This is a genomic window from Natronobeatus ordinarius (assembly GCF_024362485.1).
GTDB lineage: Archaea > Halobacteriota > Halobacteria > Halobacteriales > Natrialbaceae > Natronobeatus > Natronobeatus ordinarius.
The window spans coordinates 1,441,167-1,497,128 of sequence record NZ_CP101456.1 but is presented as its reverse complement, the minus strand read 5'-3'; the positions used below and the strand labels follow the sequence as shown (position 1 = coordinate 1,497,128).

Here is a 55,962-nt window from a genome sequence, read left to right as displayed (position 1 = left end):
GGCCGCCGATCGTCCGCAACAGCGTCGTCTTCCCACACCCCGACGGCCCGAGGACGGTGACGAACTCGTGCTCGTCGACCGCGAGGTCGATCTCCTCGATCGCGGTCACGTCGTCGAACGCCACCGTCACGTCGTCGACGTCGATCACGATCTCACCTCGAGGAGGTCGACCTGCTCGAGCGCCTCCTCCAGCCGGCTCCACGTCTCGGGGGACTGCCACCCCCAGCCGTGCTTTCGAACCGCGTCCGTCGTCCCGAACCGGTCGGCCGCCCGCTCGAAGACGCGTTCGATCCACGCCGCGGGACGGTCCGTCTGCCGGGCGACGTCACGGGCGGCCGTGCTCGGGTCCTCGGTGGCGAGCGCCCACCCCGCGACCGTCCCGGCGAGGAACGTCTCGAGGAGCCGTGGTTGTCGTCTCAGCGTCTCCGCGTGGGCGACGATCGCCGGGCCGTAGATCGGATACTGGTCCGCAACGTGGATCGAATCGACCGTCGCGCCGCCGTCCTCGAGCCGCATCGGATCGGAGAACGTCCCCGTGACGACCTCGACCGTCCCCGACTGGAGCGGCTCCGACTCTTCGCCCCGGAGATCGACGCACTCGGTCTCCTCGAGGACGCCCGCCTGTGACAGGTAGAGCCGACCGAGCAGCCCAGTTTCTGACTCGATCGGCATGCCGACGCGCCGACCGCGGAGCTGTCCGACCGTCTCGAGCGGCTCGCCGAAGGGCTCACGCGTCGTGTAGAAGACGACCATCGGTCGCTGGAACCACACCACGATCGGGACGACCGGCTCACCGTCCGCGCGCGCTCGGACGATCGACGCCGCCCCCGCGATGGCGACGTCCGCTTCCCCGTCGACGACGCTCTCGATGGCCCGCGCCGACCCCCGGTACTCCTCGAGGGTGACCGAAACACCTCGACGGTCGTACTCGCCCCCGGCGAGCGCGGCGAACAGCGGCAGCTGGAGCCCGTTCGGCCGCCAGTTGAGGCCGACGGTAACGTGAGAATCGGCGTCGGACGATACCGTCGAACGGGGTTCGGATATCGCGACCGACTCGCCACCATCAGTGTTCTCGGAATCGGCCCACCGACGACTCCGCTCCAGCAACCGCTGGGCGTGTCGATCGGACGCGTTCCGCGTCGCGGTGGCGCGAGACTCCGTCGTGTACCAGGCTCTCGGTGGCCGACCCGACGTGGTCGTTCGGACGGTCGTCTCGGTCGCCAGTTCCCGCTCGCACAGGGTGGCGAGCGCGTCTTTGACCCGACTCCGGTTCAGCTCCGTCCCGAGTTGAACGATGGGCTCCGACGCCGGCTCCTCGTCCGGGTAGTGTTCTGCACGTAACACCAGGTACGCCAGCACACGAGCCGCGTTCTCACCCAGCCCCGCCGCGAGCCGATCGACGAGCGGCTGATCGCCCGCAGAGAGAACGGGAACCTCCCTGGTGTCCATGTGAGACGTAACCAAAGGAACGACCATAAATGTACGAGTGTGATCACGGCCCACGGTCGAGGCGACGGACACCGGTGAGGCGAGCGAGGCCGTCGAAAAGCAGCGTACAAGCCGCTCGACTCCCTCTACGCTATCAATGCGTCTCCGCCAGGCCATTCCCGGCCTCGTCCTCGCGCTCGCGCTCGTCGGCCTGCTGGTCTACGGCGTCGGCTGGGAAGCGGTGCGTTCGAACCTCGAGCGAGCCGACCCGGCCGCGTTCGCCGCCGCGCTCGTCGCCGGTGGCGCGATCCTCGCCCTCCGAGGGGCGATCGTCCACCGGCTGCTCGAACCGGTCGACGGGGCTGCCCGGGGATGGTCGTTCGTCGTCGCGTTCCTCTCCGGCTACTTCGCGCGGAGTGCCCTGCCGTGGGGTCGGTCGGTTGGGACGCCGATTACCGCCTACCTGCTCGCGGCGAACTCCGACTCGGAGTTCGAGGACAACCTCGCGGTCGTCGCGACCGCCGAAGTGTTCGCCTTCCTCGCGTCGATCGTCGTCGCCCTCGTCGGGCTCTCGGTCTACGTGATGGGCGGCGACGTTCCGGGCGACCTCCTCACCAACCTGGGGCTCGTCGGCGGGGTCAGCATCCTCGTGATCGTCGCACTCGTGCTCGCCATCAGCCGGGGCTGGATCCAGCCGTTCCTGTTCGGGCTCGCCGCCAGCCTCGAGTCGCTCGCGGCCCGTCTCCCACGGCTCCCCGCGAGCGAGGGTGCACTCCAGGCTCGTCTCGAGGGATTTTTCACGACGCTCGAGCGGATCGGCGCGGCGCGCCGGACGCTGGCCGCCGCGTTCGCACTCGCGCTCGCGAGCTGGTTCGTCAACGCCCTCCCGCTGTACTTCGGGCTGCTCGCGCTCGGCGTCGACGTGCCGCTCGTTCTCGCGTTCGCGCTCGCGCCGCTGGCATCGTTCGGCGGCGTGATCCCACTTCCCGGCGGCACCGGCGGCATCGAGGCCGTCCTGACGGGGCTACTCGTCGCGACCGCGGGACTCACCGGCGATGTCGCCGCAGCCACGGCGCTGCTCTACCGGCTCTCGACGTACTGGCTCCACCTGACCGTCTGCGGGCTCGGTGCGCTCTACCTGTCGGCGACCGGTGGCCCCTCGATGGTCGAGTGAACTCAGGAGACGACGCCCGTTCGCTCGGCGACCTCTCGAGCCGCCCGTTCGTCCATCCCGTCGCCGAGGATCGTGTACCGGTCGCGAATCGCGTGACAGCTCGAGAGCGCCTCGATCACGGTGTCGTCGGCGAGGCCGAGGTCGGCCGCGGTCGTCGGGGCATCGATGTTGTCGAGGGCGTCCCGGATGTCCTGCCAGATTCCTCGGTCCCCGCCGTGGAGGTACGCGGTCATGATCGCCCCGACGCCGACCTGGTGGCCGTGTAACGCCGCGCCGGGGGCGAGCCGGTCGAGCTGGTGTGAGAAGAGGTGTTCGGCACCGCTGGCGGGTCTCGAAGAGCCCGCGATGCTCATCGCCACGCCCGAGGAGACGAGCGCCTTCGTGACGATCCAGGCGGACTCCTCGAGGCCGGGCCGGATGAGGTCGGCGTTGTCGACGAGGATCTCGGCGGTCATCTCCGCGAGGGCGGCGGCGTACTCGGAGTACTCGACGTTCTGCAGCCGGTGGGCGAGTCGCCAGTCCATCACCGCGGTGTAGTTCGAGATGATGTCCGCACAGCCCGCCGTCGTGAGCTCCCACGGGGCTTCCGCGAGGATCTCGGTGTCGGCAACCACCGCCAGCGGCGGTTCGGCCGCGACGCTGTGGCGGGTGTCACCCTCTGGAACCGAACCGCGGTTGCTGACGATGCCGTCGTGGCTCGCCGCCGTGGGCACCGAGAGAAAGCCCATTCCGAGGTGGTCGCTCGCCATCTTCGCGACGTCGATCGCCTTCCCACCGCCGATCCCAACGAGGTACGCCACCTCCTCGGCCTTGGCCGTCTCGATGACGGTCTCGACGGCCGAAAACCGCGCCTCCTCGATCGTGACGACCGCGGGGTCGACGCCCGCCGCCTGGAAGTCGGCGGCGATCGGATCGGCGGCGACCTCGCGTGGGGTAGGGCTCGTCACGAACAGCGGCCGGCCTCCGAGGTGAAGGTCGTCGACGACCTCGACGGTCCGCGACCGGACGCCGTGACCGACCACCACGTTCCGCGGGAGCCGAATCCACGTCGACTTCTCGAACATGTCTCTGAGAAGGAGTGCCGTGATATAAAGTCGTTCGCGTCGCCGGCGGCGACGGTTGCCGATTTCACGCGAGCCGTCGATCCGCGCTCGAGTGCCCTCGCCGGGATAGTGAGACACATTACTCCAGGGTGTGACCTCCCGAACGAACGTTCTCGATGAAAACCGTCGGCGTCAGATACGGGCCACACCTCGTCGCGTTCAGCATCGGCTACGTCGTCTTCTCCTACGCGTCGGTTCCGGGCGTCATCGTCGACGAGTTCGACGTCGGCTACACCGCCGTTGGACTGTTGATGAGCGCTGCGCTCGCGTCGTTCGTCGTCGTCCAGACGATCGGCGGCCGACTGGTCGACGACCGGCCGACGCTTCCGATCCTGCTCGCGATCGTCGTCATCAACGCTGCTCTCGCCGTCGTGCTCGACCTCGCTCCGTCGTTTACCTCGATCCTCGGACTCCGCGCACTCTGGGGACTCGTCGGCGGACTTGCGGTGACGGTCTGTGCGACCCAGCTTTCGCGGGTGTACGAGGGGCCGACCGCCACGTGGCACCAGGGGCTCAACGGCGCCATGTTCACGCTCGGCGGAGCGACGTCGTTCGTCCTGACTCCACCGCTCGTCGCACAGACGGGCTGGTTCGGCGTCCACGCAGTGGGCGCACTCGCGGCAGTTCCCGCGATCGTGGTGCTGTGGGGCGACCGCACTCGAGCGGATCGAACGGCACCGATCGGAACGTCGACGTCCGACGACGTCCGACAGCACGGCGAGAGCCGATCCACGGACGGCGGCCGACCGAGAGCCCGGTTTTCGACCCTTCGAAACCGCGTCGTGCTACTTGCAGCCCTCTGTAACGTCGCGACGCTCGGGGCGTACATCACGCTCGCGACGTTCGTCACGGCGTACTTCGACGACCTGGGAATCGTCGGCCCTGTCAGTGCGATCGCGCTCTTCGTGGCGGCACTCGGACGCGTCGGCGGCGGGATCGCCGTCCTCCGTCCGGACGTCGGCGATGGACGGGTGATCGCCGGGGCCGCAGGTGTCGGTGCGCTCGGATTGGTCACACTCACCGTCGTCGACGGTCCAGCACTCGTCGCGCTTCTGTTACTCGCCCTCGCGGCGGTGTCACTCCCCTTCGGTGCGATCTTCAAGACCACCGCGACGGCAACGTCACGCGACGCCACCGCGGTCGCGATCGTCGTCGCCGCCGGCAACGTCGCTGCACTCGTTCTCCCGGCGGTCACGGGCTGGCTCCGCGACGTGACCGGTGGATACGACGGCGCGTTCGTCCTGCTCGGCCTCCTCAACCTCGTGGCGGCCGCGGCAGGGCTCGCCATCGCGAGGCGTGACTGAGGTACCAACCGCGGCTGCCGTCGGTACGGCTTCGACTGCCGATCACGCGAACTCGATGAGTGGGGCAAACAGGCGGCCAGGTCGGGTCCCGGCGCGGTCGGCCGCACGCGTTCGGGCCGCAACCGGGCGATCGGTCAACGCATGGAGGTGCTGGCCGCGTCATCGGCAATAAACTCGAGGACGAGGCTGACTCGACGCTCGTCGGGCGGCCGAACTCGAAACTGTTGTGTGGATTCCAAAACGAGCGATCGGTATGACAACCGGCGGGACGTACGTCCTCGAGATCACCGTCTCCCATTCGATCACCGTCGAGGTTGGCGCGCTCGGACCCCTGACGTTCGCGGCCGACGCTTACGCCTACGTCGGCAGCGCGTTCGGGCCGGGCGGCTTCTCTCGGGTGGATCGACACCGCGAGCTGGCCCGTGGCGAGCGCGACGTCCGCCACTGGCACGTCGACTACCTGCTGGGACAGCCGGCGACGCGCCTCGAGGCGGTCGTGACCGTCCCGGGCGAGGATTGCGAGTGCGAGCTCGCGTCGACGCTCCCCGGCGAGCCGGTCGCGGGCTTCGGCGCGTCGGATTGCGACTGTGAGGCGCACTTGCTCGAGCTCGTGGACAGGGAGGCGTTCCACGAACGTTGCGATCGAGTCGGCGGTGGGCGGTCGATCGAGTTCGACCGATCCGGCTGAGATCCTCAGTACCGATCGTACCGGATCAGCTCGCGACGGATCGAATCGTACTCGCCGCGGTCGACGTGGTCGTAGACGACCGCCGAAGCGTCGAAAAAGAGCATCGACAGGAGTGATTCGAACGTCGTCCGCGTCGAATCGGAGCCATACACGTCCGCTTTGAGCTCCTCACACCGATCGACGTAGTAGTTCGGAAACGACCCCTCTTTATCGAAGACGCCGCGACAGACGAGGTGTGCCAGTTCGTCCGGCGGACTCGGCACGCGGAGTCCGTCCACGAGCCGCGACCGCTCGTAGAGCGCCTCCTCGACGCGCGGGTCGACCCGTATCTGCACACCGTTGAGCGGGGACGTGTACGCGAGGTGGTTCATCAGGTGGACCATCAGGTCGCCGTCGTACAGCTTCCGTTCGGCGTAGTGCTGGGCGACCTCCCCGTTGCCGTGGTCGACCCACCCCATCGTTCGTCTCACGTGCTCGACGAGCCGCCCCGGGTGGTTCGTCGCGAACGCGAGCGCGGCCCGTGGTTTCGACAGCCCCGTTCGGATCAGCTCCGAGAGGCCGTCCGTTGCGCTCGACTGAGCTTCGAATCCCAGGGCTTCGGCGCGCGCGATCGCCTCGGCGTAGTAGTCCGACCGGACGAGCACGTCGACGTCGCCACCGTGGACGTACTCGGGGAGCCCCCGATAATTTCGCGGAACGACGTATCCGATGTCAGCTTCCTCGAAGGCGCCGAACAACTCTTCGAGCTGTCGCTGTTCGCGTCCGGTGTACACCGTCCGTCGAACCCGATACTCGCGCCGCGGGGACGTATTGACGGCCATGACGTATCAGCCACGACATCGGTGGATCACTTGGCCTTTGTGTCGCGTCTCAGATCGGCAAAGTCAGTTCTCGAACTCGATCGGCGCCGAGCGGGAGTGGTGGGCTCCGGGTCTCCCCGAACTACGATCGATTGAGAATCGGCCATAGATTGATATGTCCGATCGTGGAACCGGTCGCGTATGAACGTCTTCGTCAGGGAACTGTCTCGAGCGTCGCTCGATTCGAGTCCCGACCGCTCGCCGACGAAGTTCGTCGTCGAGGACAACGTTGGAGAGGGGATCCACGTCCACTATCGAAACGTTCGGTTCGAGATGTCGATCGACGACTACCGAACGTTCGCGAACGAGCTCGCCGCCGCAGCGGAGGAGATCGATCGTGGGAGTCGTTGAGACGGTTCTCGCCGAGTTCGAGCTGTCCGACGGAACGAACTATCGCGTCGAGTACAACGAGGGTGGCGAAGTTCACGTCCACGTCGACTCGATGCGGGTCGACATGTCGGCCCGCGAGTTCCGGGAGTTCGCGTCGGTCGTCGAGGAGGGGGACGTGAAACTGGTGGCCGACAAGGAACTCGACTGAGATCGACGCCCCCTCGAGCCGACCGACGCGTCAGGGAGCGTCCGCGAGCGGGAGGGACGGCCCCTCGAGTACGCCGATCGACCACCGATCCTTGAAGAGCCACTTCCCCGTCGAGTCGCCGTCGACGGCCCACACCCACTCGCCGTCGACGCGCCGAGGATCGACGTGGTGCATCCGTCCGGCGTTCCAGCCGATCCATCCGTCGCCCTCGAGGATCGGCGAGCAGGGGAGTTCCCGGTCCGCATAGCTGTCGGGCGTCAGTTCGGTGAACTCGAACGCGCGGACGGCGTCGCCGTAGACGCGGTCGCAGTCCTGGAAGAAGAAGAGAACCCGGCCGTCCTCGACGAGCGGTCGGCCCGCGGGACGAGAGACCCGGTCGGGGCCGACGACGGGGTTTTCATCGTGTGCGTGCCACTCGGACGTCAGGAGGTCGTCGCTCCAGTGGACGAACAGCCCGGTGTCCTGGTGGCCGCCGACGAGCCACCACCGGTCGTCGTGCTCGAAGACGACCGTATCACCCATCCGATCGAGCTCGAGCAGCGTCCGCTCGTGCTCCCAGCCCGTCGGGAACGGCGCCGCCCGGTAGCAGTCGATCGTTCGCGGTCGCCCGGCGCGGCCGCCGGATTCGAGGAGCATCTGGTACTCGCCGTCGTGTTCGAAAACGAACGGGAACGAGAGGTGGCGATCTTCCTGCAACACGATGCCCTCGTACGTCCACGCTCGGCCGCGGCTCTCGCTCGTCGCGTGACCGATCACCGCGTCGGGCGTCCGATTCGGATTGTACACCTCGAAAAAGAGGTGCCACGTCCCGTCCTCGACGACGAGGAAGGGGTCCGCGACGAACTGACACCGACCGTAGTCGTCGACGTCGCGGGCGGTGATCGCCGGGTTTCGTCCCGCGGTTCGCCCGTGGACGACAGCGTGGAGGGACTCGAGGATGGCCTCGTCGCCGGGGACGTGACTGAACGCGCGGTGAAATCCCGCCGACAGCACCGCGGTGAGACCACGTTCGTGGTAGACGGCTCGAGCACGGGTTGTCAAACTCCGTCGATTCGTCGTCACAGTCGTCGTGAACGACATCGGTGGCGATGTATCTTGGTTCGTCTCTCACGCGCTGAATGTCGGTCAGAGCGCCGCCGCGAGCTCGTCCGGTTCGAGAAAGCCAGTGAGATACGAGAGTGCGGCCCAGGTGAGTGCACCGGCCAGGACGACGCCGGCGAGGGTGACGACGTCGACCACGTAGCTCACGAGCGAGACGATCAACAGGGTCATCAGGGCCGTGATGGCGAGGATCGTGAGCGTTTGCCGGGCCAGGTACCGGATTCGCAACGGGAACTCCGTCGAGATGACGTAGAGGTTGATGGCCGCGTAGAGGCCATAAGTGGTCACGGTCGCGACCGCCGCGCCGACGACGCCGAACTCGGGGATCAAGAGGACGTTCAGGACGACGTTCCCGACCGCCGTGACTCCTCGAGCGATCGCCCGGGTTCGAGCCCGACCGAGGAAGTCGAGGGCGCTACTGGTCACGTTCATCGCCGCCTGGAGGACGACGAAACACGCCAGGATCTGGAGGACGGGAACGGCCCCGAGGAAGCGGGGGCCGAACGTGTACTCGATCGCCGGTTCGGCGACGATGGCGATCCCCGCCGCGGCAGGCAGGTACAGCAAGAGGACGTAGACGAGCGTCGACTCGTAGACGCGGGCGGCCTCGACGAGTTCGTCGGCAGCCTTCCGGTTGCCGAACGTCGGCGAGACGGTGAATCCGAGCGCCGCCGCCGGCGCCTGGACGAAGGTGACGACCTGCTTGCTCACGACGTAGTAGCCCACCGCCGCGGGAGTGAGAAAGAAGCCGACGAGGATCGTATCGACCTGCTTGTCGAGCATGTCCGACCCGCGGGTGAAGACGATCGGCACGCTGTACCGGAGGATCCGTCCCCCGAGGCCGTCTTCGGCCCGGTCGGCCACCTCGTAGGCAGCCAGTTCCCGGTAGAGGTAGACGCCACCGAGACAGGCGGCGAGCGCCAGCGCGAGGACGTGGCCGACCAGTGCACCGAGTGCGTCAAAGCCCAGCAGGACGAGCGCGACGACGAAGCCCAGCTTCGCGACGGCGAGCGCCGCGACGACGTGTGAACAGCGGTGGATTCGCTCGAGTCCCTGCAAGAGCGTCCGGACGTAGGTGACGAACGTCGTGGCGACGACGAACGCGGCGCCGACGGCCAGCAGCGACGTGAGTCCGGGCTCGTCGAGGATCGCCGCGACGTACTCGTGAACGAGGAGCAACACGAGCGCGGTGGCGCTGCTCGAGACGAGGACGTACGCGACCGACTTGCGAACGACGTGGCGGATCTGTCCGGGGTCGGTCGCCCGATACTCGGCCACGTATCTGGCAGCCGACGTGGCGATGCCGAGGTTGCTGACGAAGACGACGACGGCGAACACCGAGAGCGCGAGGTAGAGCAACCCGTAGCCGTCGGGCTCGAGCGTCCGTGCGAGAAAGACCATGAGCACGGCTCCCGAGAGGGTCGAGACCAGCTGGCCCGAGAGCTCGGCTTTGAACCTCGACCCGATCGAGTCGAGCGCGGTCATGTGGCTGTGCGGAGACGGCGATCGATCACGTCACACACCGGGACGAGGTTGGCGATGAAGTCGGGCGGGCTCCGACAGTGGACGATCCGACGAGCGGAGATGCTCGTCGGAGTCGGCTCCGAATCGTATCGACGCTCGAGACGGTGTCCGGTCGACGACTCATACCTGGAGATGACTGTCGGCTCGTCTTTGTTATGCGACGGATAGCGACTGCCGAGTGGACGGCACGACCGGCCTGATCGGCGCTCGGGCACCCGTCCAAGCACGAATCGCTTACGGATAGGTCAGCTTTCGAGAGCGTGCGTACGCGCAGCCTACGATCGAGTAGTTCGCGGCGAACGGAGCGTGCGGTAGGAGTAGTTCGTGGTGAACGTGGCTCCGGCTACGAGGGGTGACGCTCGTCGCCCGAGTGGTCGCTCGAGTTCGCTCGACGAGCGAGCAGGTAGCCAGCGCCCCCCACGCTCGCGATCGTACCCAGAACACCCGGCCCAGGGAATTCGTCGTCAGTGGCGTCGGCTGTCTCGTTGGAATTGGCATCGCCTGTCGATTCGTCGACGCTGCCGACGTCGCCAGCGACCGCACCGATCTCCTCGTGGGCTTCCGCCCAGCCGTGGTGGTGGCCGAGCGTCCCGAGGCGCACGCGAGAGCCCCCACTCGAGCCGTCGACGCCGGCGTCGATCGCGTACAGCGACCCACCACTGGCGACGTAGACGGTCCCGTCGACGACCGTCGGCGCCGACGTCGCTCGTCCGTCCGTCTCGACCGTCCACTTGAGGTCGCCACCGGTCGTCTCGGCCGCGACGCTCGCCGTCGAGACCTGTCCGGTTACCGTTCCGATTCCCATGCACCGATCGCTCGGAGAACCGTTCGTCGCCGACTCGAGTCCATGCGCAGGCTCTGTATTCGTATCCTATATATGTTGGGTGGAACATTCGCCGGCCGAATTCCACAATCAGATGAGCCGTCGAACAGCCCGCGTCCCGGTTTGAAGTCAGTTACACCCGCGTGGTTCGGTCACGACTCACTAACCCGATAGCTCCTCGAGCGGGATCGACCGGAAAACGAAACCTCAAGCGAAACGACGAGTTAGCGTGCAGCAGCCGCGACGCGCTCTTTCTCCTCTTTCTGGCTGACTGCGTAGACGCTGACGTCGTAGTCGGCCGCGCGGACGAGCTGGTTGGCGATCGCCTCCTCGGCGGACGTCGCCGACTTGAACGAGTCGTTGTGGACGCCCTCGGCGATGAACTTAAGCGCCTGGTCGACGCGGCGCTGGGGAGCGACGTCGACGGCCTTCGGAACGGAGATACCACCGTACTTCAGGCGGACGGTCTCCTCCCGAGGGGCGGCGTTCTCGACGGCGCGGACAAGCACCTGCACGGGGTTTTCCTCGGTGCGCTCGTGAACGAGGTCGAACGCCTCGCGAACGAGGTTGAGCGTCTGCTGTTTCTTGCCCGTGTTCTCCTCGGTCTGCATCAGCCGGTTGATGAAGCGCTCGACGACCGAGATCTCGGACTTCTGGAACTGCTTGCTCGCGTGACGGCCTGCCGTGTGTGCGACCGGCGTCACGGAGAGGTAGCGTTCGGTCGAGGGGTCGCGGTACTCGATCTCGGAGACGTCCCACTTGCCAAAGAGCTTCGCAGTGAGGTCGCCGCCGCCGGCCGGTGCCTCGGGTTCGGGTTGGTCTTCGTCGGCACTCATGTTATCGCACCGGTTTCTCCGCGTTTCCGCGCACGAGTTCGAGCAGCGCAACGCCGTTGACTTTGTCGACCTTGTAGTTCACGCCGGAAAGGTCGCCCATCGCACGACCCTTCGCGCCACCGATCCCGGCGATGGTGACCTCGTCGTGCTCGTCGATGAACGAAATAGCGCCGTCACCGGGGCAGAACGCGGTGACCTGTTTGCCGTTCTTGATGAGCTGAACCCGGACGCACTTTCGGATCGCCGAGTTGGGCTGTTTTGCCTCGATACCCACCTTTTCGAGAACGATACCTCGAGCCTGTGGGGCACCCTCGAGTGGGTCGGACTTCTCGCGAAGGCCCCGGGCACGGCGCGCGTAGTCCGAGTCGGACCACCGCTGGTTCTGGCGGTCCTTCTTGAGCTTGCGCGCGGCGTATTTGCCGTTTGCCATAGTACCCGTGGCTATCCGACGAAGGCACTTAAGCACCCCGTTTCCGCCGGGGCGTTACGGCCCGAGAGCGCTCGAGGAGGGGCAACGAAGGAATCTGAGGCCGTTTCGTGTCCGGAGAAACGCTCTCGAGCGGTCGGTGATGACCCGATCAGTCGTTCGACGATCAGATCAGCTGGATGTCGTCGATCCCGAAGTGGCGTTCTGCGAGCGTACGCGCGGCCTCGATCGTTCGCCCCTCCGCCCCGATGGCGACGCCGCGGTCCTCGCTCGCAACCTCGACGTAGGCGACGGTGTCACGGTTCTCGCTGATCGTGACGTTGTACACCGCCGCGGGCGAGAGGGCGTTCGCGACGAACTCGGCGGCGATCTCGGCGTCCTCGACGAGCCGCACTGGCTGACCGATCCGCTCTTCGAACGCCTGGACGTGCCGACCTCGGGGGCCGATCGCCTGGCCCAGCCCACCTCGAGCGACGACGACGAGGAGCCGGTCGGCCTCCTGGACGCAGTCGACGCCGTTCGCACCCGTCACCTCCTCGAACAGTGTGAGGTGACGACGGGCCACGTCCGAGAGCGTGATGCCCATCCGCGATCAGTCCGAGCTGCTGGTCGTCGACCCCATCCGGAGGTCGACGTCGCCAGTGCCGAGCTTGATCGGCTTGCCGACGATGACGTTCTCGGTGACGCCGTTTAATTCGTCGACTTCGCCGTGAATCGCGGCGTTGAGCAGGTGGTTGACCGTCACCTCGAACGCCGCCCGCGCCAGGACGGAGTCCTTCGAGCCGGAGATGCCGTGGCGGCCGATAGACTCGATCTCGCCGTTGGTCGTCATCATGTCGGCGACGAGCATCAGGTGACGGACGTTCACGTCGTCGAGACCCTGCTCTGCGAGCGTGTTGTTCGTCTCCTCGATGATCGCTTCGCGGGCGGCCTCGATGCCGAGGTTGCGGTGGATCTCGTGGATGTTGTTCGTCGTCGATCGCGTGGCGTCGACGCCCTCGATCGAGAGGACGTCGCCGAAGGCCGATCCCTCGGTGTAGAGGACGAACTCTTCGCTCCCGTCGTCCATCTCCTCACGTCGGATGACGACCCGGGTGACCTCTTCGATCCCTTTGAACGTGATGTCACGGAGCTCCTCGACCAGCTGGAGCAGGTCACGGTAGGAGGGCTCTTCGGGCCCGAACTCGACGGTCGTCCCCTGCTGGATCGTCTTCACGCCGAGGTTGTCCTCGATGATCTCGGCAACCTCCTCGGCCGTGATCATCCGCTCTTCTAAGGTATCCCGATTGAGCGAAATCTGCACGCGCATGTCCGCGACGTTCGTCGAGACGTCACCCAGCGCGAGGATCTTCGTGGCTTCGATCTTCCAGACGACCTCGTGCGCTCGCTCGCGTTCGGTCGCGTACTCGTCTTCTAAGTAGACCGTCATCATCGGCGTGTCGGGCGTCTTCCGGGCGTCCACGAGCTCGATGAGCCGTGGCAGGCCCTGGGTGACGTCGATCTCGGCGACCCCCGCGTAGTGGAACGTGTTCATCGTCAGCTGCGTCCCCGGTTCGCCGATCGACTGGGCGGAGACGGTCCCGACGGGATCCAGCGGGTCGATCCGCGTCTCGATGTACTGGCTCTCGACGGCGCGAACGATCTCGTCGGTCTGCTCGAGCGTCGGCTCGCGCTCCTCGATCGTCTCGTAGACGCGTTCTCTGAGCCGGAGAGGCAGTTCGGTGTCCTCGACGAGAGCGATTACGTCGTCGTCCACGTCGTAAGCGACGTCAGTCATCGGAGGTCACCTCCGGGCGCTCGGTAACACGACGGCTATCGGCGTGCTCGGAGAGGTTCGTCGGCTTGGGTTTCGGATCGAGGAACTCGGCCTTTTCCTCCTCGGAGTCGAACTCCGCCTCGATGATCCGGTCGGCGATCCCCTCGACGTCGACGTCGTGTTCTGCTTTCGAGGAGACTTTCACGGGCGAGGTGCCGTCCTCGCCGAACTCGAACTGGACGATCGTGTCGCTCGTATCGCGGACGGTGCCGTCGTACTGCGTCTCGAGTTCCGACAGCGCGTTGATCAGCCGCCGCTGGAGGTAGCCGGACTTCGACGTCCGAACGGCCGTGTCGACCAGCCCCTCGCGGCCACCCATCGCGTGGAAGAAGAACTCCTTGGGAGTGAGCCCGCCCGTGTAGGAGTTCTCGACGAAGCCGTGAGCCTCCGCGGAGAGGTCGTGTGGCTTGTAGTGGCTGAGCGTGCGGTTCTCGTAGCCGCGGTTGATCCGCTCACCACGAACTGCCTGCTGGCCGACACAGCCAGCCATCTGGGTCAGGTTGAGCATCGAGCCACGCGCACCGGACTCGGCCATGACCACAGCCGGGTTGTCGTCGTCGAAGTGCTCCTCGGCGATGTTCCCCGCATTGTCACGCGCACGGCTCAGCGTCTGCATGATCTTCATCTCGAGCGTCTCGTCGAGCGTCCGTCCCGGCAGCGACTCGAGTTCACCCCGTTCGTAGGCCTCGATCAGTTCCTCGACGCGGTCGTTGGCGTCCTCGATCGTCTCGTCGATGCGTTCCTGGGCCTCCTCGGGGATCGTCTCGTCGTCGATACCAATCGAGAACCCGAAGTGCATGATCGCGCGCATCGCGAGCGTCGAGACCTCGTTGATGAAGATCCGGGCGCGGGTGTTGCCGTACTCCTTCGTGATCCGGTCGACGATCTCGCCGCCGAACTCGCCGACCTCGTCCTCGGCGATCGTTCCATCGACGAGCTGGCCGTCCTCGATGATCACGTCTTCGCCGACGGTCCCGGTGAACTCGAGGTTCATGTCCTCGGGCAACAGCTCAGAGAAGACGTCCCGGCCGGTCCAGAACGGCTCGTCCTCGTCGTCGATCCCGCTGGGTTCGGGCAGTTCGTCGATCCGGGTCGCCCGCAGGAGGTCGAGCGCCTGCGTCTCGTTGAACCGTGGGTTGTCGTGAGTGAGCAGGTAGGTGCCCGAGATGTGGTCCTGGATCGCGCCGATGATGTTCTCACCGAAGCGCGGGCTGAGGATCTGTTCCTGAACGCGCATCAGGACGCGCGCCTCGGCGCGGGCCTCCTCGTTCTGGAGGGCGTGCATGTTCATCTCGTCGCCGTCGAAGTCGGCGTTGTACGGCGGACAGACGACGGTGTTCAGCCGGAACGTCTTGTACGGCATGACCACGACCTCGTGGGCCATGATCGACATCCGGTGCAGCGACGGTTGGCGGTTGAAAATGATGATGTCGCCGTCGATGAGGTGGCGGTTCACCTCCCAGCCGGGTTCGACCTTCTCCGAGAGTTCCTCGCAGTTCTTCTCGGTCACCTTGAGCCGTCGACCGTCGGGTCGACGGACGTAGTTCGCACCGGGGTGGGCTTCGGGGCCGTTCCGGACGTACCGGCGGGCGTCCATCACGTTCCGCTCGGTGACGTTCATCGTCTGGGTCATCTCCGCGGCGACCCGATCCGGGACGCCAACCTCGTTGAGCGAGAGCGTCGGGTCCGGCGAGATCACGGTCCGTGCGGAGAAGTTGACGCGCTTCCCCGAGAGCGAGCCGCGGAACCGGCCCTCCTTGCCCTTCAGTCGCTGGCTCAGGGTCTTCAGCGGCCGGCCGGAGCGGTGGCGCGCCGGCGGCGTGCCGCTGATCTCGTTGTCCATGAACGTCGTCACGTGGTACTGCAGCAGCTCCCACAGGTCCTCGATGATCAGCTGGGGCGCCCCCGCCTCGCGGTTCTCCATGAACCGCTGGTTGATCCGGATGATGTCCACGAGCTTGTGCGTGAGGTCGTCCTCGCTGCGCTGCCCGTTGTCGAGCGTGATCGACGGGCGGGCGGTCACCGGTGGCACCGGCAGGACGGTGAGGATCATCCACTCTGGACGGGAGTTCTCGGCGTCGATTCCGAGCGCCTCGATGTCCTCGTCGGGGATCGCCTCGAACCAGTCCCGGATGTCGGAGGGCATCAGCTTGTTCGTGTCCTCCTCGGTGAGGTCGATGCCGAGTGCCTTCTCGATCTCCTTGCGCTGACTCTCACGCGGACGGAACGATCCCGAGAGGATCTCGTTGATCCGGCTGAGTTCGATCCCCGTCTGCGCGGCGAGTTCGTCCGGCGTCGTCCGCTCGCCATCTTCGCCACCCTGCATCGCTGCGGCGATTCGCTGGGAGTACTCGCTCGTGAGGACTTGCTGGACCTCGTAGTACGTCGTCGGCTTCTCGTGTTCGATGTCGTACTGGATCTCGCCACAGTGTGGACACCGATCTTTCTTTCGCGCCTGCCGGATCGCCGCCTTCAGCACGTCGTTGACGTCTCGGCCGAGTTTGCGCGCGTTCTCGAGTTCAGCTCGGAACTCATCTTTCTCCTCTTCGGTCAGCAGCAGCCGCGAACACTCCCGGCAAGTCCCCCGCAGCAGCCGCCGGATGAGCTTCGTGAAGCCGACGTGGATCACCGGCGCGGCGAGTTCGATGTGCCCGAAGTGGCCCGGACAGGCACCGGAGTGCTGCCCACAGGTTTTACACTCGAGGCCGGGGTCGATCACGCCGAGTCGGGGGTCCATGAGCCCCATGTCGATGGGGAAGCCGTCGTCGTCGTAGGTGTCGGCCGTGATGATCTTCGTCGCGCTCATCTCCCGGTACTCCTCGGGCTCCATGAGCCCGAAGTTGATCGATCCGATGTCTTTGGGTGTCGTGTTTCGAAGCATCTTATACGGCGTCCTCCAGTTCGAGTCGCGGCGCGATTCCGAGCGCTTTCATCTCGTCGAGCAAGAGCTTGAACGCGTAGCTCATCTCGACCTCGTGGATGTCCGTCTCCTCGCCGCAGTTCGGACAGTACACCCGGCGCTGCTCGACGTTCTCGGTGGCGGTCATCCCACAGCTGCCACAGATGTGGATGAACTCGCGGTCGGACTCGTCGAGCAGGCGTTCTTTGAGCGTCATCGCTGCCCCGTGGCCGATGAACACGTCGCGTTCCATCTCCCCGATCCGCAGCCCACCCTCGCGGGCGCGACCCTCCGTGGGCTGACGGGTCAGCACCTGCACCGGCCCGCGAGAGCGGGCGTGCAGCTTGTTCGAAACCATGTGGTACAGTTTCTGGTAGAAGATCACGCCCACGAAGATCTCGGCCTCGATCTTCTCACCGGTCACGCCGGAGTACATGACCTCTTTCCCGGCGGAGTTGAAGCCGGCCTCCTCGAGGCCGCCTCGCAACTCGTCTTCGTCCTCGCCGAGGAACGGCGTGCCGTCGACGCGCCGGCCTTCCATCGCACCGAGTTTGCCGCCGATCATCTCCAAGATGTGCCCGACGGTCATCCGCGACGGCAGCGCGTGCGGGTTGACGACGAGGTCCGGCACGACGCCCTCCTCGGTGAATGGCATGTCCTCTTGCGGGGCGAGGTGGCCGATGACTCCCTTCTGGCCGTGGCGGGATGCGAACTTATCGCCGAGTTCCGGGATTCGCTCGTCGCGCACGGAGACCTTCGAGAGTTTCGAGCCGTCCTCGCCTTCCATCAGGGTGACGGTGTCGACGACCCCCGACTCCCCGGAGCGCATCGTCACCGACGTCTCGCGGCGCTTCTGTGGCGACAGCCCGCCCATGTCGTCGGGTTCCTCCAAGAATCTGGGCGGCGAGGTCTTTCCGAGCAGCACGGAGTTCTCGTCGACCACCGTCTCGGGGTTGACGAGGCCGTCCTCGTCGAGGTGGGTGTACGCTTCCTCGCCGCGGGCCCCGCGAACGTCCTGGCTCGGGATCTCGAAGCGGTCCTCCTGACCGCCGGGGTAGCGCCGTTCCTCACCCTCGTAGGTACGGAAGAAGTGCGACCGGGCGAGCGCGCGCTCGACCGACGCCTTGTTCATGACGAGCGCGTCCTCGATGTTGAACCCCTCGTAGCTCATCACGGCGACGACGAAGTTCTGGGCGGCAGGCCGATCGTCGAAGCCGATCTGCTCGGTCGTCTGGGTCTTGACCATCGACAGCTGCGGGTAGTGCAGCAGGTGCTGGCGCGTGTCCGGTCGAATTCGGTAGTTCGCAGCGGGCAGGCCCAGCGACTGCTTGATCATCCCTGCCCCCATCGTAATCCGCGGGCTCGCGTTGTGCTCCGGATAGGGGATCATCCCCGCACCGATCCCGAAGATGAGCTGCGGATCGATCTCGAGGTGTGTGTGATCCTCGGTGAGCTCGTCCTCGTCGACGGCGACGTAGATGTCCTCTTCTTCCTCGGCGTCGATGAACTCGATGTAACCGTGGGAAACGAGGTCCTCGAACTCGAGGTCGCCGTCCCGAAGGGCCTCGATCTCGGCCTGGGAGATACGCGGCTCGCCGTCCTCGACGACGAGCAGTGGGCGGCGCGCCCGGCCCGCGTCGGCGTTGACGATCACTTCGCGCGTGCGCTCTTTCACCGAGACGTTTACCATCTCGCTGACGTCTCCGATTCGTCGTGCTTCGCGGATCTGTTCGGCCAGTTCGTGCGGATCTGGGTGGGTCCCCACCAGCGACCCGTTTACGTATACTTTGGCTTCTCGCTGTTGACTACTCATCTCAGTCGTCCCCCGTAGCTCGGGTAGTCGTACTCTCGAGGCCCGGAATCCCCTGGACCCCCATCGATGCCAGTTCGCGTTTCAGCTGCTGTTCGTCCTCGACGTTCTGGGAGAGCTCCATCGCCTGTGCGAAGTTCTTCACCAGTCCACAGTTCGGCCCCTCCGGAGTCTCGGAGGGACAGATGCGACCCCACTGGGTCGCGTGCAGGTCGCGCGCCTCGAAGTGAGGCTGGGAGCGAGAGAGCGGCGAGCGCAGGCGACGCAAGTGTGACAGCACGCCCATGAAGTCCGTCCGATCGACCAGCTGCGAGACGCCGGAGCGACCGCCGACCCAGTTTCCGGTGGCGATCGGGTGCTCGAGTCGCTCGGTGAGCACGTCAGAGCGGACGACCGTGTTCACCGACAGCGTCCGGTTACGCATGTTGGCGCGCTCGAGCTGGTACTTGACGTCGCGTGCGAGCTTGTTCAGCGCCGTCCGGAAGAGGTCTTTCATCAGGTCGCCCGAGACCTTCAGGCGCTTGTTCGCGTAGTGGTCTTTGTCGTCGGATTCGCGTCGTCCAAGCGCGAGTTCGAAACACGCCTCGGCCATCCGACAGAGGTAGTGAGCCTTGTTGATCCGGACGTCCTCCTCTTCGACACCTTCCTCGTGGAGATGCGGCAGAAGATAGCGGTCGATCACGTAGTTCGCCCGCTTGAGCTGGTAGTTTTTCCCCTGGCCGCTGGCGACCCGCTTTCCGAGCGCCTCGATGGCCTCCTCGGTCGTCTGCACCTCGGCTTCCTCTAAGTTCTCGAGCATGTACTTGACGACCTCGGGGTCGTTCGAGACTCGGTGGACGATCTCCTCGTCGGACTCGAGCCCCAGCGCGCGCACGAGCGTAACGAAGTTGATGCTGCCGGAGACGGAGGGGAACGAGACCTCGAGCAAGCCGTTCCGGGTCCGCTCACAGAGCACGAGCGCGCGGTAGCCCCGGCGCTGGCTGAACGTTTTGGCGACCTGGATCTCGTCGCCGTACTTGGTGTCGTACTCCGCCAGAATCTTGTTCGGCGCGAGATCCTCCGAGGTCATCAGCACGCGCTCGGAGCCGTTGACGATGAAGTAGCCGCCGGGATCGGCGGGGTCCTCGCCGATCTCGATGAGCTCCTCGTCCGAGAAGCCCGCGATGTTACACTTCTCCGAACCCACCATGATCGGCATCCGGCCGATCTTCGTCTCCGTCGAGTCGACGACGCGTTCGTCGCCTTCCTCGCCTTTGACGATAGACATCTCCATGAAGACTGGCGCGGAGTAGGTGATGTTCCGAAGCCGGGCCTCCTGGGGATAGAGCAGCTCCTCGGAGCCGTCGGCCTCCCGAACCCGGGGGGTCACGACCCGGACGTCGCCCAGTTCGACGTACACCGGCTCTTCGCCTTCTTTGTCGCCGATGTCCGTGTCGATCGTCGCCTTCTCGTCGACGACCTCCTGCATCCCCCGGTTGAGAAACGCGTTAAACGACCGATAGTGGTGTTCTGCGAGCCGTTCTTTCGAGAAGTACTCCCGGGATATATCACGTCGTTTCGATCGGTCCATTGCTGTGTCCATTTATTCTACCACGAGGCGGTATACGACCGCCTGCTCTGTCGTTCGTGAGTCTCGAACGATCTCGATAACGTCGCCGACCTCTGCCTCGTCGGGCAAGGCAGCGTCGGTCCGTTTGATCTTTGGCAAGTCGGTACGGTCGATGTTGTACTCTTCGAGCACTTCCTCGAGGGACTCCTCCTCGAGGACGGTGTGCTCTGGAACGAGTTCGTGTTGGCTTACGTCTACCATGTGTCGGTGTCGTTGGCTAACGGGGGAGAAGTGGCTGTCACGAGATACTACAGGGACGTACCGGCGGCAGGCATTTAACGGTTACTAACTCGAGCCGGTTGCACCGCTAACCGGCCGGGCGGTCCTGACCGGGATACCCATTCACACTCGAAGGTAGCCCACTCTCGTATATATCCCTTGTGGAGAATGACGTGTGGTATCAGGAGACGGTGATGCGACTCGAGCGTCGTTCGTGGCCCGGTTCGACGTACCACACGCACCCCGATTGGAAAGTCTTAATACGCCAACTCGGCAACGAAGAATTGCAAGCCCGGGTGGTGTAGTGGCCCATCATACGACCCTGTCACGGTCGTGACGCGGGTTCAAATCCCGCCTCGGGCGTTTCTCGGAATCCAAACCCGTGAGCGACCGGTCTTACCGGTCGCGAACATCCGAATTTCGAGACACGGACACAGCGGGATTTGAGCCCTGCCAGTCGCGCGCAGCGAACGACGTGAGCGAGCACGTCTGGCTCCGGTTCAAATCCCGCCTCGGTCGTTTCTTCGATTTCAACTCCGTGAGCGATCGGGCTCCTCGGTCACAGAGATCCGAGTTTCGAGAAATCCTGATGTGGGGCGTGGATCTGATCGAGGTTCTGCGGACCAATCAGTACGCCGTGTAGGTTGACATATTCTTGCTCTCACGGTTCGACTCGAGTTGAATCGTTGTTGAGCGTTGAAAAATTCGATTACGGAAGTCTTAATACGCCAACTCGGCAACGAAGAATTGCAAGCCCGGGTGGTGTAGTGGCCCATCATACGACCCTGTCACGGTCGTGACGCGGGTTCAAATCCCGCCTCGGGCGCTTCCTCGAAATTCAACTCCGTGAGCGACCGGTTTTGCCGGTCGCGAACATCCGAATTTCGAGAACCGCTGATAAGGGATTTGAGCCCTGCCAGTCGCGCGCAGCGAACGGAGTGAGCGAGCACGTCTGGCTTCGGTTCAAATCCCGCCTCGGGCGTTTCTCGAGAAACAACACGACGAGCGAAGCGAGTCGCTGTTTCTCGAAAAACCGCACAGCGGATTTGAACCCTGGAAGTCGCAGCCCGCGAGGCCGGAGGCCGAGTGGGACCGTCTTCCTTCGGTTCAAATCCCGCCTCGGGCGTTTCTCGGAATCCAAACCCGTGAGCGACCGGTCCCACCGGTCGCACGCGAACTCTCGCGTGCATCGTTCAACATATCAAACACGAAGTCCATAACTCGAGGGCCCTGCCGGAGGCGACGAGTAACGAGGGAGCGTTCTCGGCTACTGTCAGTGCCGCTACTGTTGTAAGGCTCAACTTTTATGCTACTGGGAGTTTTCGAATCGTAGTATGGAAGAGAGTGACGGTGAAGATATTGCCGACCTGCCACCGAGTGCGAAACTCGTATTCAAAGTGCTCGAGTACGACGGGCCGCTGACGCAGAAACAGATCGTCGAGGAGTCGATGCTGTCGGCACGAACGGTGCGGTACGCACTCGAGCGACTCGGAAACATCGGAATTGTCGACGAGGACATCTACTTTGCGGACGCGCGACAGAGTTTATATCGGATCCCCGAGCCCGTGACGGCGGACGGTGGCGTCGACGACTCGTGTCCGAACGAAGACGCCTGCTGCGCGGAGTAACGGACGGTCGAGAACGGCAGGATTATTTTCTCTCGGTGAACGAGAACGGGCATGGATACGGAGACGTTACCCCGGTGGGGCTGGCTGCTCATCGGTCTCTTTATCGCGATGATCGTCGGCCAGCTGCTCAACCACCTGCTGTTGTTCCCCTGGGGGTTGCCCGAAGCGTATCAGGTGGTCACGATTATCACCCTGATGGCACCCGTGATCGTCTACATGCGCGTCTGGTTCGACGGACACAGACAGCAGTACCGGGAGCACTCGAGGGCGCGAATCGCCGGCGACGTCGGGTTCGTGCTCCTCGGCACGATCGTGGGCTCGTCGATCGCACTCGTCGCCGTCGTCGACACGGGCGTTCCCACGATGCTTGCGGATCTGATCGCGATGGCCGTCGGCTTCGTCTTCGCCTGGGTGCTGTTCTGGTGGCGAAACGTCGACATCTATCGCGATTGACGAGCACTACTCGTCAGAGGACGGTTACGGAATCTGATTATCACTCGATTTGCCCGTGAGCCACTCCCTTACGACGTTACCTGCGGTCCCCGATACGCGCCCCCACCCTAATTATGAATCATTAGGTTTATGTAGTCCATGTTCTTTCGTGAACGTACTTACATGGCGACGAAAGTCATCCTCGGTGTGATCGGATCCGACGCCCACGTCGTTGGGATCACGATTCTGGAACAGGCGCTGTCGGCGAGCGGATTCGACGTCGTCAACCTCGGCATGCAGACCTCCCAGGAGGAGTTCGTCGAGGCCGCAGCGGCCCACGACGCCGAGGCGATCCTCGTCTCCTCGCTGTACGGCCACGCCAAGCAGGACTGTGAGGGGTTCCACGAACGGATCGAGGAAGCCGATCTCGACGTCGTCACGTACATCGGTGGCAACCTCGCAGTCGGACAGGACGACTTCGCCGAGACCCGGGCGTTCTTCCGCGAGCTCGGGTTCGACCGCGTCTTCGACTCGAAGACCGACCCCGAGGAGGCGATCGCCGCCCTGCGGGCGGACTTCGATCTCCACTCGAGCGAGGACGAACGGGAACGGACGCCCTCGCTCAGCGCCTGATACGAACTGCTGTCGTCAGCTCCCGGCGCAGTCGCGAACCGTCCCCGATCGCGCCGGTCACTCGGTACAGCAATCCGTACGAGCCACCACTGTGCACCGAGTTGCTGTCTTTATCGAAGAATTTACTTCTAGACCGACCGTACCATTCGGTAACCGAACGCGACGCCTACTCGCCGTCGTCTCCGCCCCGCTCGAGCCCGCCCTCACATGTTCGACACTCGCCTCGCTCGACTCGAGCCCGACCGCGAGCTTCGCGTCCGGATGGTCCTCGCGCTCGCGCTCGTGGTCGCGCTCCCGTTCGCGTTCGTCTACACCTTCGTCTTCCTCGCGAACACCGTCGGGATCGCGCTGCTCGAGTGGGCGAACGAGCGTCCGTATCACGGCGAATTCTACGTCGATCCGCTCGTGCTCTCGGTCGTCGTCCTCGGTGGGCTCGCTGTCCAGTATCGGTACGGACCGACGGCGGTGCTCGACTCCGTCGGCGCCCGTCGCGTTTCCGAGACCGAGTATCGGGAGCTCCACGCGAGGGTGACCCGACTCGCCGCACAGGCCGACGCGCCGACGCCCGACGTGGCGGTGATCGACACCGAGTTGCCGAACGCGTTCGCGGTCGGCACCGCGGAGTCGGGAACCGTCGTGGTCTCGACTGGGTTGCTCGAGTTGCTCTCCGACGCCGAACTCGAGGCGGTCCTGGCACACGAGGTCGCCCACCTCAAGAACCGTGACGCGAGCCTGATGACTGTCGCGTGGCTGTTGCCGACGCTCACCTACTACCTCGCGATCGCCGCCTTCTACGTCCTCTACGGGCTGTTCCGACTGCTCGGCGCCGGTGCCGGCGGCTCGAGCGGCGGGAGCCGGGACGGCCGGGGGATCGCAGTCGTGGTCGTCGTGATCGTCGTCTGTGCCGTCCTCACGCTCACCGTCTCGGCGATGTTCTGGGTCGGGAGCGTCCTGCTGTATCAGGTGCTTTCCCGACAGCGCGAGTACGCCGCCGACCAGGCCGCCGCCAAGCTGACCGGTTCGCCCGGCGCGCTCGCGAGCGCACTCGAGAAGATCGACGAGACGATGCCGGAGGTGCCGGACGAAGACCTCCGAAAGTACGACGGTGGTGCGGAGGCGCTCTACCTCGCCCCGCTCGAGTCGCGGGCGTTCGGCTCGAAGGAGCTGATCAGCACCGACATCTTCCCGAACACGCATCCACCGACGGAGGCGCGGATCGAGCGACTGCGGGAGCTCGCCAGAACGGGGGTGCACGCGGTGTGACCGATCGGTTCGGACGCAGGCGGCTGCTGGCCACCGTCGGAACGGGGCTCGCGGCCGGGTTCGCGGGCTGTGGCTACCAGCCCGGGGCCGGCGAACTCGAGTGGACGGAACGGGTCGGAAGCGGCGGGATACCGGGGCGGTCCGGGGACCGACGGTGGTTCGCCGCCCGCGACCGCCTCGTCGCGATCCAGAACCGGAGCGGCCGGACGCACGACTTCGACGCCGGTCGGTGGGTCGACGTCCGCGACGCCCGCGTCACCGTCTACGATGCGGCCGGCGAGGGGCGGAGCGTGACGACCGACGCCCAGTGCGACGGCGAGCCCGCCCTGACGGCCGACGGCATCTACGTTCCGCTCGAGGACGGCGACGTGACGGCCCTCGAGTGGCCCGACGAGCGCGAGGAAACCGAAGCCGACGAGAACGCGACGCGGTGGACGGCAGGCCGTGAGGGAGACCCCCTCGAGCTGGTCGCTGGCGACGGCCTCGTGGTCGGCGTCCACGACGACGGACTCCTCGCGTTCGACGCTGGTTCAGGCGACCGGCTGCTCGAACTGTCGTTCGAGGAGCGCTCGTTCGACGGCGTCACGGACGTCACCGTCGCCGGCGGTTCTATCTGGCTGAGCACCGATGGAGACGAGCCGACCCTCTCCCGCCTCGACGCCAACGGGGACGAGCGGACGGCGCACTCGCTCCCGTCGGATCCCCAGTGGCTCGAGCCGGTCGATAACGGCGTGCTCGTCGGCCTCGAGCCGGCCGGCGACGGCGTCGTGTGGGGCGTCGACGAGGCGGGCGAGCGGTGGGTCACGCTCGAGGCCGGCGGCCGAATCCGCGAGCCGCCGATCGTCGTCGATGACCGTCTGTATCTCGCTTCGGGCGGGGAGTTGCTGGCCGTCGACGTCGCGAGCGGCGAACGCGCGTGGATGCTCGAGTCGTCGTTCTTCGGCGAGATCGTCGCCGACCAGGAAGGGGTCTACGGGCGCCGCCGAGGCGTGGGCGGTGCCGAGTGCGGACTCGTCGCGGTCACGACGGCGGGCGAAGAACGGTGGGCGGCCACGCTCCCCGACGACGTCGGCTGTTCGGGCGATCTCTTCTTGCTCGAGGATCGCCTCGTCGTCGTCGATGGGGGCGAGCTGTACGGGTTCCGACGGGAGGCCGGTCGTCGGTTCACGGTCACGTGAGCCGAAGCGTCGCCCCTTTGCTCACCGCTTCGGCCCGAGCGACCGCGAGGAGTTGAGCACGACGAGGGTACTGCTCGTGGCCATCGCGACGGCGGCGAGGAAGGGGTTGAGCAGGCCGGTGATCGCCAGCGGGATGGCGATGGCGTTGTAGACGAACGCCCAGCCGAGGTTCTGGCGGATGCGGCGGTGTGTTCCCCCGGCGATCTCGAAGGTCTCGGCGACCGAGCCGAGGTCGTCGGAGACGATGACGGCGTCGGCGGCGTCGGTGGCGAGTTTCGTGCCGCTCCCGAGGGCGATGCCGACGTCGGCGGCCGCCAGCGCGGGTGCGTCGTTGCTTCCATCGCCGACCATCGCGACGGTCCCGCGCGAGCGCAGGCGGCGGACGGTCTCGGCTTTGGCCTCCGGCGGGACGCCCGCGAACACCTCGTCGACGCCGTCGACGTCGCGGAACCGATCCGCGGCCGCGCCCTCGTCGCCGGTGATGACGACGATCTCGCGGCCACGGGAGAGGGTTTCGACGGCGTCTTTCCACTCCTCGCGCGGGGCGTCGCCGACGACGATCACGCCGCGGGCGCAGCCGTCCCAGCCGACGACGACGGGGACGTCGCCGTCGTCCCGTACAGCCGCGATCCGCTCTGCGAGCGAGTCGGGGATCGTGAGGTCGCGTTCGCGAAGCAGGTCGGGATGGCCGACGACGACGCGGTCGCTGTCGACGACGCCCGTGACGCCCCGTCGGTCGCGCTCGAAACCGTCGACGTCGACGCCCGTCTCGGGGGCGTACTCGGCGATGGCGGCGGCGATGGGGTGTTCGGAGAGCCGTTCGACGGCCGCGGCGCGTCGGAGGAGGTCGTCGGGGTCGTTCCCGTCGTCGGCGAACACTCCCTCGACGGACATCGAGCCTTCCGTGAGCGTCCCCGTCTTGTCGAGGGCGACGACGTCGACCTCGGGGGCGTCCTCGAAGATCGTCTCGGCGGCGACGACGATGCCGCGTCTCGCGGCCGACTGGACGCCCGAGGCGATCGCGAGCGGCGTCGCGAGCCCGAGCGCGCAGGGACAGGAGACGATCAGGACGGTGAGTCCGACGAGTAACGCCGCCGTGACGCCCGCCCCGGTGACCAGCAGCCACGCGGTCACGATCGTCGCGACGACGAGCACCAGCGGGACGAAGATCGTCGCGAGTTTGTCGGCCAGCCGCTGGACGCCCGGCCGCGAGCTCTGGATCGTCCAGAGGAGCTCGATGAGCCGGTCCAGCGTGCTCTCGGCGTCCTCGCCGACTTCGACGACCAGCGGCGCGTCAGTGACGACCGTTCCGCCTCGCACCGGATCACCCGGCACTTTGCCCACGGGAAGGGACTCGCCGGTGACGAGCGACTCGTCGACGGCGGCTTCGCCCTCGAGCACCGTCCCGTCGAGGGGGACGCGTTCGCCGGCTTTGACCAGGAGCCGTTCTCCGGGCCCGATCTCACCGACTGGAACGGTCTCGCCGTCGTCGGCGCGTCTCGCCTCCTCGACCTGGCTCTCGGTGAGTTCCGAGAGGAGGCCCGCAGCGCGGCGCTTGACGACGCCCTCGTAGTAGGTCCCGCCAGTCACGACGAGGATGATCGCGACCGAGACGTCGAAGTAGAGGTCGGTCCGTCCGGCGACCATCGCGAGCGTGCTGTAGGCGTAGGCGGCGAGCGCCGCGACTGACACCAGCAGGTCCATGTTGGGCATCCCCGCTCTGAGGCTCACGTACGCCCCGCGGAGGATCGGATAGCCGGTGTAAAACAGCACGAACGAGGTGAACAGCCAGATCTGGGAGAAGATGTAGAGTCGGTCGTAGGTTCCGAACTCGACGATCGGATCGTAGCCGAAGTAGGTGGGGTACAGAAAGAGGACGTACCACAGCATCACCATCATCCCGAACATGCCGCCGCCGGCTAAGAACTTCACCAGGGCGGCTTCGGGCGGTTCGTCGTCGTCACCTGCGCCGCGCTCGCGCGCGATGTATCCAAATCCGGAGAGGACGTCGGGTAACTGCGTCTGGTCGACGGCGTCCGGATCGTAGACGAGTCGGACGGCGTCGCTGGCGTAGCTCGCTTCCGCGGCGTGGATCCCCTCGACCGTCGTCGCCCGCCCCTCGAGGAACGCCTCGCAGGTCGCACAGTGCATGCCGTCGACGGCGAAGAAGGCGGTCTCGCCCTCGACGTCCTCGAGGTCGGTCCCCTCGTCCTCGAGCGCCGCTTCGATCGCCTCGGCTTCGTCGCCCTCGACGTCGCCGAGCGCGCGCTGGACCTCGAGACAGCCCCGACAGCAGAAGGCGCCGTCGACGTCGGGGTCGGTGATCGGCACCTCGGGGACCGGGAGGTCACACAGCGAGCAGCCTCGAGCGGTGCGGTCGTCTCCTGGAACCTGTTGGGTGTCCTGACTCATCGGAGTTCGTTACAGCGGCTGGTAGAACGGCAGCGGCGGGTGTGGGAGGTGGACGATCCCGAGGACCATCAGTCCGTGCTGGAGCGGGACGTAGCCGAGGACGAGGAAGGCGACGCCGAGTGCGCGGTGGAGTCGCACGCGGTTGGTCGTACTCAGTGAGCCGAGCATCGTCCCGTAGATGAACAGCGCCGGGATCGTTCCGATCCCGAGGATCCCGAGCGACAGCGCAGCCCTGAGGGGGTCGCCGAGGGCGAACGCGTAGAGGTACGCCGGGTAGATGATCGGGCAGGGGAGCAGGCCGTGAATCGCGCCCAGGCCGACAATGCCCGGCGAGTTCGCCAGGCGGTCGATCCGACTCGCCAACAGGCCGGAGACCCACCCGAACGCGGGTCCGACGACCGGGATGCCGTGGGGGATGCCGGCGCTGCCGCGGAGGTAGTAGAGGCCACTGGCGATGATCGCGATCCCGACGAGGATGCCGACCGATCCCCGGACGGTGTCACCGGCCGCGACGACCTGATCGGCGGAGGCGAAGGCGATCGCGCCGACGAGCGCGAAGAGGCCGCCGATCAGGGCGTAGCTCGCCGCCCGTCCGAGGTTGAACAGGGTGTGCTGTCTGACCTCGTAGGTCGTCAGCGCGTTGGACCGCCGATCCTCGGTACTTCCTCCGAACCGATCGGCGTAGGCCGTCACGAGCGGGCCACACATGCCCAGACAGTGAGCGCCCGCCAGCAGGCCGATGAGGAGAAAAACCAGCAGGTCGACGTTTCCGGCGTCGGTCGGCTGGGCGGCGTGAGCGAGAAACGAGACGGCTGGAAGCGTCGCCATCGCGTGGCTACGCCGCGTCGACCGATGCGGACTCGTCGGCGATCGGTCCCATCGCGGTGTACAGCGCCAGGAAGATGATGACGACGTTGACCGCGGTGACGCCACCAGCCGTCATCGAGCGGGTCGTGGCGTAGACGAGCGCGGGAAGTATCGCGAGCAGTCCGATGGCGACTGCGTACCTGGGTGAGAATCCGTCGGATGCCATGCGGATATCTCGGTATGGCGGATACTTAAAACGAGTACTTCTTCCCATGGGCTGGGAACTGGGGAGGATAGTAAGTCACGGCTTTCCCTACGGCTCCGCATGGGTACTGAAGAGCAACAGAGGCGGGTACTCGGCCACGACGAGTACGACCCGGTTGGAACGCTCGCGTTAATCGGGTTGTACTTTCTGATCCTGGTTACGATGTGGCTGTTCATGTACTTCGTCGAGTTCGTTGGAAATGATCCGACGGTAGTGGGAACGGTGGTGGGTCTCATATGAGGATCCACACGTACGAGAAGATCTGGCTGGTCGCCGCAATGGTGTTAATCGTCGGGATCATTGCAACGATCACCTACGGCGCGGTTGGTCTCGGCATCGCGATGATCGACGACTCCGAGGACACGATCGACGCGGCCAACTTAGGCGACGACGAACGGTTCGCAAACCCCGGTATCGAGCAAGTCGGCGAAGACGAGTACGAGGTAACCGTCGTCGCCCGGCAGTTCAACTACGATCCCGGCACCGACCAGCTCCGTGGCTTCGATCCGATCGAGGTGCCGACCGATAGCGAGGTCACCTTTTACGTCACCAGCGGTGACGTCATTCACAGCTTCAGTGTCGTCGATACGAACCTGAACACGATGGTCGTGCCCGGTGAGGTGTCGACGATGACCGCCGTGTTCGACGAACCCGGCGAGTACGGCATCCTCTGTAACGAGTACTGTGGGCCCCAGCACCACGACATGGAAGGCCGACTGGTCGTCCACGACGTCGACGAGTTCGACCTCTTCGAGATCGAGGCCGTCGACGGACCCGAGGCGGTTGACCCCGGCGACGAAGCCGCGTTCACCGTGACGGTCGCGAACGAACGCCTCGAGGAGCGCTCGACGACGGTCGTCTTCGAGTTCGACGAGCAGACGTTCGAGGAGGACGTCACCGTCGACGCCGACGGCACCGCCGACGTGACGTTCACGGTCGACACCGACGGCCTCGAGGTCGACGACTACAGCTGGACGGCCACCGTCGACGATGGCATGGAACGGATCGTCGAGGAATCCGGCCAGCTCGCGGTCGGTGAAGAAGAAGACGAGGAGGAAGAGTAAGCCATGAGTGAAACAGTGACGGACTCTACCAGTTCGGATATCGGTATCGACGGCCGGGCGTACGTCGACTCGTTCCCGGCCGAGGCAAAGATCATCCGGCGGGCGTTCTACACGTCGTTCGTGATGTTGGCGCTGGGTGGCCTCTTCGGGCTGATCCAGACGCTCCACCGGACGGACATCCACCAGTTCGTGGGCTCGGACACCTACTACACGGTGTTGACCGCCCACGGCGTCTTCCTCGTGATCGCCTTTACGATCTTCTTCCTCGTGGGCGTGTTCACATGGGCGGTGACAACGAGCCTCGACCGACCAGTCGAGGACATTCGGTTCACCAAGCTCTGGTTCTCGACGATGTCGGTCGGTGCGATCCTCGCGGCGATCACCATCCTGGCCGGCTTCACCGACGACCTCCCGATCCTCGGTGAGATGAGCGCAGACGTGCTCTTTACGTTCTACGCGCCGCTGCAGGCACACCCGCTGTTCTACGCTGGACTGGCGATCTTCATCGTCGGCACGTGGCTCGCGGGGGCCGACTGGATCCGATCGTTCCTCGCCTGGCGCTCTGAGAACCCTGGCGAGCGGATTCCGCTGCCGACGTTCATGGTCCTGACGACGATGATCATGTGGTACATCGCCACGCTCGGCATCGCCACGTCGGTGCTCGTCTTCTTGCTTCCGTGGTCGCTCGGGCTGATCGAGACGGTGAACCCGACGCTCACCCGGACGCTGTTCTGGTTCTTCGGCCACCCGATCGTGTACTTCTGGCTGATGCCCGCGTACATGATGTGGTACCTGCTGTTGCCGAAGCTCGCCGGCGGCCGGCTGTTCAGTGACCCGCTCGCACGCGTGGTGTTCGTCCTGTTCCTCCTGCTGTCGACCCCGGTGGGGATCCACCACCAGTACCTCGATCCGGGTATCGCGGAGGGCTTTAAGTTCATCGCGATGACGAACACGATGTTCCTGTTGCTGCCGAGCCTGCTGACGGCCTTCACGGTCGTCGCGAGCATGGAACACGGCGCCCGCCAGCGTGGCGGTGAGGGCTACTTCGGCTGGCTGAAGGCACTCCCCTGGCGAGATCCCGTCTTCACCGGCATGACCCTCGCCGGCCTGATGTTCGCCGCCGGCGGCTTCTCCGGCATGATCAACGCCGGGATGAACATCAACTACCTCGTCCACAACACCATGTGGGTGCCCGGCCACTTCCACCTCACCGTCGGCACCGCCGTCGCGCTGACGTTCATGGCCGCCTCCTACTGGTTCATCCCCCAGCTGACCGGTAAGCAGCTGTTCAGTCGCTCGATGGGGCTCGTCCAGGTCGTGCTCTGGTTCGTCGGTATGACGTTCATGGCAAACGCCATGCACCGCCAGGGCCTGCTCGGCGTCCCGCGTCGGACGGCCGAACCGTGGTACGAAGGCTTCGAGTTCCAGACGGCTGTCGGTTCTATGGGTGAACTCAACCTGCAGATCGCCCTCGGCGGTGCAATCTTGACGCTCTCGATCCTGCTGTTCCTCGTGAACGTCGCACTCACCGCAACCATCGGTTCGAGTGGCGCCACCGACGACAACGTCATCCCCGAACCGCTGTCCGGTCCCGAGGACTCGCCGCTCGTCCTCGACAACCTCAAGATGTGGACCGCCATCGCGGTCGTGCTCGTGGTGCTCGCGTACACGCTCCCGCTCGCCAGCATCGTCGACCGTGGCGGGCTGTTCGGCCCCGGTGGCCGTTCCTACCCGATGTTCGTCGACTCGCTCACGATGCTCGCACAGGTCACGCTTGACGGGGCACGTGACCTGATCGCGTAAACGGCGAGCCGTTCGTATGGATTGCTGTACCGATGCACCGGCGCAATCGCAGGCGGTTCGCGGCTGCGACGGTACCTGACGACACCCCTCACATCAACTCGATCGGTCGGCCGGCGGCCGATCTGCCAATTTCCCGGAGCGAATATGGTTCTATTGGTGCATACCACGTCCGGGTCCCGTGCTTCCCAGAACCTGGGAATCAGGAACGCGCTATAGGCAGAGGCATCCGTACGTGATATCGAGCACAATGAGTTCCCACGAACGGATTCGAACCGCCCACAAACGCAAGGTGATCGCCTGATGCGTATCTCTCCCGGCGTGCTGGTGGTCCTCATCGGCATCGCCATCCCGGTAATCATCGAACTCCGGACGCTGCTCGAGCTGTTCGAGATCTACGTCTCGGTCGAAGCGACGATCCTGACCACCGGTCTCGTAATCGCTGCGATCGTCCTCTGGGCGATGCTCCCGGAAGACGACGCCACGGACCGATCCCGAACGGCCTGAACGCGACTGCCGATCGCTCGAAGGCGCGCGCTCGAGTGACCGCTACTTGTGAACTGTCGCTGCCCTGCCTCCCGCCCGTTCCCTGGTGGACGTGGACGATCCAGTGCATCGAACTGGACCCGTCCGTTCGGCTCTCGCGCTCGCCGTTTGAGCGACGGACTCGAGTGGCCGCTTTCAGGGGAGAAACTGTTAGGGGTGAAAACGGATACGTATCCATTATATCATACTTATGTTATTTGGTGGGATATGTCGTGGTGCTAGATACCGATAACCTCGAGTCAGTCTCCTGGATTCTGCACAATTATTGCAATCAAAGACGTGTTTAACTATCACGATAGTTCTACACTGACTCGTATGGAAGACGTTCGTTGTCTCGTTGAAACGCTGTTCGAACGACGGTCCTCGACCGACGGATCGAGCGGAGAACGACCATGACGCGTGAGCAGTCGTCGATCGAGACCGACGGCGGCACCGACGCGTCAGTGACCGGTCGTCGATCGGAGTCAGTCGACTACCTGGACGCGAAGATCAACCTGTTCGATCCGGCGACGCCGTTCATGCGGGATCATCTGCGACTGATCTGGGCGCTGTTCGGCGTCTGGGTGCTGTTCACGTTCGGACCGGTGACGGCGACGTTCCTCGCGACGGAGACCATGACCGGGACGCACGTGCTTGGCTTCCAGCTGCATTACTTCCTGACGGCGCTTGGCTCACCGATCGGAGCGCTCGTCCTGTGTGCGGTTTACGCCTGGCAGCGCGATCGGCTGGACGCCAAGTACGGTATCAGCCACGAGACTGAATCCGCGACCGAGAGCGGCACGGCCGTCGCCGCCGACGGTGGTGAACGCCAGTGATCGAGGCGGTTCTCCTCGAAGGCTCGCTCGAGACCGGGCTCTTCGACGGCGGGTTCAAGCTCGTCCCGGCGCTCACGCTCGCCGCAATGTTGGCGCTGTTCCTGGGGGTCGGCTGGTTCTTCCGCGTTGCAGCGGTCGACGACATGTGGGTCGCCGGTCGCTCGATCGGGAGCATCGAGAACGGGATGGCGATCGCCGCCAACTGGATGAGCGTCGCCGCCTACCTCGGTGTCGCATCGCTCGTCGCCTTCCTCGGCTACTTCGGGCTGGCGTACGTCGTCGGCTGGACGACGGGCTACTTCATCCTGCTTATCTTCATGGCCGCGCAGTTCCGCCGCTTCGGGAAGTACACTGCACCCGACTTCGTCGGCGACCGGTACTACTCAGATCTCGGACGCGCAATCGCAGCGTCGACGACGCTTTTGATCGCGTTCGTCTACATCATCGCGCAGGGGAACGGCCTTGGCCTGATGGCCCAGTACATCTTCGGCGTCCCCTACGAGGTCGGCGTCGTCTTGCTAATGGCGATCACGATCGGCTACGTTGCCCTCTCGGGCATGCTGGGTGCGACGAAGAACATGACGCTTCAGTACGTCATTCTCATCGGTGCGTTCCTGCTCGGTCTGTACGCGACCGGCTGGAGCCAGGGCTGGTCGACAGTGCTGCCCTTCGTCGAGTACGGCGCACAGTCGACCGAGATCGCGACGGAGATCGACCGACAGTTCACCGAGCCGTTCCAGGACGCAGGCTACTACCACTGGGTTGCGCTGTGTGTCAGCCTGATCGCCGGGACGTGTGGTCTTCCACACGTGCTGGTTCGGTTCTACACTGCTGACAACGAGCGCAACGCCCGCTGGGCGACCGTCTGGGGGCTGTTCTTCACGCTGCTCCTGTTCATGGGGACGACCGCCTACGCTGCGTTCGGGACGCTGCTGTACGAGGAGAACGTCGGCCCCTACACCGAGATGACCGGAACGCAGTCGGACACGCTCGTCGTGCTGACGGCGTTCCTCGCCGACCTGCCGGAGTGGCTGGTCGGCATCGTCGCCGCGGGTGCGATCGCAGCCGGGCTCGCGACGACCGCCGGGCTGTTCATCTCCGCCTCTTCGGCTGCGGCACACGACATCTACACCAACCTCTACAAGGAGAACGCGACCCAGCGCGAACAGCTGATCGTCGGTCGACTGACGATCCTCGTGCTCGGGGCCGTCGTCACCTACCTCGCACTCGACCCGCCCGCGCTCATCGCGGAGGTCGTCGGAATGTCCTTCGCACTCGCAGGGACCGTCCTGTTCCCGGTGTTCTTCCTCGGCCTCTGGTGGGAGGATGCCACTCGAGAGGGTGCGATCGCCGGCATGCTCGTGGGCCTGTTCTTCGGCTTCGGGTCGATCGTCAACGAAGTCCTGCCACAGTACGTCGACATCGGTCGGGACGTGATCGTCCCGGCGTTCGCGACGGTCGTCCCCGCGACCTCCTCGTCGCTCGTCGGCGTCCCGGCAGTGATGCTCACGATCGTCGTCGTCTCGAGGTTCACCGAGGACCCCCCAGAGGACGTCAAACGACTCGTCCGACAGTGTCACAGCCCCGAACCGATGGAAAAAATGCAGTCCGCCGAAGACGTCGCAACCGACGGCGGTACGCCCGCCGACGACTGATCATGTACGACCGAATACTCGTCCCGACCGACGGAAGCACCGTTTCGGAGACCGCCGTCGACCACGCACTCGAGCTCGCTGAGACGTACGACGCCACGGTTCACGCGCTGTACGTCGTCGACGTGGCCGCCGTCGACGTGAGCCTCGGCACCGAACAGGTTCAGCGGCTCAAAGCAGGAAACCTCGCCGAGATGCCCGAGGTGACCGCCCGCGCCGAAACTGCCACCGGATACGTCGCCGACCGTGGCGACGAACGCGGTCTCGACGTGCTCGAGGCGGTCGTCGCGGGCCGTCCACACGCCGAGATCGCCCGCTACGCCGAGAACGAGGCCGTCGACCTCATCGTGATGGGGTCGGCCGGCCGCGGCGGCGTCCGCCGCGCCTTACTCGGCAGCGTCGCCGAGCGAACGTTGCGCACCGCGACGATTCCGGTGCTGGTTGTCGACGCCCGCGAGGACTGATCGCCACTCGATCCGTTTCGACGGCAGGCATGGGACGTGAACCGCCTCGAGGGAAACGGGGTCGAACGTCTTCGTCCCTCGGTGGCACGAGAGCACGGTAGCCGTCGAACAATTTCGCGGCATCCGCGTTGGGTTTTTGAGAACGGCTGTGGGCTACGATTATCGCGAACGTAGTGTGCCCCGCGCGCCGCGGGTCGCTGTGTGCGCCGCGGGTCGCCCGATCGCCCGGATATATCCGCATAAGTTACCCACATATTTTCGTAGGATATCGATCTAATACTCTGCAGTAATATTGTCCTCCAATCCCAAAACCGTTATTACACCGCCCGTCGTAGACTCAGTTGATCGAACTCCACATGATCCGTACACGCGTCCTCGCCACGGAGGCGGTGATCGAATGATCGAACTCCTCTCGGCCTCACCGGCGGTACAGGCAGTCGCCGTCGTCGCCGTCGTGCTCCTGCAAGCGGTCGCCCTCTACGTCGGCTACGGCGTCCTCGAGCGAGTCGTCGCCCCGTCGGTTCTCAAGACGCTCGAGAGTGCATAATCCATGGAGGTACTTGGACTCGGAGTCGAACTCTTCGCGTTATTCGTCGGCTTCGGCTTCATGGTCGGGGTGTTTTTCGGGTTCTTCGGGATGGGAGGCTCGTTCCTCGTGACTCCCGCCCTGTTGATCCTCGGCTACCCTGCGCCGGTCGCCATCGGCAGTTCGATGGCGTTCGTCTTCGGGACGGCCGTGATCGCAACGATGAAACACCACGACGTCGGCCAGGTCGACTACAAGCTCGGCGCGCTGATGTTCGTCGGTATCGTTCTCGGGATCGAGGCGGGGAAGTTCGCCGTCTTCTTCCTCGAGGCGCTGGGCCGGGCGGAGCTGGTCGTGGGCGTCGCGTACGTGCTGTTGCTCGCAGCCATCGGGATCGTGTTCACCCGGAACGCGCTCCGACAGAACGACGAGGACGATGACGCGGCCGACGACGCTGCTGGTGACGACGAGATCCCCGAGATTGCACAGAAGATCAAATCCTACAACATTCCGCCGATGGTGACGCTCACCGACGGCAGCAAAGCGTCGATGTGGACGATCTCCGGTGTCGGCGGCGGCGTCGGCGTCGTCTCGGGCTTTCTCGGCGTCGGCGGCGGCTTCATCCGCATGCCCGCGATCTACTACCTGATCGGCGTTCCACTCGCCGCCGCCGTCGGCACGAGTCTCTTCGGCGCGTTGATGTCCGGCGCCGTCGGCGCGTTTACGTACGGCCTGGGCGGCGTCGTCGACCTGGGCGTCGTGACGGCGCTGCTCGCCGGCAGCGCGCTCGGGGCCCGGATCGGTTCGGCCTCGACGGCGTACGTCGACGAGAACGACGTCACGATCTACTTCGGGATCATGCTCTTGCTGGCCAGCACCGCGGTCGCCTTCGGCGAACTCGCCACCTGGCTCGAGATGCCGATTCTGGACACCGTGAGCTTCGTCCTGCTCGTCGGCTCGTCGGTGTTCGTCACGGTCATCATCCTCTACTACGGCGCGCGAGCGATTCGAACGAACGACGTGCGAACGCCCGCAGCGACGGGAGGTGACGATTGACGGAAACGCCACCTGAAGGGCAGATCGCGAGGGCAGAATCGTCACACGAGGGTTCGAGTTCGCTACTGGCTGGACACGTACCCAGTTCGTCCAGCTGGCGGAGGGCTGACCGGCCGTGATGCTCGTCGCAATCGTCGCCGTCATCCTGGCGCTCGGCGTCGCCTCCCGCGTGCTCGCGGATCGGCTCCGAATCCCGAGCGTCCTGTTCCTGATCCTGGCCGGGATTGCGATCGGTCCCGAAATGCTTGGCATCGTCTCCCGGGAGACCTTCGGCGGCGGGCTCTCCGCGATGGTCGGCGTCAGCGTCGCCATCATCCTCTTCGAAGGCGGCTATCACTTACACCTCGAGAAACTGCGAGAGAGCCCGCGGGCACTCCTCCGCCTCGCCACCGTCGGGGCGGTGATCACCTGGCTGGGGACGGCCGCGGCCGTGACGATCTTTCTCGACACCAGCCGAGAGGTCGGCCTGCTCGTCGGTGCGCTGTTGATCGCGACCGGCCCGACCGTGGTCGGTCCGATCCTCCAGGTCGTCACCGTTCGCGATCACGTCGCCTCCGTCCTCGAGGGCGAGGGTGTGATCAACGACGTCACAGCCGCGATCCTGGTCGTCGTCGTCTTCGAGGTGCTGATCGTCGGCGACGGGGGCTGGCCGCGGCTCCTGGTCGACTTCCTCGGTCACCTCGTCATCGGCCTGGGGGTCGGTGCACTCGTCGCCGCAGCCGTCTGGCTGTTGCTCGACCGGGCCGACCTCGCTCCCGGCAACGGGCCACTTCACGCCCGGCTGATCGTCCTCGCCGGGATCGTCGTCGCCTACGGCGGCGCCGAACTGGTCGCGAGCGAGACCGGCATCGCCGCCGCAGCGATGGCGGGGTTCGCGCTCGGCAACGTCGACCTTCCTCACCACGAGGACGTGATCGACTTCCTGGACGACCTCTCGGTGGTCGTCCTCTCGTTCGTGTTCGTCGCCCTCGCCGCCCTGATCAGCTTCGAGGACATCCTCACACTCGGGCTCGCCGGCGTCGCCGTCGTGATCGCGGTCACGCTGGTGCTCCGGCCGGCGGTGATCTTCCTCGCGACGACCAACGAACGGTTCACTCGCAACGAACGGCTGTTCCTCAGCGCCGTCGGCCCCCGCGGGATCATCCCCGCCAGCGTCGCGACGCTGTTCGCCGTCGAACTGCAGACGATCGGTCGACCCCTGGAGGCGCAGTTCCTGGCCGGAACCGTCTTCCTGATCATCTTCACGACGGTCATCCTGCAGGCCGGACTCGCACGACAGATTTCGGAATACTTAGAGATTTCACCAATGCGCACCATCATCGTTGGCGGAGGGCGGGTCGGCCTGTCCCTCGCCGAACGGCTCGAAGCGGACGGAGAGAACGTACTGCTCGTCGATAGCGACCCCGATGCCGTCGAAAAGGCACGCAACCGCGGCATCCGAACCGTCGAGGGCGACGGCACCGACGCCGACGTCCTCGAGCGGGTCGGTGCCGCCGACGCGAAGACGGTCATCGCGACCACCCCCGACGACGACGTCAACCTGCTCGTCTGTCAGCTCGCGAAGACGAGCTTCGACGTCTCGACGGTCGCCTCGCGGGTCAACCAGCCCGAGAACGTCGAGGCGTTCGAGGCACTCGGCGTCCGGGCGATCGACCTCTCGATGGCGACCGCCTGGTCGCTCGAGAACGTCTTAGAGCGGCCGTCGCTGTCGGCGTGGATGAACGAACTCGGCCGAACCGGGGACGTCCAGGAGATCGAGGTGACCGCCTCTGACCTCGTCGGGAAGTCGATCGCCGAGGTCAACGCCGAGATCCCCGACGGCTGTATCGTCGGGCTCTTGACCCACAGCGACGGCGAGACGGAAGTTCCGACTGGCGATCACCGACTCCGTGAGGGCGACCGAGTCACCTTCATCGGCCAGACCGACGCAGTCGATCGGGCAATCAAACGGTTCCACCCCCACGATTGATACTCGAGTGGGGGTAGGAGACAGTTAGGGATTCGCGTCCGGATGCATCGATTCCGGCCGGCGAAACCGACATCGGCTGTCGGTGGAGGGAGCCGACACATCTGGTCGGCGACACGAATCCCTAAGTGTTGCTGTAACCGCTCTTCGACGGGGAGAAAGCAGACAATATTGTGTGAAAAACACACCTCTTACACGGCTCGCCTCAAGTATGACTGAATTTTCCGACTATTAGATATCTCTCACCAGAACAGATATGTGGCCAATTAGCCCTATAGGGCCCAATAAAAGAGATCTACATTGTAGATCCAAAACCATTATATTCGATCCACCACTACGTAGCATTGACTAATAGTGTATGATTTGTACACGTCTATATCCATCGGCCGTCACCAGCATCCGACAGGAACCGCACACTGGCCGCCACGAGAGGGGACGTCCATCTGCCGTCCGCTCGAGTCGATTCCGCTCCGGGAAGACCGACGCACGACGTGCTCACCGATTCGGGAACGCAATGCCGTACCGTAGTCGCCCACGTGCAGGGGTTCGGAAGCCGACGGCAGGGGTAATCGACTAGCCATGGCGACGGGACTGAATCGAGATCTCGGCCTTCCGGAAGTCGTTGCGATCAGCATCGGTGCGATGGTCGGCTCGGGCATCTTCATCCTGCCAGCGCTGGCGTACGAGATCGCCGGCCCGACGGTCGTGCTGGCGTATCTGCTGGCAGGGTTGCTGGTGGTTCCGGCGGCGCTGTCGAAATCCGAGATGGCCACCGCGATGCCGGAAGACGGCGGCACCTACGTTTACATCGAGCGCGGGATGGGGCCGCTCCTGGGCACCGTCGCGGGCATCGGGACGTGGTTCTCGCTGTCGTTCAAGGGCGCACTCGCTCTCGTCGGCGGCGTGCCGTATCTCGTATACTTGCTCGATCGCAGCCTCTCTCCGGGAACCGTCACCGCGATCGCCCTGGGGATCGCCGCGCTGTTGCTCCTGGTCAACCTCGTCGGTTCGGACGTCACCGGACGGTTCCAGGTCGCCATCGTCGCGATTATGCTCGCGGCGATGGTCTGGTTCGTCGCCGGGAGCGGGCTCGCCGTCGAACGTGCACGCCTGAACGGATCGCTCGACCCGACGACGACTGGCCTGCTCGCGGCGACGGGGGCCGTCTTCGTCTCCTACGCCGGGGTGACCAAGATCGCGAGCGTCGCCGAGGAGATCGAAAACCCCTCGCGAAACATCCCGCTCGGGATGCTCGTCTCGCTCGGATTTACGACCGTGCTCTACGTGCTGATCGTCGCCGTGCTCGTCGGCGTCACTCCCGGTGACGTCCTCACGGCCACCGACGCGCCGGTCGCCGTCGCTGCCGAACAGACGCTCGGGACGATCGGCGTCATCGCCGTCGTCGTGGCCGCCTTGCTGGCGCTGGTGAGCACGGCCAACGCGGGCGTACTCTCGGCCTCGCGGTATCCTTTCGCGATGGCGCGCGACAACCTCGTCCCCTCCTCGTTCGAGGAGCTTCACCCCCGGTTCAACACGCCGGTGCGAGCGATCCTCCTCACGGGTGCCGTCATCATGGTGCTGGTCGCGTTCGTCCCGATCCTGCAGATCGCGAAGCTGGCCTCCGCGTTCCAGGTGCTCGTGTTCGTCCTGGTCAACCTCGCGGTGATCGGCTTCCGCGAGGGTGCCGTCGAGGGTTACGAACCGGAATTCGTCTCCCCGCTGTACCCCTGGGTGCAACTCGCCGGTATCGTCGGCGGACTCGTCGTGCTGACGACGATGGGGCCGATTCCGCTCGTCGGTTCAGTTGTCATCACGATCGGTGCGATGGCGTGGTACTACGCCTACGCCCGCAAGCGGGTCGACCGCGAGGGGGCCGCTCGAGCGGGCGTTCGCGAGAACGTCAGCGAGCGAGCCACCGACCGCACCCGCGAGCTGTTCGAGTCCGACGCCGAGTACGACGTCCTCGTGGCGATCACCGACGAAACCTCCCCCAAGGCCAGAAAAGACATGCTCCGGATGGCGACCGACATGGGTCGGTTGCGCTCGACGGCCGTCTCTGTCGTCGAGTTCGTCGACGTCCCCCACCGACTGTTCGCCGAGGACCACCCGGAGATCTCCGCCGGAAGCGTTCCCGACTGGCTGCCAGCCGACCCCGAGGACGCTCCCGACTGGTTCCCCGACGGACAGGCCGTCGAGCGGCCGACGCGGCCATCCGGCGGCGTCACGATTCCTTCCAGCGACGCCGGCGGGCCGGCGGAGACGCACGTCGAATACCGCAAAATCTCCAGTGAAGACCACAAACGGGCGATCGTCGATCTCGCAACGTACGGCGGCTACGACCTGCTGATCGCCGAACGCCGGCAGGCGGACTTCCACCAGCGGCTGTTCGGCGGCGAGACCGACTGGCTCCTCAAGAACGCCCCCTGTGACGTCATGCTGGTCGAGGACGACGATTTCGACGGCGCCGACGAGATCGCCGTCGTCGCCAACCGCGGCGCGTACGATCCGCTGAAGCTGCTGTTCGCCGACGCCGTCGCCGAGGAGACTGGCGCCCAGCTCAACCTCCTCCAGGCAATCCCCGAAAACGCCCCCGAGAGCCAGCGCGAGTCCGTCGAGCGCTACCACGAAGAACTGATCTCGATCCTCACGGTGCCGACGCGCTCGACGATCATCGAAACCGACGACGAAATCAAGGGCCTGGCCCGGTTCGTCGGCGACGCCGACCTGCTCGTGACCGGCGTCGACCGAACCGGCCTGACAGCCAGAGTCCTCGGCCGACCCGGCAACCGACTGGTCGACAGCGTCGATACCACCGCCGTGATGGTCCAGACCTGTGACGGCCGTCGACCCGGCCTCCTCGAGCGACTCCTCATGGACCACCTCTTCGGCTGACTGAGGAGTCCTCGAGCGCCGAACGCAGAGCGGCGTTTTGTACGCTGTCTGCTCACCCACGTGACGTCCCGATCACTCCTCCTCTAGCCGAACTCGCGACAGGTGGCCGGCTCGAGGAGTCGACTCTACGAGGGTTCATCGGCGTGCCAACGTCGGACGCGTGGCTCACCTACGTACCAGCCTGGGCTGTAGCGACGGTTGTCCACGGGCGCGACGGGATCCGCTATTCATACTCACTGTCGTTCGCACAGAAGAGCGGGTGCGACGGGATTTGAACCACGCGAAGACGGTCGCCTCGCTGCGCTCGGCGCTGCGTCTTCTCTACTTCAAATCCCGTTTCCCGTCGCTGCCGCTCGCGACAGTGCTCGCGGCAGAACGACGGGCGCGACGGGTCTTCACCACCGCGCTTGCTGCCACTTTTGCGATTTCGTGAGTCATGGCTATCGGTTGAGTTCTCTCCAGCGTCGATCTGCTTTTTCACGCTTCGAGGCGCGATCATAGTGCTTGTCGAGAATCTGGCTCGAGGCGTCGAGCCGATCAGAGACGATCCCCCGAGCGATCCCTTCGTTACGGTACTTCGTCACCCGCGCTTTCCGGAGGTCGTGCGGGGACCGCGTGGACGGACACGAACAGGCCGTATTGTACGACGTCCACTCACAGGTGGCAGGATCTTCGTCGTGAGGACACTCGTCGCCTATCTCGCACGGCTTGGTCCACTTGTACACGATATTCCGAAGCGTCGAGGGTGCGATCCGGCCTTGAGCGGTCGTAATCAGAGGTCGACGTCCTTCGTCGTCGGTGACCTTCGCTCGAGGACCTGCGATGTAATCGCTCAACGTCTGTGCCACCCGATCGCTGATACGGTTGACTCGTTCGCCGCCCTCGTCGTTCTTCAACGGCGTTCCCGTCTCTGGCCGGTGAACAAACTCGACGGACGGCTTTCGCCCGTCGAGCTCGCAGTCACGGACGTCGAGGGCGCGGATGCCGCCGAGTCGGGCACCCGTGTGCCAGATGAGCAGAAACACCACGTGGTCCCGACTCGCGTACTCGTAGCGGTCCAGGTACTCGAGGATCGGCGGAATTCGCTCGGGAACCATCGTGCTGTCGCTCACCTCCTGGCCCGGCGAGAGGCTCGGCAACGGAACCTTCAGGTACAGGTCTTCGTGAACCGCTTCGATCTCACCGCAGAACCTCAGGAACGACCGGACGGTAGTCAACACGGAGTGAAGCGTCTTCGGGGCGATCTCTTCGTCTTGCCCCTCCGAATATCCGCCCTCGCGTCGCCACACGCGGAAGTGGTAGAGGTCCCGGCCGGTCAGTTCGTTCATGTTGTCGATACCGGCCTCTTCGCGGCACCACTCGACGAACGCCCGAAGGTGGCTCCGGTGTGAAATGCGGGTCCACTCGGCGTTGTTGTCACGCATCGAGTCCAGGTGAAGTTTGACGGCCTCCTCCGGAGTCAGCGGTTCGAGGTCGTCGCTCACTTGTCCCCACCCCAGTTCGCCGCGCGGCGGTTCGGCCCAAAGCCCACGCCGTCGTCGGCTTCGTCACGCTCGAACAGTTGGTCGGCGATCGCTGTCTGGATCGCTCGCCCGGAGCGCTGACGCGGCTCGGCATCCGGGAAGTGGTGCTCGTCGACGCGGGCGGCGAGGTCGTCTATCGACATCAGGACCTCACAGAGCACCGCGTTCTGGTACCGGAGCTCGGTCGCGATCGCCTCGAGGGCGTCGGCCTGGCGGTCGGCGGGATCGGCGCTCATCGGCTACCCCCGTCGGCAACCGCGATGGACAGTCCGCAGACATCCGCCAGCTCGGGCGCGCGTTCTTCGAGCATCGCGCGCGCCTCGTCGGTGAGCGTGTAGCGGTTCGTTCGGCGGTCGAGGGTCGTTTTTTCGATGAACTCGGCCTGAACGAGATCGTCCAGGTTCGGGTACAGGCGACCGTGATTGACTTCGCCGTGTTTCGTCTCCAGGGCGCGGCCGATCGCCATTCCGTAGGTCGTCTCGTCGGCGCGCTCGAGGCGACCGATCGCCTCGAGGACGTCGCGCTGGAACGCGGTGAGATCTCCCCACGCGGTGCCGCCGTCGGTCACGAGTCGCTGGTCGGTAACAGTCGATGCGTCTGGTCGGTCGGGGCTTTCAAGACCCCGCGAATCGTCGTCGTACATGGCTGCCGTACCGTGGATACGGGAGCCGCGCGGACCCGGTGTCACTACCACCGGACCGCATTCTTGCAATGGGTCCGACGGACAGTCAGACCCGCGTGAAACTCCCGTTGACCAACCACTCTCGAGTCTATCGTAATAAAATCTCGCATCAATTAGTGTGGTTTGTCGCATCCTTTGTTGTGAGTCTCGGAACACACCGGCACTGCTATCACTCTGTACTAACTGGCCGCAGTCATGCGGAACCCCGGCGACTGGATGCAGCTTCCCACCGACGATCGAATTCTCGAGTCTCTCGAGTCGTCGGGAATGATCCTTTCTCCATCCGTCATCGCGAAGAACATCGACAAGTCGCGACACGAAGTCAACCGTCGTCTTTCTGTTTTGGTAGACTACGGCCTCGTTACTCGCGTCGAACGTGGCTACTACGAGATCGCCGACCTCGGCGCACAGTACCTCGCCGGAGATCTCGACGCGAGTGACCTCGAGCCGAGTGAAGAGTGACCCGTTCACGCGTCCACCCCCTCGAGTCCGAGCCGGCGTAACAGCGGTTCGATCCACGCCGGCAGCTCTTCATTGCGGTTCCCGTACCCGTCGGCGTCCAGGTCGAACAACGGAACGGCGACGTCGTCGTTCACGCCGAAGACCCATCGTCGCTCGCCCTCGAGGCGAACGTCGACGCGTGCATGGTTGTCCGGGCTACCGGAAATCTCGACCTCGACGGACCGCCCGTCCTCGAGGTCGGTCGTGAGCCGTCGCGGCTCGCGGCTGGTGCTATCGCCTGTTTTGACAGACATGTGTGGGTGGAGGTAGGATATGGAATAAACGCTGACCCGTGGGTGAGCGGAAAACCACCCCGAAACCGCTCTACCGTCTGAAGCCGATCGATTTAGAGCCTCTACTCCGGTGGGCGGAAAACCGGAATTGTGGGCGGAAAACGAACGGAAGTTCTCTACTTGCGATAATCGGGCGACTCGAGCCCTCTACTCGAGTGGGCGAAAATGAACGGAAAACACGTATCGACTGGAAGTCACGGCTCGGTCACACAGAAGACCTTCCCCTTCCCGTTCCCTCTCGAGGCGATCAACTCGTACTTCTCCTCGAGTGACGCCAGGTACCGCCGTCGTGTGCTCGCGGCTTTAGGCTCAGAGCAGCGTTGCTCGTAGGTCCCGCGGAGTTCCGTCGCCCCGATCTCGCCGGCCGCTTCGATGATGTCGTAGAGCAATCGCTTGTGCGTCCCGAGGTCGTCGACGCGATCGCGCCGGATCTCCTCGCGTGCGTCGTCCTCGACGCGGCGGACGACGTCGACGGTAATCTTTCGCTCCGGACCCGAGTCGACGACCATCACGGCCTGGCGAAGAATCGCGATCGCCTCGCGAGCATCACCGGCGGCCCGGTCGGCGATCTCCGCGATCGCGGCCGACGTGATCACGCCGGGGGCCAACCCCGCCCGGATGCGCGCCCGAAGGATGTCGACCAGCTGGGCGAGGCTGTACTTCTCGAGGGCGACCGTCGTCATGGACCGAAGCCGACTCTGGACGCGGCTGTCACACCTCGCGAGGAGGTTGTCTTCGCTGATCGTGATCACGACCATCGTCACGTTCGGCAGGTCGTACAGCGCGTGCAGGACCGACTCGTCCTCGAGGCAGTCCACCTCGTCGAGAATCACGAGCACCTGGCCGTCGAACTCCCGGAACTGGTCGTAGAACTCACTCGCCGGTGTACCGTCGGTCGACAGGTGGGCCGCAAGCCCGGTGTCACGGACCAACCGCTGGAGAACGGCGTTCGTCGACGAATCGGACATACAGTTGACGTAGCCCCATCGGGACCCGAAGGTGGCAGCCTGGAGCTGCTCGGCGACGTACCTCGCGAGCGTCGTCTTCCCCACGCCACTCGGTCCATAGATGAACACGTCCTCACCCGGCAACCCCCGCGTAATCGGCCGGAGGGCTGCCGAAAGGTGTGAGATCTGTCCGTCCCGGTGCTGGAGTTCCTGGGGAACGAACGACCGCCGGAGGGCTCGAGCGTCGGTGATCATGCGCTATAGCAATCAGACACCGTATTAATTGCTGATGGTTTCATAGGTTCATGAACGTGGCCATGTAACTACCGCCACTGACTTTTGATGCACGTTTGATATCGTAATCTGACTTTCCATAGAGCGAACTCGAGGGTACTGACCTCGAAGAGGGGTTTTAAAATCCGCCCTGTGGTTCTTCGATCTCGTGGAAGTTCCCTCGCTCAAATTGGAGTTGGTGCGGAACCGAGCCAGGGGGCCAGAACCCGGTTGGCTCAATATAATAATATCTTCCTTCGCCAGTATCGAAGGCCGGTCCATCTAACGAAAAGTTCTCCGGATTCACAGCGACAGCGATATGTCCTGCATCTGAACCAGTGGCAGCTGAATCGTATGAAAATAATCCTACGTCTGCTCTCAATGGACCGCCAAGAATAGCTGCAGCTAATAGAATCGACGTGTCCACGCAGTCGCCTTGAGCATCTACTAATGTCTCAGAAGGATACCTAGAATAATCCGCATATCCGGTGCTGATAGAGTCAAGAGCGTAAGGAAGACTTTGGACAAAGGTACTGACGTACTCAAGAAGCTGCTCTTCAGAACGTACACCTTGTTTGAATCCTGAATTGTTAATTATATCCGCAATGTGATAGCCCATTCCTATTTCAAACGACTCTGTGATATAGCGCGTCCGCTCTGCTGCACTTTCAGGGACTCGAGGCCGATCTTGGTTCTTCCATCTGTCGTAAGTCATCTTGGGAATATAGAACGGAATCTCTGACTGAATCTTGGGTGCCTGAGAGGGTGTCTCCGGTGAAAAATAGACGATATACCCCCCCTCGACGTTGATCCGTGAATAAGTTCCTGTTGATGGATGGTGTTCCTGTGTAGAAAGGTCTCTGTAGTCGATAGCCTTACTATCTCGCTCATGTTCTGAGGCTGACCGCTCGATACCGTCTTCAGTAACTCGAAACGGGTTTGTGGCCATCAACGGTTCACCCAGAAATAGGCCAAACGTTGGTGGGTCTGAGGCTTTCCGATACACGAGATAGTACGTAACCGCGTTCTCTGGGATGGGAACAAAGAATGATGTCTCAATAGTGATCTCGGTTGGTTCGTTCAATTCGCTTGGAACAAAGCTTTTAGACTCACCGTGCCCAATTTCTTCCTCAGTTGAATAATCCAAAACGAAGGCCTCAATAACATACTCTGTCCCACTTTCGAGCAATCCAAGAAGGGGCGACTTTGGTTCAAGTCTTACCTCAATTGATTCGTAACTATACTTCCGAATGTGCGATGCTGGTAATTCAAATCCGATGTTAGTATTTTCGAAGGGCTCTGTGTCAACTTTGATTGGACGTTTACGAGCTTCTTCTGTTAGTGTCTCTAACTGGGGAACGTCCGTTTCGCCTCCTATGTCGGTGTCAATGTTGACGGTTGCTTCCTCATCGTCTCCAAGAGAGTCTAAACAACCCGCAAGAGTCCCAATGAGTGCCGTTGAGAGGAATGCACGCCGTGACGTGGAATTCTGCATGAAACACACAAAGAATAGACAGTATGTAAATATTACTTTACCAAGATTTATCGATACTTGCTTTCCACACTCGTGCGATATCGTAACCCAATCACGGATGTGTTCGCTATCCTTTGAATCCTCTCCGGATCGACCTCTCCTCAAGCGACGCTCGAGTTCATGAACGTCGGATAGGGTCATCGTGACCGGGACACACGAGGTACGGAGTGGCGGCGAGTTGTGCGTCCGAGAACAGCGGGAAGGCGGAAAGGAGCGAAACCCCCTTTGACTCTGATCATCCGGATAACGTCATTTCCCTCTGTCCGAACTGTACTGTCGGGTCCACCACGGCAAAGATGGTGACGCGTTCAATCGGGACCACATCAACAAGCGAACCGTCGCTGGTAACATAACGAAAAAATAAAACGAGTTCGCTGATAGATTCGCTCGACTAATGCCGTCTCTCCCAAAGTCGCACAAGGAGGAGATCGCACCCTACATCGCAGACGGTGAGCAGGTGATTGATGCTTACTCTATAGTAGATGAATTGGAATATGAGAGAGCAACTGAAACAACGCATCTCGTGACCGACCGGCGGTTTCTGGTGTTCGATAAAGAGACGAACAATGGGCGGATTTCTCTTGAATCGACGTATCTGGATTCGGTCGGTCGCGTTGAAATCACTCAAACACCCAGTCAGGAACCGGACGAAACGACGTTGATGGTTGCTGGTTTGATGATGGTCCTGGGGGTCTTGTCGTTCGGACTCATCGGCTTAACCGAGAGCGAGTTAGGAACGATTATTCTCCTCGTTGGTGGCCTCAGTATTGCTGCAATCGGATTGGTAATTTTCGTAGATGCGTTCAATACCGAGGATGGGTCCGTATCGATCACTCTCCAAACTGCAACGGGTGAGCTCGTGGAGAGCGTCACATTCGAAGAAGAGGCTCTCGAGTTCGCTAATTCGGTTTCAAGAGCGGCGGCAAATGCACACTCGACTGCAGCTCAGCTGCAGAAGGCTACCCAGTAGGTCGCGTCCGAGAACTGGAGAAAGTCGGACGGATTCCGCCGCGATCGTGCCGCCCACCCCCGTCGAAACAGCTACGTCACCCCGGGTTGCCGTCCGGCTTGCTCGCAAGTCGGACACCATGAATCTTCAACAACACGAGAAACGAGACGACATGAAGGTCTGGCTCAGCCAGACCGAAGTGGAGCAGCTGCTCGAGGCGGCTCCCGACACACAGAAACGACTCGCGTTCGCGCTCGGTGCACGTTGTGGCCTTCGATCCCACGAAGTTCTGGACGTCACTCCGAAGGACGTCGTGAGCACCGACGCCGGAACGGTGCTTCGCGTTCGCGCTGGAAAGGGCAACAAGTACCGCGAGACACCCGTCCCGCGCGATCTCGCGACGACGATCCGCACGGTGAGCGACGTTCGTGAGGCTCCGGCCAGTTCCCCGCTGCTCGAGATCTCGCGACGCGCTCGCTTCGCCGGTGGCTCACCGCGACCGCTGGCGAGCTGCACCAGGAGACTGGCGACGACGGCTGGTTGCACCTGGGCTTTCATGATCTCCGGCGGACCTGGGCGACGTCGCTCGCCTCGGCCGACGTCGACCCGATGCTGGTTCTCGACTGGGGTGGCTGGAACGACCTGGAGACATTCCTCGAGCACTACCGCGGGACGTACTCACCTGACGCGCAACGACGAGAGCGAGAAAAAGTCGAGTGGCTCTGACCGATTCTATTCGTCAAACAGCCCGTCGACGAGTTCGACCGACCACTTCCCCTCGTCGACGTGGCGGATGTGGACGTGGTGTTCTCCCTCGAGGTCACCCTGGTCGTTGAGCAACCCCTCAATCCGGAGGTCGTCTTTCGGTAGCGTGATGCCTGCCGAGTTGCGATCCAGCTGGCGAAGCTTGTTCAGTGCCATGGGATCGGCGGCAACCCGCCATGTCATAAAAGTTGCTGAGCCTTGGTTTTACTGACGTTTTCGACGTCCCGGAGAATTCGTGCGTGCGTATGGCTTCAGGCACAATCGACAAGATCGACATGATCGCGCTGTGGGTGTATCCCACGGCTGCGAGTATCGTCTTCGGCATCTGGACGTTGAATGTCCAGGTGCTCGGTGGGTACGACCTTTCGAGAGCGATTTTCACCGCCGGTTCGGTCGCTATCTCCGTGCCGTTGATCCTGGCCACGACGTCCATGCTGTGGATCTTGTGGACCAACGAGTTCGACGGCACGAACTACTCACAGGCGGAACGCTGGACGATGGTGGGGACGTTGGCCCTGCCGATCATCTACGAGTTCGTTCCGGTGTTCGCTTCGGCACTGCAAACGAGTGACTGGCTCCTCATCGGAGCGACCGGCCTGACGACCTTCTCGACCGTCTGGCTCAGCTACACGGAGTGATACTCATGAAGCTATCATCCACACAGCCCATCGCCCACAGGGTGTTCGTCCTCCTGGTCGGACTACTCCTGGTGACGTCGCTGGTCGCCCCGATCGCGACGACCGGCACGGCGATCGCCGACGACGGTGACGGCGACGGAGACGAGGAGCCGACCGAGGTGAACTGCTACGATCCGAACCAGGCGGAGTTAGCTGCCGCCAGCCTGTACCACACCTGCGACTGGTCGGATGACGTCATCGATACTGATGGCCTGAACGGTGACGAGGCCATCATGCATTCGCGAGCGGTGAGCGAGGGTGAGGCGATCGACGCCCACACGGTGATGATCGACAATCACCTCACCGACACCTCCACGATCGCGAGCCTCGAGGCGCGCCACGCAATTGCAACGGCGTACGAGAATGGCAATTCCTCGACAGAGGCGCATACTGCTGCCCAGCAGGCGATCCGCGACTACTACGCGATGCACCAGCGAAACCACCTCGAGGTCCTGCACAAGGGACACCTCCAGTACGCCTACATCGCTGAGGAAGCGAACGATGACGGCGACATCTCTGATGAATTCCTTACCGCGTCGATGAGTCCCCATCCTGACCGCGACGACAGCGGCGTCAGTGCGGTCTTCGTCGGTGGGACTGAGACGCTCGAGGTCGAGTTATCCAACGGCGAAACTCACGAGGTAGAGGCGTTGCGCGTTGAGTATGACGTCGATGACCTTCAGGATGGCAATCATGACAGAGTATACTCAACTGACAGAGCGTTCCATCCGGTCAAAGAGACCTGGGAGTACAACGAGACGGCCGATCAGTTCGAAGTCGACGAGACGTTCAGAACCACTTGCGGTGCGTGTTCCAACGTCGCCGATCGGCCAGCGGTAGCACACGGAAACATCGTCGTGATGAACGTCGGCGGGGTCGACGCTGGTGGGGTGCCCACTGGTGCCGTCATCGACCACCGTGACTGGTACAACACCTGGTCGGAGATCGAACAGCAGTCTGACCAGCTGGTCGTTAACTACGACCCGGCGTTCGTCAACGAGTTGTACGACGCCATGGACGCCGGAATCGTCGATCCCGGCGAAGTCCGATCGGCTGAGGGTCAGGTGCGTCACCTCTCTGGCGACAGCGACGTGACGTCCCATCGGTTCCAGGATGCGTTCCGAGCCTCGCTCTCGATGTCGAGCCCGGACCGGACGAACGCCTCGTCGATGGTCGTCCACTACAACGGTGCGATCGACCAGGAACGGTCGATCAACGAGACGACCGGCGACCGATCGATCGAGCCGACCGAGTACGTCAACGAGACGTACGAAGGGCTGTTGATGGTCTCCGGTGACGACATCCCTGAGGGTGGCCTCGAGGTCGGCGAGCCCTATCACACCGACGAGTTCAACCAGACGGTACAGCTCAACAACTTCGACGAAGGTGAGACGGTGACCTTCTACGACGGTGAGTTCACGATCGAAGCGATGTACGACGACGGCGGCCAGGAGGTCGACGACGTTGACTGGAGCGCTCCCAAGTACGACTCCTACGACGCCGAGGAGTACGGCGCATACCTCGATAACATTGCAGACCTGAAAGACGCCATCGAGGACGACCACAGCGGTGGTTCGGTGATCGGTGGCGGCGGTGGCTGGCTGCCGTCGATGCCCGACTGGGGAACGCCGGACAGCCAGGACGCACTGATCGGCGTTGGGATCCTGGTCGTGATCCTCGCGCTCGTGGTGGTACTGGCGACGAACCTGCTCGACGCACTGGGGCCGTAACCATGTCCCGCTTTTCAGGTAGGGCGACGGTGGTAGTGCTGGCGCTGCTCGCACTCGTAGCTGTGGGCATGGGCAGTGGGCTGGCCGCTGCCGATACCGGGGCAGAGAACGAGACGGCCGACCTCGAGGTGATCGCGATCGACGACGCGACGACGATCACCGACTGGGAGATCGACGACGGGCGGGCAACCGTCGAGATCCGCACGGAGATCTCCCGCGAGGTGGTGCTGTCGGACGCGGTGGCGGGGCTCACCCACGAAGGCGCGTCGCGCGTACCCGAGCAACGTCACGACCTCGAGCGCGGGACGCACACGCTGACGATGGACGTCGAGACGATCGACGACCGAGGGGCCGTCTCTGTCGCGACGACTGGCGGCGCGGTCAGGATCTCGAGTGGCATCGAAACCAGTGACGATCCGTTCGACGCGTTCGGCGGTGCCAGTGGGCTGCTGTTCGGCATCGTAATGACGGTCGGACTGGCGGGGCTGGGTGCCGTCTACGTCCTTCGGACCGAGCAAACGGGGGTTGAGAAAGCATGAGCGAACTCTCACACACGTTCAACGACTGGAAGGACCGGCTGACGTACATCGTGGTCGAGGCGCAGCTGCTCGTCGTCGGTGTCTGTGTGTCGATCGCCGTCGCGCTGCTACTGATTCGGCCGTCGCTACCCGGTGTGCCGCCGGTTGCGCTGGGGATGCTCGTGTCCCTGATGCTGTTCGGACCGCCGCTGTTCGGACTGTTCGCCGTCGGCGCCGAACGGTTGCGCCAGCGGGATATGGTGACGGTCTACCACATCAACGGTGTGACCGACACCCGCGAGAAGTACTACGTCGCACCCGAGTTGTGGGACCAGAAGACCGTCGACGGCCCGTCTCCGTACGTGTGCAACGACGGTGACGCGTACGAAGTCCGTGAATTCGAGTATTTCGAGGACCTGGACGAACTCCGGGTGACGGGCTGTTACTTCAGCAAGATCACGGACAGCAAGCTCGTGACGACGAAAGCGATGCTCGAGGACGTCCACGACACGTTCGCGCGGGCGTACCTGGAGTACAACCGACTCCGGGGCCGCATCAAGCGGATGGGACTCGAGATTCAGGCGGACGTCATCAACGAGGAAGCCGAGGCGGACGAACGCGGACAGATGGCGCCGAAGACGGCCGTCGCCAAGCGATGGGAAGCGGCGAAAAAGGACGTCGAACAGGCCGACATGGACGACATCCAGGACGCCGACAACTACGAGGAGACGTACATCGACGAACACGCGCCGAAGCCGGTCGCACCGGAGCCGCGACTGTACGACACTGTCCAGGCAGCCGAGACGGACGGAGGGGCCGAGAGATGAGATACATCCACGACGGAACGGTTCGAAACCCGACGGTTGAGCCGCCGAAGCTGTTCATCGCCTGTGAAGACACGACTCCCGGACGGGGACGAACTGATACGAGTCTCCTGTTCGCTGACCAGATCCGAAAGATGCGGGACAGTGTTCCGCTGATAGTCGGTCACGACTCAGGCCGGTGGAGGTGGTCCGATGAGACGTGAGCGGACGAAGGCGATCGTCGCGCTGGCGTTCGCAGTGGGACTCGTCTGTGGCCTCTGGGGCGGGCTGCTGTTGCTCCCGGCGGACGCACTGACCGTCCCCACGGAAGAGCGCACGGTCGGTGCTGACGGCGACACCCGCGAGCGACCGGCGTTCTACCCCGCCCCGCGAGTGTTCTTCGCGGTGACGCTCGGCGTTCCGGCGCTGGCAGCATACTACGCCTGGGGTCGGCTCGGCGATCGTGGCGCCGACGCCCTCGAGGACCTGGACGATCCCGGCCTCGAGGAGCCGCCAGCGACAGAGGGGGGTATCGAGGAGTCGACCGACGCGGACGTTCACGAGGCAATCTATGGCTGACGAACAGGACCTGTACACGACCGCACAGGCGCGCGAGCACCAGGAAGGCTACAGCGGCCGGGAGAATCGCGAGCTGCACGACCACAGCGGCGTCATCCGCGACGCGAAGCTGTCTCGTCAGCTGTCGATCCGGGCACTACACTACGACCCGTACCGCACGAGCCGCCCCGATAAGATGCCAGCGGCAAGCAAAGACCTCCGGAAACACCGCCACATCCGCAAAGTCGAAGGGACTGAAACCCTGCGGACGGCGCTCGAGAACGGCGATATGCCGACGATCAAGCACCTCGTCGGCGACTCGAGCCAGCGGGCGGACGTCTCCGGTATCAAGGCGATGGGGACGATAGACGAGCTGGTCGCTGGACCGGCACCCGTGATCGTCGTACTCGGCGAAATGGGGGCGGGAAAGACCGATTTCGCCTGTCTGCTCGGCCAGCGGTGGCGCGATCTCCACGGCTCAGATTCCCTGGTGGGAACGAATATCCAGTCGCTCGAGGAGAAAAACCGTTGGGTGGACGGCGACGGCGACGTCCAGGACGGCTGGATTCCCGACTACGGCACCCTCATGGACTGGGTCGAACAGGACGGCGATCCGCTCGAGCACAGCCAACGGCCGAAGCTGTTCCTCGGCGACGAGTTCTCCTCAGCCGCCAGCGGCACCGGAAAGCAGGGCTACGAAACCCGCCAGAAGATGGCGCCACTCGTCTACAAAATCCGAAAGTACGGCGGGGCGTTGATCTACATCGCTCACGGTGAGTCGTCGATTCACCCGATGCTGTGGCGCGTCGGCAAGATCGTCAAGAAGGTCTCGCGAAAGAAGGCGATCGTCGCTGACAAGGTGAGCAACGGCGAGCTCCGGAAGATCGAAGCCGAGATCGAGGGCATCCCGCCAACGGACTGGCGGTACAACACCAAGGAAGCGAGCGACTGGCGCTGGTCGGCGTTCAGCGACGAGGAGAACGACGGCCTCGAGGCGAGCGAAGCGGCCAAGGCGACGGCGATCTGGACGGCGATTCGCTGTAAAGAGGAAGGCCTGTCGAACCGTGAAACCGCCAAATACGTGCCATACAGCCACGGCTGGGTCGGTTCACGCTGGCGCGAGTACACTGACGACGGGAAACACGCCGAAACACTTGCCAAAGTCGAGGAGGTAATTGCATGACCGCGTCGGGGTGGATAGCTGGATACGGATTCGGACCCCCCTTTACTGTCCCTGCGGGACAGCCCATATATGGTCCATTAGGCCCATCGCTCGAGTCTGACCAAGAGGAGTTGATATATATCGGCGCGCGAGGCGCGTGGTGTGCGTGAACCGCTCGAAGCGCGCCAACCACTTCGGCACGATCGTCGAGAAGCGCATGGCCCGGAAGCGTCGGTTCGAACTCGAGCGCAGCTCGTGGCACGACGCCAAGTTCCAGAACGGCACCCCCGTCGAAATCAAGAGCACCATGCTCGAGCACGCCGACGGCCAGCCCGGAAACTGGAAGATCTATCGCCAGTACCACGAGAAGCTTCGGCGTCACGACGGCTGGTACTGCTTCGTCGTCTATCGGCCACATGGGCAGTCAGGCTGTACAATCCTGAAACACCGGATGTGCAAAGCGTCGAACCTCCCGCTGCTCCGATGGCACGGGGGTGGTGATCATCGCGGGACTCAGCAAGCCAAAATAGCCATTGAAGGAATTTTCTAACACTCAATCGATAATGTTGGTAGGGGAAAGGTTTTGGAACTATAATCACAATTGGTCGTCGTCAGCATATCATATGGTAATTTCAAAAAGGACCGTCAAGAAACTGTGGTGGGCATCGGGGAATCAATGTGCCTTCCCCAACTGCCAAAGAAAACTGATTGATTTGGAGCTTGACATTGTTATTGGTGAAATGTGCCATATCCACGCGCGAAAGCCTGGTGGAGCACGATATTGTGAGAGTATGGGCGATAACGAGCGGGATTCTTACTCTAATCTAATATTGATGTGTCCGACATGTCATCGTATAATTGACGAGGCACCTGATGAATTTACAGCAGAACTTCTCAAACAATGGAAGCGAGAACATGAACAAAACTCTTCGGATCCACCAGGGATATCACCACACCTTCTTGAAAAGTTGTTAGCAGATATCCATCCAACAATGTTAGTTGTACATGTGAATGAACGTGATGTTGAAATATTACGTAATGTGCATGATTGGGAACCTGATGAAGAATACCCAGGAGAAAAGGATCGCCATGGTTCTTACCCAATCGTAGTCACATTTGATAATTTGAAAAAGCTTCATGATCGAGTTGCATTACCTTATCGACAAAAACGGAATGGGAGACCATTATACGAACAAAACTCAGAATGGACAGAAGATGAATTGATCCAATCCTCAGCTATTGCTGCACAGATAACAAAGTCTGCAATTCAACATTATCATGTGGAAAGCAATCGTCGCAAATCTCGGTTTCACGACTACCCTTGTAAGGACTTTCGCTAACCGTTGTTATCAAGGTGCTATCTTCCGTATATCTGGTTCAGAGCGCACTTAGCGTCCCAGTATCTGCTGGTTCATCTTTCCTCGATCGTGGCTCGCGCTCTGCGCGCCGCGCAATTGCCTTGCTCCATTAGGGTCAGTTGTTGGCCAAT

At 63.7% G+C, this 55,962-nt stretch carries 56 protein-coding genes, 2 tRNA genes and 2 pseudogenes (1 of these 60 cut by a window edge); 34 read left to right on the top strand and 26 right to left on the bottom strand.

Annotated features, from left to right (window positions below; translation table 11 throughout):
- Together NMQ09_RS07740 and NMQ09_RS07735 are read right to left on the bottom strand one after the other, a co-directional pair.
- A protein-coding gene (locus NMQ09_RS07740) for an ABC transporter ATP-binding protein (protein ID WP_255194018.1) crosses the window boundary here: on the bottom strand, positions 1-148 show its beginning. Its footprint begins 632 nt before the window's first position; only the first 148 of its 780 coding nucleotides appear in the window; the start codon lies at positions 146-148; the stop codon falls past the left edge of the window.
- The gene (locus NMQ09_RS07735; protein ID WP_255194017.1) at positions 145-1,449 is read right to left on the bottom strand and encodes an ABC transporter substrate-binding protein; all 1,305 of its coding nucleotides are present in this window, start codon (positions 1,447-1,449) and stop codon (positions 145-147) included. The genes NMQ09_RS07740 and NMQ09_RS07735 overlap by 4 nt, the downstream gene beginning before the upstream one ends.
- Positions 1,450-1,585: 136 nt before the next feature.
- Between NMQ09_RS07735 and NMQ09_RS07730 the strand changes: the two genes are divergently transcribed.
- Positions 1,586-2,602 carry a lysylphosphatidylglycerol synthase transmembrane domain-containing protein gene (locus NMQ09_RS07730; RefSeq protein WP_255194016.1) on the top strand — a complete coding sequence of 339 codons (1,017 nt, stop codon included), beginning with the start codon at positions 1,586-1,588 and terminating at the stop codon, positions 2,600-2,602.
- 2 nt (positions 2,603-2,604) lie between these two features.
- Here the strand turns inward: NMQ09_RS07730 and NMQ09_RS07725 are convergent, their stop codons facing one another.
- A complete protein-coding gene (locus NMQ09_RS07725) occupies positions 2,605-3,666 on the bottom strand; it encodes an NAD(P)-dependent glycerol-1-phosphate dehydrogenase (protein WP_255194015.1) in 1,062 nt (353 codons plus the stop codon).
- Between the two features lie 155 nt (positions 3,667-3,821).
- Here NMQ09_RS07725 and NMQ09_RS07720 point away from each other — a divergent pair, with 155 nt between their 5' ends.
- Together NMQ09_RS07720 and NMQ09_RS07715 are read left to right on the top strand one after the other, a co-directional pair.
- Positions 3,822-5,009 (top strand): MFS transporter, encoded by a 1,188-nt coding sequence (locus NMQ09_RS07720; protein ID WP_255194014.1) that lies wholly within the window; start codon positions 3,822-3,824, stop codon positions 5,007-5,009.
- 253 nt (positions 5,010-5,262) lie between these two features.
- On the top strand, positions 5,263-5,697 hold the full coding sequence (locus NMQ09_RS07715) for a GIY-YIG nuclease family protein (protein WP_255194013.1): 435 nt from the start codon (positions 5,263-5,265) through the stop codon (positions 5,695-5,697).
- Between the two features lie 5 nt (positions 5,698-5,702).
- On the opposite strand, the gene NMQ09_RS07710 is transcribed toward NMQ09_RS07715, so the two are convergent.
- The gene (locus tag NMQ09_RS07710; protein WP_255194012.1) at positions 5,703-6,518 is read right to left on the bottom strand and encodes a hypothetical protein; all 816 of its coding nucleotides are present in this window, start codon (positions 6,516-6,518) and stop codon (positions 5,703-5,705) included.
- A 180-nt stretch (positions 6,519-6,698) separates the two neighbouring features.
- Here NMQ09_RS07710 and NMQ09_RS07705 point away from each other — a divergent pair, with 180 nt between their 5' ends.
- Entirely contained in the window at positions 6,699-6,908 is a 210-nt protein-coding gene (locus tag NMQ09_RS07705) for a hypothetical protein (protein WP_255194011.1), read from the top strand.
- Positions 6,895-7,095 (top strand): hypothetical protein, encoded by a 201-nt coding sequence (locus tag NMQ09_RS07700; RefSeq protein WP_255194010.1) that lies wholly within the window; start codon positions 6,895-6,897, stop codon positions 7,093-7,095. The genes NMQ09_RS07705 and NMQ09_RS07700 overlap by 14 nt, the downstream gene beginning before the upstream one ends.
- Before the next feature lie 30 nt (positions 7,096-7,125).
- Here NMQ09_RS07700 and NMQ09_RS07695 read toward each other — a convergent pair whose 3' ends face one another.
- From NMQ09_RS07695 to NMQ09_RS07645, 11 genes are all read right to left on the bottom strand, one after another.
- Positions 7,126-8,157, bottom strand: coding sequence for a glucosamine inositolphosphorylceramide transferase family protein (locus tag NMQ09_RS07695; RefSeq protein ID WP_255194009.1), 1,032 nt, complete (start codon positions 8,155-8,157; stop codon positions 7,126-7,128).
- A gap of 63 nt (positions 8,158-8,220) precedes the next feature.
- Entirely contained in the window at positions 8,221-9,681 is a 1,461-nt protein-coding gene (locus tag NMQ09_RS07690) for a flippase (RefSeq protein ID WP_255194008.1), read from the bottom strand.
- A gap of 382 nt (positions 9,682-10,063) precedes the next feature.
- Positions 10,064-10,525 (bottom strand): PQQ-binding-like beta-propeller repeat protein, encoded by a 462-nt coding sequence (locus NMQ09_RS07685; RefSeq protein ID WP_255194007.1) that lies wholly within the window; start codon positions 10,523-10,525, stop codon positions 10,064-10,066.
- 242 nt (positions 10,526-10,767) lie between these two features.
- On the bottom strand, positions 10,768-11,379 hold the full coding sequence (locus tag NMQ09_RS07680; protein ID WP_255194006.1) for a 30S ribosomal protein S7: 612 nt from the start codon (positions 11,377-11,379) through the stop codon (positions 10,768-10,770).
- A 1-nt stretch (position 11,380) separates the two neighbouring features.
- Positions 11,381-11,809: a 30S ribosomal protein S12 gene (locus tag NMQ09_RS07675; protein ID WP_086887596.1), complete on the bottom strand. Its 429-nt coding sequence runs from the start codon at positions 11,807-11,809 to the stop codon at positions 11,381-11,383.
- A 163-nt stretch (positions 11,810-11,972) separates the two neighbouring features.
- A complete protein-coding gene (locus tag NMQ09_RS07670; protein WP_255194005.1) occupies positions 11,973-12,392 on the bottom strand; it encodes a NusA-like transcription termination signal-binding factor in 420 nt (139 codons plus the stop codon).
- A 6-nt stretch (positions 12,393-12,398) separates the two neighbouring features.
- Entirely contained in the window at positions 12,399-13,583 is a 1,185-nt protein-coding gene (gene rpoA2, locus NMQ09_RS07665) for a DNA-directed RNA polymerase subunit A'' (protein WP_255194004.1), read from the bottom strand.
- Positions 13,576-16,503, bottom strand: coding sequence for a DNA-directed RNA polymerase subunit A' (locus tag NMQ09_RS07660; protein ID WP_255194003.1), 2,928 nt, complete (start codon positions 16,501-16,503; stop codon positions 13,576-13,578). Before NMQ09_RS07660 ends, rpoA2 begins: the two co-directional genes overlap by 8 nt.
- 1 nt (position 16,504) lies before the next feature.
- Complete coding sequence (gene rpoB / locus NMQ09_RS07655; RefSeq protein WP_255194002.1) at positions 16,505-18,334, bottom strand: DNA-directed RNA polymerase subunit B; 1,830 nt, start codon at positions 18,332-18,334, stop codon at positions 16,505-16,507.
- 1 nt (position 18,335) lies between these two features.
- Positions 18,336-19,913 carry a DNA-directed RNA polymerase subunit B'' gene (locus NMQ09_RS07650; RefSeq protein WP_255194001.1) on the bottom strand — a complete coding sequence of 526 codons (1,578 nt, stop codon included), beginning with the start codon at positions 19,911-19,913 and terminating at the stop codon, positions 18,336-18,338.
- Positions 19,914-20,141, bottom strand: a complete 228-nt coding sequence (locus NMQ09_RS07645; RefSeq protein WP_255194000.1) for a DNA-directed RNA polymerase subunit H — start codon at positions 20,139-20,141, stop codon at positions 19,914-19,916.
- 308 nt (positions 20,142-20,449) lie between these two features.
- Here NMQ09_RS07645 and NMQ09_RS07640 point away from each other — a divergent pair.
- The 7 genes from NMQ09_RS07640 to NMQ09_RS07610 all read left to right on the top strand — a co-directional run bounded on the left by NMQ09_RS07640 (position 20,450) and on the right by NMQ09_RS07610 (position 25,293).
- Positions 20,450-20,522: transfer RNA gene (locus NMQ09_RS07640), tRNA-Asp, on the top strand.
- Between the two features lie 390 nt (positions 20,523-20,912).
- A tRNA-Asp gene (locus NMQ09_RS07635) sits at positions 20,913-20,985 on the top strand.
- A 508-nt stretch (positions 20,986-21,493) separates the two neighbouring features.
- Positions 21,494-21,787: a winged helix-turn-helix domain-containing protein gene (locus NMQ09_RS07630; RefSeq protein ID WP_255193999.1), complete on the top strand. Its 294-nt coding sequence runs from the start codon at positions 21,494-21,496 to the stop codon at positions 21,785-21,787.
- 51 nt (positions 21,788-21,838) lie between these two features.
- On the top strand, positions 21,839-22,240 hold the full coding sequence (locus NMQ09_RS07625) for a hypothetical protein (protein ID WP_255193998.1): 402 nt from the start codon (positions 21,839-21,841) through the stop codon (positions 22,238-22,240).
- Positions 22,241-22,402: 162 nt separating this feature from the next.
- Positions 22,403-22,852 (top strand): methylaspartate mutase subunit S, encoded by a 450-nt coding sequence (gene glmS, locus NMQ09_RS07620; protein WP_255193997.1) that lies wholly within the window; start codon positions 22,403-22,405, stop codon positions 22,850-22,852.
- 207 nt (positions 22,853-23,059) lie between these two features.
- Positions 23,060-24,115 (top strand): M48 family metalloprotease, encoded by a 1,056-nt coding sequence (locus NMQ09_RS07615; RefSeq protein WP_255193996.1) that lies wholly within the window; start codon positions 23,060-23,062, stop codon positions 24,113-24,115.
- Positions 24,112-25,293, top strand: a complete 1,182-nt coding sequence (locus NMQ09_RS07610) for an outer membrane protein assembly factor BamB family protein (protein WP_255193995.1) — start codon at positions 24,112-24,114, stop codon at positions 25,291-25,293. The genes NMQ09_RS07615 and NMQ09_RS07610 overlap by 4 nt, the downstream gene beginning before the upstream one ends.
- 21 nt (positions 25,294-25,314) lie before the next feature.
- Here NMQ09_RS07610 and NMQ09_RS07605 read toward each other — a convergent pair whose 3' ends face one another.
- From NMQ09_RS07605 to NMQ09_RS07595, 3 genes are read right to left on the bottom strand one after another with little or no spacing between them, the layout of a single operon-like run.
- Positions 25,315-27,705, bottom strand: a complete 2,391-nt coding sequence (locus tag NMQ09_RS07605) for a heavy metal translocating P-type ATPase (RefSeq protein WP_255193994.1) — start codon at positions 27,703-27,705, stop codon at positions 25,315-25,317.
- Positions 27,706-27,714: 9 nt separating this feature from the next.
- A complete protein-coding gene (locus tag NMQ09_RS07600) occupies positions 27,715-28,533 on the bottom strand; it encodes a sulfite exporter TauE/SafE family protein (RefSeq protein ID WP_255193993.1) in 819 nt (272 codons plus the stop codon).
- Positions 28,534-28,540: 7 nt separating this feature from the next.
- Positions 28,541-28,738 (bottom strand): DUF8131 family protein, encoded by a 198-nt coding sequence (locus tag NMQ09_RS07595; protein ID WP_255193992.1) that lies wholly within the window; start codon positions 28,736-28,738, stop codon positions 28,541-28,543.
- A gap of 99 nt (positions 28,739-28,837) precedes the next feature.
- Here NMQ09_RS07595 and NMQ09_RS07590 point away from each other — a divergent pair, with 99 nt between their 5' ends.
- From NMQ09_RS07590 to NMQ09_RS07540, 11 genes are all read left to right on the top strand, one after another.
- On the top strand, positions 28,838-29,017 hold the full coding sequence (locus tag NMQ09_RS07590; protein WP_255193991.1) for a signal peptidase complex subunit 2: 180 nt from the start codon (positions 28,838-28,840) through the stop codon (positions 29,015-29,017).
- A complete protein-coding gene (locus tag NMQ09_RS07585) occupies positions 29,014-29,841 on the top strand; it encodes a cytochrome c oxidase subunit II (protein ID WP_255193990.1) in 828 nt (275 codons plus the stop codon). Before NMQ09_RS07590 ends, NMQ09_RS07585 begins: the two co-directional genes overlap by 4 nt.
- 3 nt (positions 29,842-29,844) lie before the next feature.
- Positions 29,845-31,644 carry a b(o/a)3-type cytochrome-c oxidase subunit 1 gene (locus NMQ09_RS07580; RefSeq protein ID WP_255193989.1) on the top strand — a complete coding sequence of 600 codons (1,800 nt, stop codon included), beginning with the start codon at positions 29,845-29,847 and terminating at the stop codon, positions 31,642-31,644.
- Between the two features lie 300 nt (positions 31,645-31,944).
- A complete protein-coding gene (locus tag NMQ09_RS07575; RefSeq protein ID WP_255193988.1) occupies positions 31,945-32,148 on the top strand; it encodes a CbaC protein in 204 nt (67 codons plus the stop codon).
- A gap of 431 nt (positions 32,149-32,579) precedes the next feature.
- Positions 32,580-33,002 carry a DUF4212 domain-containing protein gene (locus NMQ09_RS07570; RefSeq protein ID WP_255193987.1) on the top strand — a complete coding sequence of 141 codons (423 nt, stop codon included), beginning with the start codon at positions 32,580-32,582 and terminating at the stop codon, positions 33,000-33,002.
- Positions 32,999-34,657, top strand: a complete 1,659-nt coding sequence (locus NMQ09_RS07565) for a sodium:solute symporter family transporter (RefSeq protein ID WP_255193986.1) — start codon at positions 32,999-33,001, stop codon at positions 34,655-34,657. The genes NMQ09_RS07570 and NMQ09_RS07565 overlap by 4 nt, the downstream gene beginning before the upstream one ends.
- A gap of 2 nt (positions 34,658-34,659) precedes the next feature.
- Positions 34,660-35,118, top strand: coding sequence for a universal stress protein (locus NMQ09_RS07560; protein ID WP_255193985.1), 459 nt, complete (start codon positions 34,660-34,662; stop codon positions 35,116-35,118).
- A gap of 397 nt (positions 35,119-35,515) precedes the next feature.
- Positions 35,516-35,665, top strand: a complete 150-nt coding sequence (locus tag NMQ09_RS07555) for a DUF7512 family protein (RefSeq protein ID WP_255193984.1) — start codon at positions 35,516-35,518, stop codon at positions 35,663-35,665.
- Between the two features lie 3 nt (positions 35,666-35,668).
- Complete coding sequence (locus NMQ09_RS07550) at positions 35,669-36,700, top strand: sulfite exporter TauE/SafE family protein (protein ID WP_255193983.1); 1,032 nt, start codon at positions 35,669-35,671, stop codon at positions 36,698-36,700.
- 118 nt (positions 36,701-36,818) lie between these two features.
- Entirely contained in the window at positions 36,819-38,669 is a 1,851-nt protein-coding gene (locus NMQ09_RS07545) for a cation:proton antiporter domain-containing protein (protein ID WP_255193982.1), read from the top strand.
- Positions 38,670-39,245: 576 nt separating this feature from the next.
- Positions 39,246-41,558 carry an amino acid permease gene (locus NMQ09_RS07540; RefSeq protein ID WP_255193981.1) on the top strand — a complete coding sequence of 771 codons (2,313 nt, stop codon included), beginning with the start codon at positions 39,246-39,248 and terminating at the stop codon, positions 41,556-41,558.
- A 440-nt stretch (positions 41,559-41,998) separates the two neighbouring features.
- On the opposite strand, the gene NMQ09_RS07535 is transcribed toward NMQ09_RS07540, so the two are convergent.
- From NMQ09_RS07535 to NMQ09_RS07525, 3 genes are read right to left on the bottom strand one after another with little or no spacing between them, the layout of a single operon-like run.
- Complete coding sequence (locus NMQ09_RS07535; protein WP_255193980.1) at positions 41,999-43,042, bottom strand: tyrosine-type recombinase/integrase; 1,044 nt, start codon at positions 43,040-43,042, stop codon at positions 41,999-42,001.
- Positions 43,039-43,317 carry a hypothetical protein gene (locus tag NMQ09_RS07530; RefSeq protein ID WP_255193979.1) on the bottom strand — a complete coding sequence of 93 codons (279 nt, stop codon included), beginning with the start codon at positions 43,315-43,317 and terminating at the stop codon, positions 43,039-43,041. The genes NMQ09_RS07535 and NMQ09_RS07530 overlap by 4 nt, the downstream gene beginning before the upstream one ends.
- Complete coding sequence (locus NMQ09_RS07525) at positions 43,314-43,724, bottom strand: PadR family transcriptional regulator (protein WP_255193978.1); 411 nt, start codon at positions 43,722-43,724, stop codon at positions 43,314-43,316. Before NMQ09_RS07525 ends, NMQ09_RS07530 begins: the two co-directional genes overlap by 4 nt.
- A 234-nt stretch (positions 43,725-43,958) precedes the next feature.
- Here NMQ09_RS07525 and NMQ09_RS07520 point away from each other — a divergent pair, with 234 nt between their 5' ends.
- Positions 43,959-44,225 (top strand): winged helix-turn-helix domain-containing protein, encoded by a 267-nt coding sequence (locus NMQ09_RS07520; RefSeq protein WP_255193977.1) that lies wholly within the window; start codon positions 43,959-43,961, stop codon positions 44,223-44,225.
- 5 nt (positions 44,226-44,230) lie between these two features.
- Here the strand turns inward: NMQ09_RS07520 and NMQ09_RS07515 are convergent, their stop codons facing one another.
- The 4 genes and pseudogenes from NMQ09_RS07515 to NMQ09_RS21160 all read right to left on the bottom strand — a co-directional run.
- On the bottom strand, positions 44,231-44,518 hold the full coding sequence (locus NMQ09_RS07515; RefSeq protein WP_255193976.1) for a hypothetical protein: 288 nt from the start codon (positions 44,516-44,518) through the stop codon (positions 44,231-44,233).
- Positions 44,519-44,751: 233 nt separating this feature from the next.
- A complete protein-coding gene (locus tag NMQ09_RS07510) occupies positions 44,752-45,759 on the bottom strand; it encodes a Cdc6/Cdc18 family protein (protein ID WP_255193975.1) in 1,008 nt (335 codons plus the stop codon).
- 157 nt (positions 45,760-45,916) lie between these two features.
- Positions 45,917-47,272, bottom strand: a complete 1,356-nt coding sequence (locus NMQ09_RS07505) for a transglutaminase-like domain-containing protein (protein ID WP_255193974.1) — start codon at positions 47,270-47,272, stop codon at positions 45,917-45,919.
- Positions 47,273-47,319: 47 nt separating this feature from the next.
- A pseudogene (locus NMQ09_RS21160) lies at positions 47,320-47,397 on the bottom strand (DUF7386 family protein); the annotation flags it as partial.
- Between the two features lie 308 nt (positions 47,398-47,705).
- Here NMQ09_RS21160 and NMQ09_RS07500 point away from each other — a divergent pair.
- Entirely contained in the window at positions 47,706-48,281 is a 576-nt protein-coding gene (locus NMQ09_RS07500; RefSeq protein WP_255193973.1) for a hypothetical protein, read from the top strand.
- A 118-nt stretch (positions 48,282-48,399) separates the two neighbouring features.
- Positions 48,400-48,986 (top strand): annotated as a pseudogene (locus tag NMQ09_RS21065) (tyrosine-type recombinase/integrase).
- 6 nt (positions 48,987-48,992) lie between these two features.
- Here the strand turns inward: NMQ09_RS21065 and NMQ09_RS07485 are convergent.
- Complete coding sequence (locus NMQ09_RS07485) at positions 48,993-49,181, bottom strand: DUF8053 family protein (protein ID WP_255193012.1); 189 nt, start codon at positions 49,179-49,181, stop codon at positions 48,993-48,995.
- A gap of 89 nt (positions 49,182-49,270) precedes the next feature.
- Between NMQ09_RS07485 and NMQ09_RS07480 the strand changes: the two genes are divergently transcribed.
- From NMQ09_RS07480 to NMQ09_RS07445, 8 genes are all read left to right on the top strand, one after another.
- On the top strand, positions 49,271-49,663 hold the full coding sequence (locus NMQ09_RS07480; protein ID WP_255193013.1) for a DUF8023 family protein: 393 nt from the start codon (positions 49,271-49,273) through the stop codon (positions 49,661-49,663).
- A gap of 5 nt (positions 49,664-49,668) precedes the next feature.
- A complete protein-coding gene (locus NMQ09_RS07475) occupies positions 49,669-51,432 on the top strand; it encodes an Env/VP5 family phage fusion protein (RefSeq protein ID WP_255193972.1) in 1,764 nt (587 codons plus the stop codon).
- Between the two features lie 29 nt (positions 51,433-51,461).
- A complete protein-coding gene (locus NMQ09_RS07470) occupies positions 51,462-51,971 on the top strand; it encodes a DUF8063 family protein (protein ID WP_255193971.1) in 510 nt (169 codons plus the stop codon).
- Positions 51,968-52,777 carry a hypothetical protein gene (locus tag NMQ09_RS07465; protein ID WP_255193970.1) on the top strand — a complete coding sequence of 270 codons (810 nt, stop codon included), beginning with the start codon at positions 51,968-51,970 and terminating at the stop codon, positions 52,775-52,777. Before NMQ09_RS07470 ends, NMQ09_RS07465 begins: the two co-directional genes overlap by 4 nt.
- A 189-nt stretch (positions 52,778-52,966) precedes the next feature.
- Positions 52,967-53,332, top strand: coding sequence for a hypothetical protein (locus NMQ09_RS07460; protein WP_255193969.1), 366 nt, complete (start codon positions 52,967-52,969; stop codon positions 53,330-53,332).
- The gene (locus tag NMQ09_RS07455; protein ID WP_255193968.1) at positions 53,325-54,494 is read left to right on the top strand and encodes a hypothetical protein; all 1,170 of its coding nucleotides are present in this window, start codon (positions 53,325-53,327) and stop codon (positions 54,492-54,494) included. Before NMQ09_RS07460 ends, NMQ09_RS07455 begins: the two co-directional genes overlap by 8 nt.
- Positions 54,495-54,639: 145 nt before the next feature.
- The gene (locus tag NMQ09_RS07450; RefSeq protein ID WP_255193967.1) at positions 54,640-55,023 is read left to right on the top strand and encodes a PD-(D/E)XK family putative nuclease; all 384 of its coding nucleotides are present in this window, start codon (positions 54,640-54,642) and stop codon (positions 55,021-55,023) included.
- A 73-nt stretch (positions 55,024-55,096) separates the two neighbouring features.
- Positions 55,097-55,813: an HNH endonuclease signature motif containing protein gene (locus NMQ09_RS07445; RefSeq protein WP_255193966.1), complete on the top strand. Its 717-nt coding sequence runs from the start codon at positions 55,097-55,099 to the stop codon at positions 55,811-55,813.
- Positions 55,814-55,962: the final 149 nt, after the last annotated feature.

Coding starts and splice junctions, on each gene's coding strand:
- NMQ09_RS07660 (WP_255194003.1), bottom strand. CDS start 16,503: ATGCTTCGAAACACGACACCCAAAGACATCGGATCGATCAACTTCGGG.
- NMQ09_RS07585 (WP_255193990.1), top strand. CDS start 29,014: ATGAGGATCCACACGTACGAGAAGATCTGGCTGGTCGCCGCAATGGTG.
- NMQ09_RS07645 (WP_255194000.1), bottom strand. CDS start 20,141: ATGGTAGACGTAAGCCAACACGAACTCGTTCCAGAGCACACCGTCCTC.
- NMQ09_RS07705 (WP_255194011.1), top strand. CDS start 6,699: ATGAACGTCTTCGTCAGGGAACTGTCTCGAGCGTCGCTCGATTCGAGT.
- NMQ09_RS07590 (WP_255193991.1), top strand. CDS start 28,838: ATGGGTACTGAAGAGCAACAGAGGCGGGTACTCGGCCACGACGAGTAC.
- NMQ09_RS07690 (WP_255194008.1), bottom strand. CDS start 9,681: ATGACCGCGCTCGACTCGATCGGGTCGAGGTTCAAAGCCGAGCTCTCG.
- NMQ09_RS07460 (WP_255193969.1), top strand. CDS start 52,967: ATGAGACGTGAGCGGACGAAGGCGATCGTCGCGCTGGCGTTCGCAGTG.
- NMQ09_RS07555 (WP_255193984.1), top strand. CDS start 35,516: ATGATCGAACTCCTCTCGGCCTCACCGGCGGTACAGGCAGTCGCCGTC.
- NMQ09_RS07560 (WP_255193985.1), top strand. CDS start 34,660: ATGTACGACCGAATACTCGTCCCGACCGACGGAAGCACCGTTTCGGAG.
- NMQ09_RS07530 (WP_255193979.1), bottom strand. CDS start 43,317: ATGAGCGCCGATCCCGCCGACCGCCAGGCCGACGCCCTCGAGGCGATC.
- NMQ09_RS07615 (WP_255193996.1), top strand. CDS start 23,060: ATGTTCGACACTCGCCTCGCTCGACTCGAGCCCGACCGCGAGCTTCGC.
- rpoB (WP_255194002.1), bottom strand. CDS start 18,334: ATGAGTAGTCAACAGCGAGAAGCCAAAGTATACGTAAACGGGTCGCTG.
- NMQ09_RS07580 (WP_255193989.1), top strand. CDS start 29,845: ATGAGTGAAACAGTGACGGACTCTACCAGTTCGGATATCGGTATCGAC.
- NMQ09_RS07605 (WP_255193994.1), bottom strand. CDS start 27,705: ATGAGTCAGGACACCCAACAGGTTCCAGGAGACGACCGCACCGCTCGA.
- NMQ09_RS07525 (WP_255193978.1), bottom strand. CDS start 43,724: ATGTACGACGACGATTCGCGGGGTCTTGAAAGCCCCGACCGACCAGAC.
- NMQ09_RS07685 (WP_255194007.1), bottom strand. CDS start 10,525: ATGGGAATCGGAACGGTAACCGGACAGGTCTCGACGGCGAGCGTCGCG.
- NMQ09_RS07725 (WP_255194015.1), bottom strand. CDS start 3,666: ATGTTCGAGAAGTCGACGTGGATTCGGCTCCCGCGGAACGTGGTGGTC.
- NMQ09_RS07545 (WP_255193982.1), top strand. CDS start 36,819: ATGCTCGTCGCAATCGTCGCCGTCATCCTGGCGCTCGGCGTCGCCTCC.
- NMQ09_RS07480 (WP_255193013.1), top strand. CDS start 49,271: ATGGCTTCAGGCACAATCGACAAGATCGACATGATCGCGCTGTGGGTG.
- NMQ09_RS07520 (WP_255193977.1), top strand. CDS start 43,959: ATGCGGAACCCCGGCGACTGGATGCAGCTTCCCACCGACGATCGAATT.
- NMQ09_RS07505 (WP_255193974.1), bottom strand. CDS start 47,272: ATGCAGAATTCCACGTCACGGCGTGCATTCCTCTCAACGGCACTCATT.
- NMQ09_RS07455 (WP_255193968.1), top strand. CDS start 53,325: ATGGCTGACGAACAGGACCTGTACACGACCGCACAGGCGCGCGAGCAC.
- NMQ09_RS07595 (WP_255193992.1), bottom strand. CDS start 28,738: ATGGCATCCGACGGATTCTCACCCAGGTACGCAGTCGCCATCGGACTG.
- NMQ09_RS07730 (WP_255194016.1), top strand. CDS start 1,586: ATGCGTCTCCGCCAGGCCATTCCCGGCCTCGTCCTCGCGCTCGCGCTC.
- NMQ09_RS07650 (WP_255194001.1), bottom strand. CDS start 19,913: ATGGACACAGCAATGGACCGATCGAAACGACGTGATATATCCCGGGAG.
- glmS (WP_255193997.1), top strand. CDS start 22,403: ATGGCGACGAAAGTCATCCTCGGTGTGATCGGATCCGACGCCCACGTC.
- NMQ09_RS07675 (WP_086887596.1), bottom strand. CDS start 11,809: ATGGCAAACGGCAAATACGCCGCGCGCAAGCTCAAGAAGGACCGCCAG.
- NMQ09_RS07600 (WP_255193993.1), bottom strand. CDS start 28,533: ATGGCGACGCTTCCAGCCGTCTCGTTTCTCGCTCACGCCGCCCAGCCG.
- NMQ09_RS07720 (WP_255194014.1), top strand. CDS start 3,822: ATGAAAACCGTCGGCGTCAGATACGGGCCACACCTCGTCGCGTTCAGC.
- NMQ09_RS07465 (WP_255193970.1), top strand. CDS start 51,968: ATGAGCGAACTCTCACACACGTTCAACGACTGGAAGGACCGGCTGACG.
- NMQ09_RS07710 (WP_255194012.1), bottom strand. CDS start 6,518: ATGGCCGTCAATACGTCCCCGCGGCGCGAGTATCGGGTTCGACGGACG.
- NMQ09_RS07680 (WP_255194006.1), bottom strand. CDS start 11,379: ATGAGTGCCGACGAAGACCAACCCGAACCCGAGGCACCGGCCGGCGGC.
- NMQ09_RS07510 (WP_255193975.1), bottom strand. CDS start 45,759: ATGATCACCGACGCTCGAGCCCTCCGGCGGTCGTTCGTTCCCCAGGAA.
- NMQ09_RS07670 (WP_255194005.1), bottom strand. CDS start 12,392: ATGGGCATCACGCTCTCGGACGTGGCCCGTCGTCACCTCACACTGTTC.
- NMQ09_RS07570 (WP_255193987.1), top strand. CDS start 32,580: ATGACGCGTGAGCAGTCGTCGATCGAGACCGACGGCGGCACCGACGCG.
- NMQ09_RS07575 (WP_255193988.1), top strand. CDS start 31,945: ATGCGTATCTCTCCCGGCGTGCTGGTGGTCCTCATCGGCATCGCCATC.
- NMQ09_RS07630 (WP_255193999.1), top strand. CDS start 21,494: ATGGAAGAGAGTGACGGTGAAGATATTGCCGACCTGCCACCGAGTGCG.
- NMQ09_RS07550 (WP_255193983.1), top strand. CDS start 35,669: ATGGAGGTACTTGGACTCGGAGTCGAACTCTTCGCGTTATTCGTCGGC.
- NMQ09_RS07540 (WP_255193981.1), top strand. CDS start 39,246: ATGGCGACGGGACTGAATCGAGATCTCGGCCTTCCGGAAGTCGTTGCG.
- NMQ09_RS07445 (WP_255193966.1), top strand. CDS start 55,097: ATGGTAATTTCAAAAAGGACCGTCAAGAAACTGTGGTGGGCATCGGGG.
- NMQ09_RS07485 (WP_255193012.1), bottom strand. CDS start 49,181: ATGGCACTGAACAAGCTTCGCCAGCTGGATCGCAACTCGGCAGGCATC.
- NMQ09_RS07735 (WP_255194017.1), bottom strand. CDS start 1,449: ATGGACACCAGGGAGGTTCCCGTTCTCTCTGCGGGCGATCAGCCGCTC.
- NMQ09_RS07515 (WP_255193976.1), bottom strand. CDS start 44,518: ATGTCTGTCAAAACAGGCGATAGCACCAGCCGCGAGCCGCGACGGCTC.
- NMQ09_RS07475 (WP_255193972.1), top strand. CDS start 49,669: ATGAAGCTATCATCCACACAGCCCATCGCCCACAGGGTGTTCGTCCTC.
- NMQ09_RS07500 (WP_255193973.1), top strand. CDS start 47,706: ATGCCGTCTCTCCCAAAGTCGCACAAGGAGGAGATCGCACCCTACATC.
- rpoA2 (WP_255194004.1), bottom strand. CDS start 13,583: ATGACTGACGTCGCTTACGACGTGGACGACGACGTAATCGCTCTCGTC.
- NMQ09_RS07715 (WP_255194013.1), top strand. CDS start 5,263: ATGACAACCGGCGGGACGTACGTCCTCGAGATCACCGTCTCCCATTCG.
- NMQ09_RS07625 (WP_255193998.1), top strand. CDS start 21,839: ATGGATACGGAGACGTTACCCCGGTGGGGCTGGCTGCTCATCGGTCTC.